The following is a 41,815-nucleotide window of genomic DNA, read 5'->3' as shown; positions in this document are numbered from 1 at the left end:
CGCCGTAGTGGCGCAGTCCGTCCAGCGCGCGATCGGTGACGTTGTCCACCGGGCCGGTGGCGTCGATGCCGATCAGGATGCCCTTCTCGGCGTAGTAGGCCACCAGGGGCGACGTCTGGTCGGCGTACACCTCGAGGCGGTGGCGAACGGTCTCCGACCGGTCGTCGTCGCGCTGGAACAGATCGCCGCCACAGCGGTCACAGACATCCTCGACCGACGGCGGGTCGAAGTCGAGGTGCCAGATGTGCCCGCAGTTGCGGCAGGTCCGCCGCCCGGACAGCCGCCGCACCACCTCGTCGTCGTCGACGACGAGCTCGAGGACGACATCCAGCTTGGTCCCCATCGCGTCGAGCATCTGGCCAAGCACCTCGGCCTGCGGCACGTTGCGGGGGAAGCCGTCGAGCAGGAAGCCCTTGACCGCGTCGTCCTCGGCCAGGCGGTTACGGACCATGCCGATGGTGATCTCGTCCGGGACGAGGTCACCGGCGTCCATGTACGCCTTGGCCTTGACGCCCAGTTCCGTTCCCTGTCGCACGTTCGCTCGGAAAATGTCCCCTGTGGAGATCTTGGGGATCGACCGCGCCTGGGCGATGAACGCGGCCTGAGTACCCTTTCCGGCACCGGGCGGTCCCACCAGTACGAGGCGCACTACCGGAGGAAACCTTCGTAGTTGCGGAGCATGAGCTGGCTCTCGATCTGCTTCACCGTTTCCAGCCCCACCCCTACCATGATCAGGACCGAGGTGCCCGCGAACGGGAACGGCTGGTCCTTGGTCAGGTTCAACAGTGCCAACGGAAGTACCGTGATCACGCCGAGGAACAGTGACCCCGGCAGCGTGATCCGATCAAGTACGTGTTTGAGGTACTCCACCGTCGGGTTGCCCGGTCTGAGCCCAGGGATGAACCCACCGTACTTCTTCATGTTGTCGGCCACCTCCGTCGGGTTGAAGGTGATCGCAACATAGAAGTAGGTGAAGAAGATGATGAGTGCGAAGTATGTCACCAGGTAGAGCGGATGGTCGCCGCGTGAGAGATAACGCTGCTCGAAGTCCTGGAAGCCCTGGTTGCTCCACACCTGACCGATCAGCTGCGGCAGCTGGAGCAGGGAGGACGCGAAGATGACCGGGATGATCCCGGCCTGGTTAACCTTGATCGGCAGGTAGGTGGAGGTCCCGCCGTACATCCGCCGGCCGATCAGCCGCTTGGCGTACTGCACCGGGATGCGGCGCTGGGACTGCTCCACGAACACCACGAACACCACGATGGCGAGCCCCAGCAGGATCACCAGGCTGAACACCACACCACCGGCGACCTGGAGGATGCTGCTGCCCTCGGAAGGCAGCCGCGCCGCGATCGACGTGAAGATGAGCAGGGACATGCCGTTACCGATACCACGCGCCGTGATCAGCTCACCCATCCACATGATGACCGCGGTACCGGCGGTCATCGTGATCACGATGGTGGCGATTCGGAACAGACTCGTGTCCGGGATGATGGCCGCCGAGCAGCTCGGGAACAGCCGGCCGCTGCGCGCCAAGGCCACGATGCCGGTGGCCTGCAGGATGCCCAGGGCGATCGTCAGGTAGCGGGTGTACTGGGTGAGCTTCTGCTCGCCCGCGCTGCCTTCCTTCTTCAGCTGCTCGAGCCGTGGGATGACCACGACGAGCAGCTGGATGATGATGCTCGAGGTGATGTACGGCATGATGCCGAGCGCGAAGATGGACAGCTGGAGCAGCGCACCGCCGCTGAAGAGGTTGATCAGCGAGTACACGTTGCTGCCTTCGGCACTCGCCGCGTTCAGGCAGGTGTTGACCGCGCGGGTGGACACCCCGGGTGACGGCATGACGCTGCCGAACCGGAACAGCACCACGACCCCGACGGTGAACAGCAGCTTCTTACGCAGGTCAGGAGTGCGGAATGCCCGTGTGAAGGCGGTGAGCACGGCTCCTCCTGCTGGAGATGGCGGACCGACGGGGAGGGTGGACATTCTGCCCGGAACGGAGCACCGAAGTCGGCACCCGGCCGACATCGGTGAGGCGACTGTAACAGGACACGAGGTCCCCTCGTCCGGACATCACGTCCGGTAAGCAGCAGTAGCCGGAACGAACGGTGTGCCAGGCGGGTGCGACCGGCATCCGGGTCCGGACACACGTCGGGCGGGGGTCGCTGTACGCCACCCCCGCCCGTCTCAGCTTTCGGTGACACTCCCGCCGGCGGCCGCGATCTTCTCCCGCGCGGAGGCGGAGAACGCGTCCGCGGTGATGTGCAGCGCGACGCCGAGGTCGCCGTCGCCCAGCACCTTCACCGGCAGCTTGGCGCGTACCGCGCCGCGGGCCACCAGGTCGGCCTTGCTGACCTGGCCGCCGTCGGGGAACAGCTCGGCGAGGATGGCGACGTTCACCACCTGGTACTCGACCCGGTTCGGGTTGTTGAAGCCCTTGAGCTTGGGCAGCCGCATGTGCAGCGGCATCTGACCACCCTCGAACCGGGCGGGCACCTGCTTGCGGGCCTTGGAGCCCTTGGTGCCACGTCCGGCCGTCTTGCCCTTGGAGCCCTCACCACGGCCGACCCGGATCTTCTTGCGATGCGCTCCGGGTGCCGGGCGAAGGTGGTGCACCTTCAGGCCGCGGCCACGCTCGGCCTCGCCCGCCGTGGCGCCAGCATCGGCCTCGGTCTTCGACAGTTCGGCCATGGCTACGCGTCCACCTCCTCGACCCGAACCAGGTGGGTCACAGTCCTGATCATTCCGAGCACCTCGGGACGGTCCTCCCGGACCGTCGACGAGTTGATCTTACGCAGTCCGAGGGTGCGCAGCGTCGCCCGCTGGTTGTGGGTGCCGCCGATACCGGAACGGATCTGCGTGATGCGCAGCTTGGCCATCACGCACCCGCCCCGGCGGCTGCCGCCGCACGGGCCCGCAGCATGGCGGGCGGAGCGACGTCCTCGAGCGGCAGGCCACGGCGAGCCGCGATCTCCTCGGGCCGCATGAGGCCACGCAGAGCGGCCACGGTCGCGTGCACGATGTTGATCGGGTTCGACGAGCCGAGCGACTTCGACAGCACGTCGTGGACGCCGGCGCACTCGAGCACGGCACGCACCGGGCCGCCGGCGATCACGCCGGTACCCGGCGAGGCCGGCTTGAGCAGCACGACACCGGCCGCCTCCTCACCCTGTACCGGGTGAGGAATGGTCGAGCCGATCCGCGGCACCTTGAAGAAGTGCTTCTTGGCCTCCTCCACACCCTTGGCGATGGCGGCCGGCACCTCCTTCGCCTTGCCGTAGCCGATGCCGACCGTCCCGTCGGCGTCCCCGACGACGACCAGAGCGGTGAAGCTGAACCGACGACCACCCTTGACGACCTTGGCCACCCGGTTGATCGCGACGACCCGCTCGACGTAGGCGTTCTTCTCCTGGGCCGGGCCGCCGCCCGACCGGTCCCGGCGTTCCCGACGGTCCGAGCCGCCGGAGCTGCCGCCGCGGCGCTGCTGGCCTGGCATCTACAACATCTCCCTGTTCTGACTGTCCTGAATATCCCGCGTGATCGCGCGGGCCGGCGTGGCCGGTGCCTGGGCGGTCATCAGAAGTCCAGGCCGCCTTCCCGGGCCGCGTCGGCGAGAGCCGCGATACGACCAGCGTAGGTCCGTCCACCGCGGTCGAACACGACGGCGTCGACGCCGGCCGCCTTCGCCCGCTGGGCGACCAGTTCGCCGACCTTGCGGGCCTGGGCGCTCTTGTCGCCCTCGCCCTCGCGCAGTGTCACGTCCAGGGTGGACGCCGAGGCGAGGGTGTGCCCGGCCACGTCGTCGATGACCTGGGCGTAGATGTGCCGGGAGGAGCGGGTGACGACGAGCCGGGGGCGCGACGGGGTGCCCGCCACCTTCTTGCGCACGCGGGAATGCCGACGGAGCTTCGAGATCCGTCGCTTCGCGCTGACGCCAAGGCTCACTGGCATGATCTATCTCCTACTTCCCGGTCTTCCCGACCTTGCGGCGGACGACCTCACCCTGGTAGCGCACACCCTTGCCCTTGTAGGGGTCGGGCTTGCGCAGGCCGCGGATCTTCGCCGAGACCTCACCGACGAGCTGCTTGTCGATCCCGTGGACGACGAAGCGGGTCGGGGTCTGCACCTCGAAGCGGATGCCCTCGGGGGCCTTGACCGGGACGGGGTGGCTGTAGCCGAGCGCGAACTCGAGGTCCGAGCCCTTCGCCTGGACGCGGTAACCGACGCCGACGATCTCCAGGGTCTTGGAGTACCCGGCGGTGACGCCGGTGACCATGTTCGAGACCAGCGTGCGGGTCAGACCGTGCAGCGAGCGGGACCGACGGTCATCGTCGGGACGGGTCACAACAAGCTGACCCTCCTCCCGATTGACCGCGATCGGCTCGACGACGGTGTGGCTCAGGGTGCCCTTGGGCCCCTTGACCGTGATCGTGGGCCCCTCAACGGTGATGTCGACACCGCCAGGGACGGGAATGGGCAGGCGCCCGATCCGAGACATCGCTCGCCCTCCTTACCAGACGTAGGCGAGGACTTCCCCGCCCACGCCCCGCTTGTTCGCCTGCTTGTCGGTCAGCAGCCCCGACGAGGTCGAGATGATCGCGACACCCAGTCCCCCAAGAACCTTGGGGAGGTTGGTCGCCTTGGCGTAGACCCGCAGGCCCGGCTTGCTGATGCGCTTGATACCGGCGATCGAGCGCTCGCGGTTCGGCCCGTACTTCAGATCGATGACCAGCGTGTGGCCGACGCCGCCGGCCGAGGTCGCGTCCTCGACGTGCCAGCTGGAGATGTAGCCCTCCTGCTGGAGAATCTCGGCGATGTGCGTCTTGATCTTGCTGTGCGGCATGGCCACGCGGTCGTGGTACGCCCGGCTGCCGTTGCGGACACGAGTGAGCATGTCCGCGATGGGGTCGGTCATCGTCATGGGGTTACGCCTTTCTCACGGGGGTTCCCATCGGCTCCGAAGCGCTGCTCCGGCGGCCGGGTGTCGGGCCTACCGCGATCGGGAGGACGTGCGGGGGTGGTACGGAGGGAAGCCGAATGCTTCGAACTACCAGGAGCTCTTGGTGACGCCCGGCAGCTCGCCGCGGTGTGCCATCTGACGCAGGCAGACCCGGCAGAGTCCGAAGACCCGGTACACCGAGCGGGACCGCCCACAGCGCTGGCAGCGGGTGTATCCACGCACGGCGTACTTCGGCTTGCGATTCGACTTCTCGATCAGTGCCTTCTTGGCCATCTGTCTAGTTCTCCCGGAAGGGGAAGCCCAGCGCCCGCAGGAGCGCCCGGCCCTCGTCGTCGGTGGTCGCGGTGGTCACGACCGTGATGTCCATGCCCCGAATCCGGTCGATCCGGTCGATGTCGATCTCGTGGAAGATCGACTGCTCGACCACGCCGAACGTGTAGTTGCCCCGGCCGTCGAACTGCTTGGGCGACAGGCCGCGGAAGTCACGGATACGCGGCAGGGCGATGCTGACCAGCCGGTCGAGGAACTCCCACATCCGGTCGCCGCGCAGGGTGACCTTCGCGCCGATCGGCATACCCTCGCGCAGCTTGAACTGGGCGATGGACTTGGTCGCCCGACGCACGGCCGGCTTCTGGCCGGTGATGGCCGCCAGGTCCCGCACGGCGCCGTCGATGAGCTTCGCGTCGCGGGCGGCGTCGCCGACACCCATGTTCACGACAACCTTCACGACGCCGGGGATCTGCATGACGTTGGCGAAGGAGAACTCCTGTCGCAACGCCGGGGCGATCTCCTCGCGGTACCGCTGCTTGAGCCGCGGCACCGGACGGGCATCCGCGGTCCGGTCTTCGGTGGTGACAGTCATGTCTGAACTCGATTCCCCACTGCTCTCGACTGCTCGTCCGGCCTACAGCTCGGTGCCGGTACGCCGGGAGATGCGGACCTTGGTGCCGTCCTCGTTGATCCGGTAGCCGATGCGGGTGGGCCTGCCATCCGACGGATCAATGATCTGCACGTTGCTGACGTGGATCGGGGCCTCCTGGGTGATGATGCCCCCGGCCTGCGAACCACGCGCGCTCTGCTGGACGCGGGTGTGCCGGGTAATCCGGTTCGCACCCTCGACCAGGACCTTGTTCCGCTCCGGATACGCCCGGATGACCTTGCCCTTGAGGCCACGGTCCTTACCGGTGATGATCTGGACCGTGTCACCCTTCTTGATCTTCAGGCTGGCCACGGTCACAGCACCTCCGGCGCCAAAGAAATGATCTTCATGAACTTCTTGTCCCGCAGCTCGCGGCCGACCGGCCCGAAGATACGGGTGCCCCGGGGCTCGCCACCGTCCCGGATGAGCACCGCCGCGTTCTCGTCGAACCGGATGTAGGAGCCGTCCGGCCGGCGACGCTCCTTGGTGGTGCGCACCACGACCGCCTTGACCACGTCGCCGCGCTTCACGCCGGCGCCGGGCAGGGCATCCTTGACCGTGCCGACGATGATGTCGCCGATCCCCGCGTAACGACGCCCAGAGCCGCCAAGTACCCGGATGCAGAGGATCTCCCGCGCTCCGGTGTTGTCGGCGACCCGAAGTCGCGACTCCTGCTGAATCACTTTCTGCTCCTGATCACCCGGTACTACTGATCACCCGGTACCACTGACCAACCGGTACTGCCTGGCCGAGGGGCGTCGCCCCGGGTCGTGAGAACTACTTGGCCTTCTCCAGCACCCGGACGACCCGCCAACGCTTCGTGGCGGACAGCGGCCGGGTCTCCATCAGCAGGACGCGGTCGCCGACACCGGTGGTGCCGCTCTCGTCGTGCGCCTTGATCTTCTTGGTGCGGCGGATCGTCTTGCCGTACAGGGGGTGCTGCACCCGGTCCTCGACGGCGACGACGACGGTCTTGGTCATCTTGTCGCTGACGACCAAGCCCTCACGGACCTTGCGGAAACCGCGCTCGTCCGCCGTGGCGGTCTCGGAGGTCTCCTGCGAGGAGTTCTCGGTCTCTTCTGCCACTGCCCTCACGCCTTCGTCGCGTCGTCGTCAGCCGCGCCGGCGGCCAGCGCCGGATCGTCGGTGATGCCCAGCTCGCGTTCGCGCATCACCGTGTAGATCCGGGCGATGTCACGCCGCACGACACGCAGCCGGCGGTTGTTGCTCAGCTGCCCGGTCGCCGCCTGGAACCGGAGGTTGAACAGCTCCTCCTTGGCCTCCCGAAGCTTGTCGACGAGGTCCTCGCCGGACAGGCCGCGCAGCTCGTCCGCGGTAGCGACAGCCATCACGCACCACCTTCACGAACCACGAAACGGCACTTCATCGGCAGCTTGTGGATGGCTCGTCGCATCGCCTCGCGAGCCACCGGCTCGGCGACTCCCGACAGCTCGAACATCACGCGTCCGGGCTTGACGTTGGCGACCCACCACTCGGGCGAACCCTTACCGGAACCCATCCGGGTCTCGGCCGGCTTCTTGGTCAGCGGACGGTCCGGGTAGATGTTGATCCAGACCTTGCCACCACGACGGATGTGCCGGGTCATGGCGATACGGGCCGACTCGATCTGGCGGTTCGTCACATAGGCCGACTCGAGGGCCTGGATGCCGTACTCGCCGAAGGTGACCCGCGTGCCGCCCTTGGCCGCACCGGTGCGCCCGGGGTGGTGCTGCTTGCGGTGCGCGACCTTCCGAGGAATCAGCATGATCTACTCCTCCGCCTTCTCCGACGTGCCCGCGGCCGGCGTGGCGGCCGTCTCGGCGACGGTGGCGGTCGTGTCGGTGGTGGCCTCGCTCGCCGCCGCGGTCACGGACGCCTCGGGGGCGGCGGTCGCGGTGGCGGTCGTCGTCTCGGTCCCGGTCGCCTCGGCGGCGGTGGTCTCCGCCGGTGCCGCGTCGGTGCCGGCGGCCTCGGTGGCCGGCGCGTTACCGCCACGTCCGCCCCGACGCTCGTTGCGTGCGGCGGCGCGGCCGGCGTCCGTCCCACCCTGGGTGGTACCGGACGAACCCGAGCGCGGCCCGCGGCGCGGCCGGTCCCGACGGGTCTGGCGCAGCAGCGCGTCCTGGGCCTCGCGCTCGGCGCGGCTCTGCACGATGTCGCCCTTGTAGATCCAGACCTTGACGCCGATCCGACCGAAGTTCGTCCGGGCCTCGTAGAAGCCGTAGTCGATGTCCGCACGCAGCGTGTGCAGCGGCACCCGACCCTCGCGGTAGAACTCCGAACGGCTCATCTCGGCGCCGCCCAGGCGACCGGAGCACTGCACCCGGATGCCCTTCGCGCCGCCCTTCATCGCGGTCTGCATCGCCTTGCGCATCGCGCGGCGGAAGCTGACCCGGCTGGACAGCTGCTCGGCGACGCCCTGGGCGACGAGCTGCGCGTCCACCTCGGGGTTCTTCACCTCGAGGATGTTGAGCTGCACCTGCTTGCCGGTGAGCTTCTCGAGGTCACCGCGGATGCGGTCGGCCTCGGCGCCCCGGCGACCGATGACGATGCCCGGGCGGGCGGTGTGGATGTCCACCCGCAGCCGACCCTGGGTGCGCTCGATGTCGACCCGGCTGATCCCGGCCCGCTCCATGCCCCGCGACATCATCTTGCGGATCTTCACGTCCTCGCCGACGTACGCCTTGTACAGCTTGTCGGCGTACCAACGGGACGTGAACTCCGACGTGATGCCAAGTCGGAACCCGTGCGGGTTGACCTTCTGCCCCACTACCGGGCCCTCCTAGTCGTCTTGGCACCCCGGCCGGCCGCGGCGAGCGGCTCGCGGCTTTCCACCACGACGGTGATGTGGCTGGTGCGCTTGCGGATCCGGTAGGCCCGGCCCTGGGCGCGGGGCCGGATGCGCTTGAGCGTCGGCCCCTCGTCCACGTAGACCTCGGCGACCCACAGTGTGGCCGGGTCGAGGCCGTTGTTGTTCTCGGCGTTCGCGGCGGCGCTGGCGACGACCTTGTAGACGTCCTCGCTGGCCGCCTGGGGGGCGAAGCGCAGGATGTCGAGGGCCTCGCCGACCGAGCGGCCGCGCACCAGGTCGATGACCCGGCGCGCCTTCATCGGGGACACCCGCACGTACCGGGCGGAGGCCTTGGCCCCCGGCAGGCCGGCGCGGCTCAGGCCGTCGACGAGATCGTCAGCCACGACGTGACCTCCGGTCCTCCTTGACGTGCCCGCGGAAAGTCCGGGTCGGGGCGAACTCGCCGAGCTTGTGGCCGACCATGCCCTCGGTGATGAACACCGGGACGTGCTTGCGGCCATCGTGCACGGCGATCGTGTGCCCCAGCATGTCGGGGATCACGGTCGAGCGGCGCGACCAGGTCATGATGACGTGCTTGGTGCCCTTGGAGTTCTGCACGTCCACCTTCTTGAGCAGGTGGTCGTCGACGAACGGGCCCTTTTTCAGACTGCGTGGCATGGCTGTGTCTCCTCCTTCCTGCTCAGATCAGGTGGGACGACGGGTGGCTCACGGTAACCGTGATCCGGATGGGTGAGGTCACTACCGCCGCCTGTTCTGCTTGCGCCGACGCACGATCATCGCGTCGGAGGCCTTCTTGTGGGCGCGGGTGCGGCCCTCCGGACGACCCTTCGGGTTGACCGGGTGACGACCACCGGAGGTCTTGCCCTCACCACCACCGTGCGGGTGGTCGACGGGGTTCATCGCCACACCGCGGACGGTGGGACGACGGCCCTTCCAGCGCATCCGGCCGGCCTTGCCCCAGTTGATGTTGCTCTGCTCGGCGTTGCCGACCTCGCCGACGGTCGCCCGGCAGCGCACGTCGACGTTGCGGATCTCGCCCGAGGGCATCCGCAGCTGAGCGTACGGTCCGTCCTTCGCGACGAGCTGCACGCTGGCACCGGCGCTACGGGCGATCTTGGCGCCGCCGCCGGGGCGCAGCTCGATGGCGTGGATCACGGTACCGGTCGGGATGTTGCGCAGCGGCAGGGCGTTGCCGGGCTTGATGTCGGCGCCGACGCCGGAGCTCACCTGGTCGCCCTGCTTGAGCTTGACCGGGGCGATGATGTAGCGCTTCTCGCCGTCGGCGTAGTGCAGCAGTGCGATCCGGGCGGTGCGGTTCGGGTCGTACTCGATGTGCGCGACCTTGGCCGGCACCCCGTCCTTGTCCCGGCGGAAGTCGATGAGCCGGTAGGCCCGCTTGTGGCCGCCGCCCTGGTGCCGGGTGGTGATCCGGCCGTGGGCGTTGCGACCGCCCTTGGAGTGCAGCGGGCGGACCAGCGACTTCTCCGGGTGGTCCCGGGTGATCTCGACGAAGTCGGCCACGCTCGAGCCACGACGCCCTGGCGTCGTCGGCTTATACCTACGAATACCCATGGCTTCCTACCGTCCCTGGCCCGTCGAGGACGCACCCGCGGACGCGACGCAGCGCGCGCGCTCAGGCACCGGGGCCTCCGAAGATCTCGATCGTGTCACCGGGAGCAAGACTCACCAGGGCCCGCTTGGTCGCGGACCGCTGTCCCCAGCCGTGCTTGGTCCGCTTGCGCTTGCCCTGCCGGTTGATGGTGTTCACCCGCAGGACCCGCACGCTGAAGATCTGCTGAACGGCAAGCTTGATCTGGGTCTTGTTCGCGTCCGGGTGGACGATGAAGGTGTAGACGTTCTCGTCGAGCAGGCCGTAGCTCTTCTCCGAGACGACCGGCCGCAGGATGACGTCACGCGGGTCGGGAATCACTTGTTCTCCTCCGCCCCGGCCACGGTCCGCGGGGCCGGCCGGCTGTTGCGCTCGAGGAACGCGGCCAGCGCCTCCTCGGTGAAGACGACGTCGTCGCTGACCAGGACGTCGTAGGTGTTGAGCTGACCCGGGTCGAGCAGGTGCACCGTCTCGACGTTGCGCAGGCTCTTCCAGGTCAGTTCCTCGGAACGGCTGACGACGACGAGCACCCGGCGGGTGTCGGCGATCGCGTGCAGCGCCGTCACGGCGGACTTCGTCGACGGCTTCTCACCGGTGACCAGCGAGGCGACGACGTGCACCCGGTTGTTGCGGGCCCGGTCAGAGAGCGCACCGCGCAGCGCGGCGGCCTTCATCTTCTTGGGCGTGCGCTGGTCGTACTTGCGCGGCGTCGGGCCGTGCACCACGCCACCGCCGGTGAACTGCGGCGCCCGCAGTGAGCCCTGCCGGGCGCGCCCGGTGCCCTTCTGCCGGTACGGCTTGCGGCCACCGCCGCGCACCTCGCCACGGGTCTTCGTGTCGTGGGTGCCCTGGCGGGCAGCCGCGAGCTGGGCGACCACGACCTGGTGGATCAGCGGAACGTTCAGCGTCACGTCGAACACACCGCCGGGCAGCTCCACGCTGCCGCCGCCGTAGACCTCGACCGTGCGGGTCGTGGTGTCCGAGGTGGTCGCATCCGACTCGGATGCGGTCTGGACAGCGGTCATGCCGAGACCTCCTCGCCGCTACCGGCCGCGACCGGGGTGAAGTCGCCGGGCGCCGGGCGCTTGGCCGCGCTGCGCACGAAGACCAGACCGCCGTCGGGGCCGGGAACCGCGCCCTTGACCAGCAGGAACCCACGCTCGGTGTCGACGGCGTGGATGGTGAGCCCCGGCGTGGTGGTACGTGCGTGGCCCATACGACCGGCCATCCGCAGACCCTTGAACACGCGACCGGGGGTGGCGCAGCCGCCGACCGAACCCGGCGAACGGTGCTTGCGCTCGACGCCGTGCCCGGCGCCCAGGCCCTTGAAGCCGTGGCGCTTCATGACACCGGCGAAGCCCTTGCCCTTGGAGGTGCCGGTCACGTCGACGACCGTGCCGACGGTGAACACCTCGGTGCTCAGCTCTTGGCCGGCCTCGTACCTGGTCGCGTCCGCGGTGCGCAGTTCGACCAGGTGACGCCGCGGGGTGACGCCGCTGGTGGCGAAGTGCCCGCGGGTCGGCTTGTTGATCCGACGCGGGTCGATCTCGCCGTAGCCGAGCTGGACGGCCGCGTAGCCATCGGATTCCGGCGTCTTGACCTGCGTGACAACGTTGGGTCCGGCCTTGATGACGGTGACCGGCACGACGCGGTTGTTCGCGTCCCATACCTGGGTCATCCCGAGCTTCGTGCCCAGGAGCCCTCTGTAGTTGCGGATGAGCATGACTGCGCCGGCCCCTCTTACAGCTTGATCTCGATGTCGACGCCGGCGGGCAGGTCGAGGCGCATGAGCGAGTCGACCGTCTTCGGCGTCGGGTCAAGGATGTCGATCAGCCGCTTGTGCGTCCGCATCTCGAAGTGCTCGCGGCTGTCCTTGTACTTGTGCGGCGACCGGATGACGCAGTAGATGTTCTTCTCCGTCGGCAGCGGCACCGGTCCCGCGACCTGCGCACCCGTCCGGGTCACCGTCTCGACGATCTTCCGCGCCGAGCTGTCGATGACCTCGTGATCATAGGCCTTGAGCCGAATGCGGATCTTCTGTGCCGCCATGGTGGGCTTCGCCTGTCCTGTCTGTCTCGTTCGGCCGGTACCGCTACCGGGTCACCGCCCGTAGATCTCCGCCGTGCCGGGGGGCGCGGGGCGCCCGCCGCCGGCGGTGCGGGAATCTGCCGGTCTACCGCTGTCTCGTACCGGTCCCCCGCCGACGAAGTCGACGGCTCGGCCCGGGCTGGCAGTGCTGCTGTGCCGTCGCACCGCGGCCCGTGGGGGCAGCGGTGCGGGTGGGTGGGTCCGCGCGTGCGGACCCACCCACCCGCCGTACTACTTGAGAACCTTCGTGACCTGGCCCGCGCCGACGGTCCGGCCACCCTCGCGGATGGCGAAGCGCAGACCTTCCTCCATGGCGATCGGCTGAATCAGCTCGACCGTCATCTCGGTGTTGTCGCCCGGCATGACCATCTCGGTACCGTCCGGGAGGGTCACGACGCCGGTGACGTCCGTGGTGCGGAAGTAGAACTGCGGGCGGTAGTTCTTGAAGAACGGCGTGTGGCGGCCGCCCTCGTCCTTGTTCAGGATGTAGACGCGAGCCTCGAACACCGTGTGCGGGGTGATCGACTTCGGCTTCACGACGACCTGGCCGCGCTCGACGTCCTCACGCTTGATGCCGCGAAGGAGGAGTCCGACGTTGTCGCCGGCCTGGCCCTCGTCGAGCAGCTTGCGGAACATCTCGACACCGGTGACGGTCGTGGTGGTCGTCTCCGGCTTGATGCCGACGATCTCGATCGTCTCGCTGACCTTGACGATTCCACGCTCGATGCGGCCGGTGACAACAGTGCCACGACCGGTGATCGTGAAGACGTCCTCGATCGGCATCAGGAACGGCCGGTCGATCTCACGGACGGGCTCGGGGATCGACTCGTCGACCGCCGCCATGAGCTCGAGCAGCTTGGCGCCCCACTCCTTGTCACCCTCCAGCGCCTTGAGCGCGGAGACGCGGATGACCGGGACGTCGTCGCCGGGGAACTCGTACGAGCTGAGCAGCTCGCGGACCTCGAGCTCGACGAGCTCGAGGATCTCCTCGTCGTCGACCATGTCGGCCTTGTTCAGCGCGACGACGATGTAGGGCACACCGACCTGACGAGCGAGCAGCACGTGCTCCTTCGTCTGCGGCATGGGGCCGTCGGTCGCGGAGACCACCAGGATCGCGCCGTCCATCTGCGCGGCACCGGTGATCATGTTCTTGATGTAGTCCGCGTGACCCGGGCAGTCGACGTGCGCGTAGTGACGCGAGTCGGTCTGGTACTCGACATGCGCGATCGAGATCGTGATGCCGCGGGCCTTCTCCTCCGGCGCCTTGTCGATCTGGTCGAACGGCGTGAAGGGGTTGAGGTCCGGGTATGCGTCGTGCAGGACCTTGGTGATCGCAGCGGTCAGCGTGGTCTTGCCATGGTCGATGTGACCGATGGTGCCAATGTTGACGTGCGGCTTGGTCCGCTCGAACTTCTGCTTCGCCACGGGTGTCCCTCCAAGGACGGGTGGTGCCGTGCTGTGTTGTCGTCAGGTGGGGGTGTTGCTCACGCCGCGGAGACGGTCACTCCCCCCGCGCCTTGGCGATGATCTCCTTGGCGACGTTCGCGGGAACCTCGGCGTAGGAGTCGAACTGCATCGAGTAGCTGGCCCGGCCGGAGGTCTTCGACCGCAGGTCGCCCACGTAGCCGAACATCTCCGACAGCGGAACCGTGGCTCGCACGATGCGCGACCCGCCGCGCTCCTCCATCGCCTGGATCTGACCACGCCGCGAGTTCAGGTCGCCGATCACGTCGCCCATGTGGTCCTCGGGCGTCGTGACCTCGACGGCCATCAGCGGCTCGAGCAGAACCGGATCGGCCTTGCGGGCCGCGTCCTTGAAGACCATCGAACCAGCGATCTTGAACGCGAGCTCCGAGGAGTCCACGTCGTGGTACTGGCCGTCCAGGAGGGTGACCTTGACGTCGACCAGCGGGTAGCCGGCGAGCACGCCGAACTCCATGGCCTCCTGGCACCCGGCGTCCACCGAGGGGATGTACTCCTTGGGGATACGGCCGCCGGTGACCTTGTTCTGGAACTCGTACCCGCCGCCGTCACCGCCGGAGGGCTCGAGGCTGATGATCACACGAGCGTACTGGCCGGAGCCGCCGGTCTGCTTCTTGTGCGTGTAGTCGACCTTCTCCACCTTGCGGCGGACGGTCTCCCGGTACGCGACCTGCGGCTTGCCGACGTTCGCCTCGACACTGAACTCGCGGCGCATCCGGTCGACCAGCACGTCAAGGTGCAGCTCGCCCATACCCGCGATGATCGTCTGGCCGGTCTCCTCGTCGGTGCGGACCTGGAAGGTCGGGTCCTCCTCGGCGAGCCGCTGGATCGCGGTGCCCAGCTTCTGCTGGTCGGCCTTGGTCTTCGGTTCGATCGCGACGTGGATGACCGGAGCCGGGAACGTCATCGACTCCAGGATCACCGGCGCGGTCGGGTCGCAGAGCGTGTCACCGGTGGTGGTGTTCTTCAGCCCCACCACGGCGACGATCTGGCCCGCGCCGACACCGTCGCGGTCCTCCCGGTGGTTGGCGTGCATCTGCAGGATGCGCCCGATGCGCTCCTTGCGGTCCTTGGTGGAGTTCAGGACCGGGGAGCCACCGTTGATCCTGCCGGAGTAGACCCGGATGTAGGTCAGCTTGCCGACGTACGGGTCACTCATGATCTTGAAGGCGAGCGCGGAGAACGGCTCGCTCTCACTGGGCTCCCGGCGGACCTCGGCGGCCTCGTCGCTGACCGAGTGGCCAACCGTGGCACCGATGTCGAGCGGGTTCGGCAGGAAGTCGACCACCGCGTCCAGCATCGGCTGGACACCCTTGTTCTTGAACGCCGACCCGCACAGCACCGGGTTGATCTTGCTGGCGAGCGTGGCGCGCCGCAGCGCGGCCACGAGCTGCTCCTCGGTGGGCTCCTCGCCCTCGAGGTAGAGCTCCATGAGCTCGTCGTCGTTCTCGGCGACGGTCTCCACCAGCTTGTCGTGCCATTCCTGCGCGGCCTCGGCGTGATCGGCCGGAATGTCGACGGAGTCGTACGACGCGCCCTTGTCCTCCGACTGCCAGAGGAGACCCTTCATCCGGATCAGGTCGATGACGCCGCGGAAGTCCGACTCCACACCCCAGGGGAGCTGGATGACGGCGGGCGTCGCGTCAAGCCGGTCGACCATCATGTCGACGCAGCGGTGGAACTCCGCGCCGACCCGGTCCATCTTGTTGACGAAGGCGATCCGTGGGACGTCGTAGCGGTCGGCCTGCTTCCAGACCGTCTCACTCTGCGGTTCGACCCCGGCGACGGCGTCGAACACCGCGACCGCACCGTCAAGGACCCGCAGCGAGCGCTCCACCTCGACGGTGAAGTCGACGTGGCCAGGCGTGTCGATGATGTTGATGGTGTGGTCGCGCCAGATACAGGTGGTGGCCGCGGAGGTGATGGTGATCCCCCGCTCCTGCTCCTGCTCCATCCAGTCCATCGTGGCGCCACCCTCGTGGACTTCACCGATCTTGTAGTTCACACCGGTGTAGAAGAGGATGCGCTCGGTGGTGGTGGTCTTGCCCGCGTCGATGTGGGCCATGATCCCGATGTTGCGGGTCCTGGCCAGGGAGGAGTCTGCGTCAGAAGGCATCTCGAGCTACCAACGGTAGTGGGCGAAGGCCTTGTTGGACTCCGCCATCTTGTGGGTGTCCTCCCGGCGCTTCACGCTGGCGCCGAGACCGTTGCTCGCGTCGATGAGCTCGTTCATCAGCCGCTCGGTCATCGTCTTCTCGCGACGAGCTCGGGAGTAGCCGACGAGCCAGCGCAGCGCGAGGGTCGTGCTACGACCGGCCCGCACCTCCACCGGCACCTGGTAGGTGGCGCCACCAACACGGCGGCTGCGCACTTCCAGCGTGGGCTTCACGTTGTCCAGCGCCCGCTTGAGTGTGACGACCGGGTCGTTACCGGTCTTGTTCTTCGCACCCTCAAGCGCGCCGTACACGATGCGCTCGGCGACGGACTTCTTGCCGCTCATCAGCACCTTGTTCACCAGCGCGGTCACCAGCGGCGACCCGTATACCGGGTCGACGACGACGGCGTGCTTGGGCGCGGGCCCCTTGCGCGGCATCAGCCCTTCTCCTTCTTCGCGCCGTAACGGCTGCGAGCCTGCTTGCGGTTACGGACGCCCTGCGTGTCGAGGGCGCCACGAACGATCTTGTAGCGGACACCCGGCAGGTCCTTCACTCGGCCGCCACGCACGAGGACGATCGAGTGCTCCTGCAAGTTGTGGCCGACGCCCGGGATGTAGGCGGTGACCTCGATCCCGCTGTTCAGCCGGACACGTGCCACCTTGCGCAGCGCGGAGTTCGGCTTCTTCGGAGTGGTCGTGTAGACGCGGGTGCACACACCACGACGCTGAGGGCTCCCCTTGAGTGCCGGGGTCTTGGTCTTCTCGACCTTGTCCTGCCGGCCCTTGCGGACCAGCTGCTGGATCGTGGGCAACGCCGCTCCCGTTCCTGTCACGCCTCGTCGTACTGCCTTGGGCAACCAGACCGGTACCCGGCCTACCTGCATGTCCGCCTGCGCCCTGCACCCGAGCTGCCGGGAGTAACCCCGATACCGCCTGGTGTCGTCTGCTGACTCCGACCGGTTCCCCGACCCACGCGGTCGGGTGTGTCGCGCCCTCCGACCGTGCGAATCCAACAAGAAGATCCAGCTACGGTGTGGAAAGCACGCCTAACCCGCCCAGCCGCGTCGCGGAACCGAGCCCGACAGTCGCCGACGGCCGCCTGAGCGCTGGCATTTCACCAGCCTGCTCGGCACCACGGCGCCACATCGAAGTACGGGACGCACGCCAGAGCCACGCGGGCTCCGGCCACAGGCTTCAACAGTACTCCACGGCTGCACCGGGTGTCGAACAGGGTGCCGCCCGACCTCCGGCGCAGACACCGACATGCCCGCCGCGACAGCATCGCGGCTGGTGAGGAGCCTGGCGAACACCAAGAGCCAGCAATCCACTACCCGCATCACGGGGCGGCCGGACTCTTACGCCATCAGCACCAGGAGGACAGACACTCTGTTAGCCCGCGGCCGACCAGCGGCCGGCCCAGCAGCCAACCAGCAGCCGACCAGCAGTCGCTGGCACGCTGTACCAGACAGCACGATACCGGCAAACGAGGGGCCGCGGAACATGTCCGACCCAGTCGAGGCAAGGCCGACGGGCGCACCGCGGCCGACGCGCGCGCGAATCCTGGCCGCGCGGGGCAGCATCCTTCCCGATCTGCTCGCCCCGCGAACCGTGGTGCTGCTCTGCGGCATCAACCCGTCCCTGGAGTCCGGGGCGACCGGCTTCCACTTCGGTACCCCGAGCAATCGGCTCTGGCCGGCCCTGCAGCTGGCCGGCTTCACCCCACGTCGCCTGCACCCGAGCGAGACCGGTGAGCTGACCAGCCGTGGCATCAGCATCACCAACCTGGTCCAGCGCTCGACGGCCCGCGCCGACGAGATCGACGACGCCGAGATCCGCGCCGGCATACCCCGCCTCACCGCCCTGGTCGAACGGATCGAGCCGGATTTCGTCGCCTTCCTGGGTCTGGCCGCCTATCGGGTCGGTTTTCGCCGTCGCCAGGCCAGGGTGGGCCGCCAACCCGAGCGTCTCGGGTTGGCGGGGATCTGGCTGCTGCCCAACCCCAGTGGGCTCAACGCCCACTACCAGCTTCCCGACCTGGCCAGGGCCTACGGCGAGCTACGCCAGGCCGCCTACCCGCAGCCTTCCTGAGCCCCTGGGGCGACGTCCCCACCCCAGGGGACGAGAACTGGCAGTTCGGCTGTCAGGGAGCCCGGGAGCAGCCCTGCGGTCGGCGTCCAGAAGTCGTCGCCGGGTGGGGCCTCGAGCCGTCGGCGCTGCCCGTCGACGTCGAGGGCCAGCCGCCAGGAGTGCAGCAACGCCCGTCCGGTGGCGGTGCGGTCGAACAGGGGGTCACCGTCGATCGGATGACCGATCCAGGCCAGGTGGACGCGGATCTGATGGCGGCGCCCGCTGACCGGGGTCGCCGCCAGCAGCGTGAACTCGCCGCCCTCCCAGACCCGGACGAACGTCGTGACGGACGGGTAGACCCGGACATGGTCGAACGCCGCCCCCGACCGCACCGTCCAGCGCAGCGTGTCACCCGCGGGCTCGGCGAGGATGTCGGCGCGGTTGGCGGCGATGCGGACCCGGTTCTTGCGCCCGACGCTGAGCGGAAGGTCGATGATGCCGGCCGCGGGCAGACCGCGGGTGCGGGTGAGCGCCAGGTAGCACTTGTCGACGGTGCGCCGGGCGAACTGGCGGGTCAGGTCACCGTGAAAGCGTAGTTCGCGGGCGAACAGGATCAGCCCCGAGGTGACCTTGTCGATGCGGTGGACGGGGAAGAGCTCCTCGCCCAGCGCCGCGGCCAGGCGGACGAGGTCGGTGTCGTGGCGCTCCCCCATGACCGAGATCCCGGCGGGCTTGTCGAGCGCCAGCATCGTCTCGTCCTCGTGCACGAGGTGCCGCGCGCGCAGGCTCGCCCAGGTCCCCGTCTCCGCTGCCAAGGTCCTCACTCCTGTTCCCCTCCCACTTCCCCTCCCACCACGGGACGGCTTCCCACCACATGACGACGGCGGCCCGGTTCCCTCCGGGGAGAGAACCGGGCCGCCGGTCACAGCACCGTCGACCGACGCGCGCGGTAGCGAACCACCCGGCGCGTCGGATCAGCGGGTCAGCGGAAGTCGCCGGAGCTGCGGTAGTCGAACTCGTCGAGCGGAACGGCCTGGCCCGAGCCGGTCCCGAAGGCGCCGTACTCGACACTGCCGGCGTCCTCGTAGGCCCCGACGGAGTACATCGCCGCCCGTGCCTCCTCGGTCGGCTCCACCCGGATGTTGCGGTACCGGGAGATGCCGGTACCAGCCGGGATCAGCTTTCCGATGATGACGTTCTCCTTCAGACCGACGAGCGAGTCCGAGCGCGCGTTGATCGCCGCGTCGGTGAGCACCCGGGTCGTCTCCTGGAAGGAGGCCGCCGACAGCCACGACTCGGTGGCCAGCGACGCCTTGGTGATACCCATCAGCACCGGACGGGCCGAGGCCGGCTGACCGCCGATCTCCACCACCCGGCGGTTCTCCGACTCGAACCGGGCCCGCTCGCACAGCTCACCGGGCAGCAGCGCGGTCTCGCCGGACTCGAGCACGTTCACCCGCTTGAGCATCTGGCGGATGATGATCTCGATGTGCTTGTCGTGGATCGACACACCCTGCGAGCGGTACACCTCCTGGACCTGCTCGACCAGGTGGAGCTGGACCTGGCGCGGGCCGAGGATGCGCAGCACCTCGTGCGGGTCGACGGCACCGTCGACGACCTGGTTGCCGACCTCGATGCGATCGCCCTCGCGCACGCGCAGCCGGGAGCGGCGCGACACCGGGTAGGCGATCTCCTCGCTGCCGTCGTCGGGGACGACCACGACCTTGAAGGTCTTCTCGGTCTCCTCGATCTTCACCCGGCCGGAGACCTCGGTGATCGGGGCCTTGCCCTTGGGGCTACGGGCCTCGAACAGCTCGACGACACGCGGCAGACCCTGGGTGATGTCGTCACCGGCGACGCCACCCGAGTGGAAGGTACGCATCGTGAGCTGGGTGCCGGGCTCACCGATCGACTGGGCGGCGACGATGCCGACGGCCTCGCCGACGTCGACCAGCTTGCCGGTGGCCAGCGACCGGCCGTAGCACTGGGCGCACACACCCATCCGCGACTCGCAGGTCAGGGCGGAGCGGACCCGGACGTTCTCGATGCCGGCCTCGATGATCTGGCCGATCGCGACGTCGCCGGCGTCGGTACCGGCGGGCACGATGATCTCACCGTGCTCGTCGACGGCGTCGGAGGCGAGCGTGCGCGCGTAGGCCGAGGTCTCGGCGTAACGGTCGCGTACCAGGGTGCCGTCGGCGCCGCGGCTGGCGATCCGGGTGAGGATGCCGCGCTCGGTGCCGCAGTCCTCCTCGCGGACGATGACGTCCTGGCTGACGTCGACCAACCGGCGGGTCAGGTAGCCGGAGTCGGCGGTGCGCAGGGCCGTGTCGGCCAGACCCTTACGGGCACCGTGGGTCGAGATGAAGTACTCGACCACGGTGAGACCCTCGCGGAAGTTCGCCTTGATCGGCCGCGGGATGATCTCGCCCTTGGGGTTGGAGACCAGACCACGCATGCCGGCGAGCTGCCGGATCTGCATCATGTTTCCGGCGGCTCCGGAGTTGACCAGCACGTAGACCGGGTTGGTCTTCGGGAAGTTCGCCTCCATCGCCTCGGCGATCTTGTTGGTCGCCTCGGTCCAGATCTGGACCAGTTCGCTACGGCGCTCCTCGTCGGACAGGAAGCCGCGGTCGAACTGCTTCTGCACCCGGTCGGCGCGCTGCTCGTAGTCGTCGAGGATCTCGGCCTTGTTCGGCGGCGCGACGACGTCCTCGATGGCGACGGTGACCCCGGAGCGGGTCGCCCAGTAGAAGCCGGCGCTCTTGAGGGCGTCCAGCGTCGCCGCGACCTGGATCTTCGGGTACCGCTCGGCCAGGTCGTTGACGATCGCGGCCTGGGCCTTCTTGTTCAGCTGCTCGTTGATGAAGGGGTAGCCCTCCGGCAGCGCCTCGTTGAGCAGGCAGCGGCCGAACGTGGTCTCCAGGGTGAACACGTCCCCGGTGATCCAGTCCGCCGGCGGCGTCCACTCGGCCGGCGGGGTGGTGTCGCGCAGCCGGACGTTGATCCGGGCCTGCAGCGCGACATCCTTCGCGTCGTAGGCCATCTGCGCCTCGGCGACGGACGAGAACGACCGTCCCTCGCCGATCGCGCCCTCGCTCAGGGTCGACAGGTGGAACACACCGGTGACCATGTCCAGGGACGGCATGGCCAGCGGACGCCCGGATGCCGGCGAGAGGATGTTGTTGCTCGAGAGCATCAGGATGCGTGCCTCGGCCTGCGCCTCGGCGGACAGCGGCAGGTGCACCGCCATCTGGTCGCCGTCGAAGTCGGCGTTGAACGCGGTGCAGACCAGCGGGTGGATCTGGATGGCCTTGCCCTCGACCAGCTGTGGCTCGAAGGCCTGGATGCCCAGGCGGTGCAGGGTCGGCGCCCGGTTGAGCAGCACCGGGTGCTCGGTGATGACCTCCTCGAGCACGTCCCAGACCACGGGGCGGGCCCGCTCCACCATCCGCTTGGCGGACTTGATGTTCTGCGCGTGGTTGAGGTCCACCAGACGCTTCATCACGAACGGCTTGAACAGTTCGAGCGCCATCTGCTTGGGCAGACCGCACTGGTGCAGCTTGAGCTGCGGGCCGACCACGATGACCGAACGGCCGGAGTAGTCGACGCGCTTGCCGAGCAGGTTCTGACGGAACCGGCCCTGCTTGCCCTTGAGCATGTCGGACAGCGACTTCAACGGACGGTTACCGGGGCCGGTGACCGGGCGGCCGCGGCGGCCGTTGTCGAACAGCGCGTCGACGGCCTCCTGCAGCATCCGCTTCTCGTTGTTCACGATGATCTCGGGCGCGCCGAGGTCCAGCAGCCGCTTGAGCCGGTTGTTCCGGTTGATCACCCGGCGGTACAGGTCGTTGAGGTCGGAGGTCGCGAAGCGGCCACCGTCGAGCTGCACCATCGGCCGCAGGTCCGGCGGGATCACCGGAACGCAGTCGAGCACCATGCCCATGGGCGAGTTGCGGGTGATCAGGAACGCGGAGACGACCTTGAGCCGCTTGAGCGCGCGGGCCTTCTTCTGGCCCTTGCCGCTGCGGATGGTCTCGCGCAGCGAGTCCGCCTCGGCGGCCAGGTCGAAGTCGGCCAGCCGACGCTGCAGCGCCTCGGCACCCATGCCGCCGTCGAAGTACTGGCCGAACCGGTCGCGCAGCTCGCGGTAGAGCAGCTCGTCCGGCTCCAGGTCCTGGACCTTCATGTTCTTGAAGCGGTCGAAGACCCGGTCAAGGTCGTCGATCTTGCGCTGCGAGCGGTCGCGGATCTGGCGCATCTCGCGCTCGGCCGACTCGCGGACCTTGCGCCGCGCGTCGCCCTTGGCGCCCTCGGACTCGAGCTGGGCCAGGTCGGCCTCCAGCCGCTTCTGCCGGCTCTCGACCTCGGCGTTCTTGCGGTCCTCGAGCTGCTGCTTCTCGACGCCGATGCGGGCCTCGAGGGTGGGCAGGTCGCGGTGCCGCGCCTCCGTGTCGACCTTGGTGATCATGTAGGCGGCGAAGTAGATGACCTTCTCGAGGTCCTTCGGCGCCAGGTCCAGCAGGTAGCCCAGCCGGCTCGGCACACCCTTGAAGTACCAGATGTGGGTGACCGGGGCGGCGAGCTCGATGTGCCCCATCCGCTCACGACGGACCTTGGCCCGGGTCACCTCGACGCCACAGCGCTCGCAGATGATGCCCTTGAACCGGACCCGCTTGTACTTACCGCAGTAGCACTCCCAGTCCCGGGTCGGACCGAAGATCTTCTCGCAGAAGAGCCCGTCCTTCTCCGGCTTCAGGGTGCGGTAGTTGATGGTTTCCGGCTTCTTGACCTCGCCGTGCGACCACTGGCGGATGTCGTCCGCAGTGGCAAGACCGATGCGCAGCTCATCGAAGAAGTTGACGTCCAGCAAGACTGTCGCCTGCTCTCTCTATCTCGGTCGGGACGCAGGGAGTCGGTCAGACTTCCTCGACGCTGCTCGGCTCACGCCGGGACAGGTCGATCCCGAGTTCCTCCGCCGCACGGAAGACGTCCTCGTCGGTGTCGCGCATCTCGATCTGCACGCCGTCGCTCGAGAGCACCTCGACATTGAGGCACAGCGACTGCATCTCCTTGATGAGCACCTTGAACGACTCCGGGATGCCGGGTTCCGGAATGTTCTCGCCCTTGACGATCGCCTCGTAGACCTTGACCCGGCCCACGACGTCGTCGGACTTGATGGTCAGCAGTTCCTGGAGGGCGTAGGCGGCGCCGTACGCCTCCAGCGCCCACACCTCCATCTCACCGAAGCGCTGGCCACCGAACTGCGCCTTACCACCCAGGGGCTGCTGGGTGATCATGGAGTAGGGGCCGGTCGACCGGGCGTGGATCTTGTCGTCGACCAGGTGGAGCAGCTTGAGGATGTAGATGTAGCCGACCGCGACCGGGTACGGGTAGGGCTCGCCGGTGCGACCGTCGAACAGCGTGGCCTTGCCGGAGGAGCCGATCAGCTGGACGCCGTCCCGGTTGGGCAGCGTCGAGTCGAGCAGACCGGTGATCTCCTCCTCGCGGGCACCGTCGAAGACCGGGGTCGACACGTTCGTCCCGGGTGGGGCGGCGTCGGCGCCGATGCCGCGTAGCCGCTCCTTCCACCCCTCGGTGCCGGCGTCGACCTGCCAGCCGGTCTTGGCGACCCAGCCGAGGTGGGTCTCCAGGATCTGGCCGATGTTCATCCGTCGCGGCACGCCGTGCGGGTTGAGCACCACGTCGACCGGGGTGCCGTCCTCGAGGAAGGGCATGTCCTCGGCGGGCAGGATCTTGGCGATGACACCCTTGTTGCCGTGCCGGCCGGCGAGCTTGTCACCGTCGGTGATCTTGCGCTTCTGGGCGACGTACACCCGGACCAGTTCGTTGACGCCGGGGGGCAGCTCGTCGCCGTCCTCGCGGGAGAACACCCGCACGCCGATGACCTTGCCGGACTCGCCGTGCGGCACCTTCAGCGAGGTGTCCCGGACCTCCCGGGCCTTCTCCCCGAAGATCGCGCGCAGCAGCCGCTCCTCCGGGGTCAGCTCGGTCTCGCCCTTCGGGGTGACCTTGCCGACCAGGACGTCCCCGGTCTGCACGTCGGCACCGATCCGGATGATCCCGCGCTCGTCGAGGTCGGCCAGGACCTCCTCGGCGACGTTCGGGATGTCCCGGGTGATCTCCTCCGGGCCGAGCTTGGTGTCGCGGGCGTCGACCTCGTGCTCCTCGATGTGGATCGAGGAGAGCACGTCGTCCTGCACGAGGCGCTGCGACAGGATGATCGCGTCCTCGTAGTTGTGCCCCTCCCACGGCATGAAGGCGACCAGCATGTTCTTGCCGAGCGCCATCTCACCGTTGTCGGTGCACGGGCCGTCCGCGATGACCTGACCGGCCTCGATCCGATCGCCCTCGTTCACGATCGGCTTCTGGTTGATGCAGGTGCCCTGGTTGGAGCGGCGGAACTTGGCCAGCCGGTAGGTGCGCCGGGTGCCGTCGTCGTGCATGACGGTGATGTAGTCGGCCGAGAGGTCCTCGACCACGCCGGCCTGGCCCGCGACGATCACGTCGCCGGCGTCCTTGGCCGCGCGGGCCTCCATCCCGGTGCCGACCAGCGGCGCCTCGGAACGCAGCAGCGGCACCGACTGGCGCTGCATGTTCGAGCCCATCAGCGCGCGGTTGGCGTCGTCGTGCTCGAGGAAGGGGATCATGGCCGTGGCCACGGACACCATCTGCCGCGGCGAGACGTCCATGTAGTCGACCTCGTCCGGCGGGATGAACTCGACCTCACCGCCCTTACGGCGGACCAGGACGCGGTCCTCGGCGAACGTGCCGTCGGGCTGCAGCGGCGTGTTGGCCTGCGCCTTGACGTGCCGGTCCTCCTCGTCCGCGGTCAGGTAGTCGATCTGGTCGATGACCTGGCCGTTGACGACCTTGCGGTACGGCGTCTCGACGAACCCGAACGGGTTGACCCGGGCGAAGGTCGACAGCGAGCCGATCAGACCGATGTTCGGGCCTTCCGGCGTCTCGATCGGGCACATCCGGCCGTAGTGGCTGGGGTGCACGTCGCGGACCTCGAAGCCGGCGCGCTCGCGGGACAGACCACCCGGGCCCAACGCCGACAGGCGGCGCTTGTGGGTCAGACCGGCCAGCGGATTGGTCTGGTCCATGAACTGCGAGAGCTGGCTGGTGCCGAAGAACTCCTTGATGGAGGCGACGACCGGCCGGATGTTGATCAGCGTCTGCGGCGTGATCGCCTCGACGTCCTGCGTGGTCATCCGCTCGCGCACGACCCGCTCCATGCGGGCCAGGCCCAGCCGGACCTGGTTCTGGATGAGCTCGCCGACCGTGCGCAGCCGCCGGTTGCCGAAGTGGTCGATGTCGTCGACCTCGTAGTCGGCCGGGTCCGCACCCGCGTGCAGCTTGACGACGTACTCGATCGTGCGCACGATGTCATCCTCGGTGAGGACGCCGATGTCGTGGGTCACCTCGAGGGAGAGCTTCTTGTTCACCTTGTAACGGCCGACCTTGGCCAGGTCGTAGCGCTTCGGGTTGAAGAAGAGGTTCTCCAGCAGGGTCTGCGCCGACTCCCGCGTCGGCGGCTCGCCAGGGCGCAGCTTGCGATAGATGTCGAGCAGCGCGTCATCCTGGCTGGCCGTGTGGTCCTTCTCCAGGGTGACCCGCATCGACGGGAAGTCGCCGAAGCGCTCCAGGATGCGCGCCTCGTCCCAGCCGAGCGCCTTGAGCAGCACGGTGACGGACTGGCGGCGCTTGCGGTCGATGCGGACGCCGACGGTGTCGCGCTTGTCGATCTCGAACTCGAGCCAGGCCCCGCGGGACGGGATCACCTTGCAGGAGTATAGGTCCTTGTCGGAGGCTTTGTCGAGGCTGCGCTCGAAGTACACACCAGGGGACCGGACGAGCTGGCTGACCACCACGCGCTCGGTGCCGTTGATCACGAAGGTGCCCTTGGGGGTCATGAGCGGGAAGTCGCCCATGAACACCGTCTGGCTCTTGATCTCACCGGTGGTGTTGTTGGTGAACTCGGCCGTCACGAACAACGGGGCCGAGAAGGTCATGTCCTTGTCCTTGCACTCCTCCACGGAGTACTTGGGCGGCTCGAACCGGTGGTCCCGGAAGGACAGGGACATGGAGCCCGAGAAGTCCTCGATCGGGGAGATCTCCTCGAAGACCTCCTCCAGACCGGAGGTGATCGGAACATCGTCCCGACCCGAGTCGATGGCCTCCTGAACCCGCTCCGCCCAGGCGTCACTGCCGATCAGCCAATCAAAGGACTGCGTCTGAAGAGCAAGGAGGTCCGGGACCTCAAGGGGCTCAATGATCTTAGCGAACGAGATGCGGGAGGAAGAGCGCGAGGCGGCCAAGGTGGTCCTTCCGGTGGCCTGATCGTCGGGCTGGCGTCGCGGACGTCAAGGATCCGTCGGGGGTGGTCAGGTGATCAGTGTCTCGCTACGGTTGTCGGGAACGGCGGCGGGGGTGCCCCGCCGGTGAGAGGATGACCGCGGGACGTCTCTCGCGGGACGAACGTCGCGGGGTCGCCGGCCGACTGGCCACTGACTCGGCGACCGGTCACGCGGTCGGAGTAAACCCCCGTCCCGCAGCGGGATCCGTCGGTTCCTGGTCCATCGGCCCGCGAAGTCGCACCCGGTCGGTGCGGCTGGCGTTCGGCTGACTGCGGGCACGCCGAAGGGCCGTCGCGGCGCGAGCGCGCGGCGACGCCTGGGTCCGCTGAGAACAACGGGTCGGTGCACGGGCGTTGGGTTCCTCGGTGTGGCTGCTAGAAGCCGTGCCAGGCACCAGCACGGCAGCGCGCCTTCACGTCGAACCGGAATCCGCCGCAGACATGGCTCTGGCGAGCAACCGGGGCCACCCGGCGGCATGGACCAGACCCCCACTGGAGAGCCCGACCTCGCCCGGGAACCGACGTCAACGGAACCGATGCAACGAAAAGGGCAGCGCAAACTAGCAGTGTAGCCGACAGGCACACCGCTGGCAAGGCCAGGCGCGGATCAACCGCGCGTAGGGAACGTAGCTCACCGCATCTGCTTCCCGACGAGTGTTCGCGACATGATGGAACCCCGATCCACTGAGGCAGTCAACCCCCCTCGGGAAAACGTCACGAACAGCCCGACCTGCCCAAGCCCTTACGTAGCAGTGCATCCGGGCATTTCCGCCGCCGCACATGCCGTGGGCCGGGACACCTCGGAGGTGTCCCGGCCCACGGTCACAGGTGCTACGCCGGGCGCCCAGGCGCCCGTCGGAACTACTTGACGGTGACGCTCGCCCCGGCGCCCTCGAGGGCCGCCTTGGCCTTCTCCGCGGCCTCCTTGGCGACCTTCTCCAGGACAGGCTTCGGCGCGCCGTCGACGAGGTCCTTGGCCTCCTTGAGGCCGAGGCTGGTCAGCGCGCGCACCTCCTTGATGACCTGGATCTTCTTGTCGCCGACGGACTCGAGGATCACGTCGAACTCGTCCTGCTCCTCGACGGCCGCGGCGTCGCCGCCCGCGCCACCGGCAGCCGGGGCCGCGGCGACGGCGACCGGCGCCGCGGCGGTGACGCCGAAGGTCTCCTCGAACTGCTTCACGAACTCGGAGAGCTCGAGCAGGGTCAGTTCCTTGAACGCGTCCAGCAGCTCTTCGGTGGACAGCTTCGCCATGATGGCGGTTCCTTCCTGATCGGTCTGTTACTCGGCGCCAGCGCCGATGCCCGGCCTGATGCGGCCAGGGCGGCGTCCGGCGTCTGTCTCGGGGGGTGGTACGGGTTCAGCCTGGTGGTGCGGACGTCACTCGGCGGCGACGGCGGCCGGCTCGGTCTCGCCCTCGGCCGCCGGGGCGGCCTCGGTCTCGACCGCCGGGGCCTCGCTCGCCCGCTGCTCGCGCAGCGCCTCGGCCAGTCGGGCGACCTGCGACAGCGGGGCGGCGAACAGGCCGACCGCGCCGGACAGCGAGCCCTTCATGGCGCCGGCCAGCTTCGCCAGCAGCACCTCACGGGACTCGACGTCGGCAAGCTTGCGGATCTCCTCGGCGCTCAGCGGCCGCCCTTCGACGACACCGCCCTTGACGACCAGCGCCGGGTTGGCCTTCGCGAAGTCACGCAGGCCCTTCGCGGCCACGACCGGGTCACCGCTGACGAAGGCGACGGCGGTCGGACCGACGAACAGCTCGTCGAGCCCGGTGACGCCAGCCTGGTTCGCCGCGATCTTGGTGAGGGTGTTCTTGACGACCGCGTAGCGGGTACCCGTACCAAGGGCACGCCGCAGCTCGGTGAGCTGGCTGACCGTGAGACCGCGGTACTCGGTGAGCACCGCGGCTGTCGAGGAACGGAAGTCCTCGGCGATCTCCGCCACCGCGGCGGTCTTCTCAGCTTTCGCCATGGGGCTCCTTCAGGATGTGCGCCGGTCATCCGTTCAACCATCCGCGCAGCCCCGGAAACGACGAACGCCCCGGCGCAGGCGCACGGGGCGTGATGGGCGCGGAGCCTCGTCCATGGGCTACCGCAGTCCTTCGCTGACCGTCACCTACGCGGGCCGCCCACAATGATCGGGGCCTTCGGCTGTCGACCCAGCCACAGCGTGCGAGGGGCGTTCGTGATGCCCCACGCGCCGTGGAGGACGACGGCGACCAGCGGTCTTCGGTGGAAAAACTGTGATCGTCGTTCAGTGTACGCGACATGCCGCCGGGCCCGAGCCCGGGCCCCGACATGCCACCAGCCCGGACCAGGTGCGCTGGTCCGGGCTGGTGGGCAGGAATGCGGGGGCGCCGAGGATCAGGCGGTGACCGCGTCCTCGAGCAGGTTGCGAACGCGGTTCGGGTCGACCGGGATGCCGGGGCCCATCGTGGTGGCGAAGGTGATCTTCCTGAGGTACCGGCCCTTCGCCGCCGACGGCTTGACCCGAACGATCTCGTCGATCGCCGCCGTGTAGTTCTCGATCAGCTGGGCGTCGGTGAAGCTCGTCTTGCCGACGACGATGTGCAGGTTGCCCTGCTTGTCGACGCGGAAGTTGATCTTACCGCCCTTGATGTCGGACACGGCCTTGCCGATGTCCAGGGTGACCGTGCCGGTCTTCGGGTTCGGCATCAGGCCACGCGGGCCCAGGATGCGGGCGATCCGGCCGACCTTGGCCATCTGGTCGGGCGTGGCGACGGTGGCGTCGAAGTCCAGGAAGCCCTCCTGGATCCGGGCGACCAGGTCGTCACTGCCGACGATGTCGGCGCCGGCGGCGGTGGCCTCGGCGGCCTTCTCACCGGCGGCGAACACCGCGACCCGCGGCGACTTGCCGGTGCCGTGCGGGAGGTTGACGGTGCCGCGGACCATCTGGTCGGCCTTGCGCGGGTCGACGCCGAGCCGGATCGCGACCTCGACGGTCGCGTCGTACTTGGTGGTGGAGGTCTCCTGCGCCAGCCGGACGGCCTCCAGCGGGCTGTACAGGTTATCCGGGTTGATCTTCTCCGCTGCGGTGCGGTATGCCTTGCTGCGCTTCATGCTGTCTCCTCGTGGTGCCGGCGGACGGCCGGACGACGCCACGGTCGCCCGTACGCCCTCCCACGGCGTTGGATCGGTCGTGCGGGGAGGTGGTGACGGCGAACTAGTCGCCGACGGTGATCCCCATCGAGCGGGCGGTCCCCGCGATGATCTTCTCCGCGGCCTCGATCGTCGTCGCGTTGAGGTCGGGCATCTTGGTCTGCGCGATCTCACGCACCTGGGCGGGCGTCAGCTTGGCGACCTTGTCCCGGTGCGGGGTACCGCTGCCCTTGTCGACGCCGGCGGCCTTGAGGATGAGCCTCGCGGCCGGCGGGGTCTTGGTGACGAAGGTGAACGAGCGGTCCTCGTACACGGTGATCTCGACCGGCACGACATTGCCGGTCTGCGACTCGGTGGCCACGTTGTACTGCTTGCAGAACTCCATGATGTTCACACCGTGCTGGCCCAGCGCGGGGCCGACCGGCGGAGCCGGAGTGGCCTTGCCCGCGTTGATCTGGAGCTTGATGATCGCGGTGATCTTCTTCTTCTTGGGCGGCATGTGCTCGTCTTCCTGCCGGGGCTGCTGGCTTTCGGGTTACGCGGACCGGATGGTCAGATCTTCGCCACCTGGTTGAACTGGAGCTCGACGGGAGTCTCCCGACCGAAGATCGAGACCAGCACCTTCAACCGCTGAGCGTCAAGGTTGATCTCGCTGATGGTAGCTGGGAGCGTGGCGAAGGGGCCGTCCATGACGGTGACCGACTCTCCGACCTCGTACTCCTGGACCCGGACGGTCTCGACCTTCTTCTCCTTCGGCGCCGGCGGCGCGAGGATCGACTGCACCTCTTCCCGGCGCAGCGGCGACGGCCGGTTGGTCAGCCCGACGAACCCGGTCACACCCGGCGTGTTACGCACCGCCGACCAGGACTGGTCGGTCAGGTCCATCCGGACGTAGATGTACCCCGGGTACTTCTTCTGCAGGACCATCTGCCGCTTGCCGTTCTTGACGACCGGGACCTCTTCGGTCGGCACCTCGATCTGGAAGATGTAGTCCTCCATGTTGAGGCTGGAGATCCGGGTCTCGAGGTTCGTCTTGACCTTGTTCTCGTAGCCCGCGTAGGAGTGCACGACATACCACTCGCCCGGTGCGTCCTCGATCGCGCGAAGCAGCAGCTCCGCCTCGTCGACCTCGTCCTCCTCTTCGGGGACGACGGTCGAGGGGGAGCCCGCGGACGGCTCCTGCGATGCGGGCTCGGCATCGGACGCCTGGTCGCCCGGGAGCTCGTCGGGCTCGGCGCCGGCGTCCGTGCTCGCCACCTCGTCCCGCTCGAACGCCGCCAGGGGATCGAGACGGGCGAGGGCTTCCCCCTGCTCGGAGGAGGCGTGCTCGGGGGACTGGGACACGCGGGCGATCCTTTTCTCGTGAACGCTTCTGGTGCTCTGACTCCGCGCCAGCGGGACGCTGCGCGGGCATGGTGCGGGCGAGCGGTCGCCGACCCGGCGTCAGGCAACCGCCAGCCGAGCAGCCCCGTCAGCCGAAGATCGCGAGGATCGCCTTCGTCAGCCCGAAGTCGAGGCTGGCCACGAAGGCCGTCACCACGGTGACGAAGATCAGCACCACCGCCACGTAGGTGACAAGCTCGCTCCGCCCCGGGTAGACCACCTTCCGGAGCTCCGCCATGACCTCGCGGATGAACTGCACGGGCCGGTAACGACGCCGAGTCGCGGCACGCGTGGCCCCCCTCGGACGCGGTGCCGCGTCACGGGTATCGGTCGCCACTCACTCCACCCACTCAGTCGCCGAACCAACCAGACCGTCGAACAGCGCAGGGGCGACAGGACTCGAACCTGCAACCGCCGGTTTTGGAGACCGGTGCTCTACCAATTGAGCCACGCCCCTAGAACACTCCCTGACCCCCGCCGCCACCGCCCCGCACATGAGGCGCTCCTACCGTAACGCACGGTTCGAGCTGCGGGCCGGTCACCGGAATGGGTGCCCGGGCGGATCGAGCATACCCCCTGCGCGGCCGAACACCACGAACGCCAACCGCGCAGGACCCGGTCGACCCGGTCGACCCGCGCACCGACCTGCCCGGACACGCCCGGAGCGGGACCTGTGGGGTGGTGTGGACCGACCCAAGTGGACCGGGAGCCCGGCCCCGCGTGCTCGGTCGACCCCCACCGCCACCATGGCAGCATAGGTGCCATGAGCAGGATCTCACGCCGCATCGGCGCCATCGCCCCGTCCGCCACGCTCGCCGTGGACGCGACGGCGAAGGCGATGCAGGCCGCCGGACAGGACATCGTTGTCTTCGGCGCGGGCGAACCGGACTTCCCGACTCCGGAGCACATCGTCGCCGCCGCCGAACGCGCATGCCACGAACCCAGGATGCACCGCTACACGCCGTCGGGCGGGTTGCCGGAGCTGCGCACGGCGGTCGCCGAGAAGACCCGGCGCGACTCCGGCGTCACGGTGACACCGAGCCAGGTTCTGATCACCAACGGCGGTAAGCAGGCTGTCTACGAGGCGTTCGCGACGCTGCTCGACCCGGGTGACGAGGTGCTGCTGCCCGCGCCGTACTGGACGACCTATCCCGAGTCGATCCGGCTCGCGGGCGGCGTCCCGGTCGAGGTCGTGACCGGCCCCGACGCCGACTACCGAGTCACCGTCGAACAGCTGGAGGCGGCCCGCACGGAGCGCACGAAGGTGCTGCTGTTCTGTTCGCCCTCGAACCCCACCGGTGCGGTGCACACCCCCGAGGAGGTCCGCGCGATCGGCGAGTGGGCGGCCCGGACCGGCATCTGGGTGCTGGCCGACGAGATCTACGAGCACCTCGTCTACGGCGAGGCCCGGTTCTCCTCGATCCTCGCCGAGGTCCCGGATCTGGCGCAGCGGTGCGTCATCGTCAACGGCGTCGCCAAGACCTACGCGATGACCGGTTGGCGGGTCGGCTGGCTGATCGGCCCCACCGACGTCATCAGCGCCGCGACGAACCTCCAGTCGCATGCCACCTCGAACGTCTCGAACGTCGCCCAGGCCGCCGCGCTCGCCGCCGTCACCGGCCCGCTGGACGCGGTCGCCACGATGCGCACCGCCTTCGACCGGCGCCGGCTGACCATGCACCGCATGCTGAGCGAGATCCCCGGGGTGCGCTGCCCGGTGCCGCAGGGCGCGTTCTACTGCTACCCGTCGCTGCAGGCGGTGCTGGGCCGTCCGCTGCGGGGGAAGACTCCGACGTCCAGCGCACAGCTGTGCCAGCTCATCCTCGAGGAGGTGGGTGTGGCGATCGTCCCCGGTGAGGCGTTCGGAACCCCGGGCTTCGCCCGCCTGTCCTACGCGCTCAGCGACGACGACCTGGTCAAGGGCGTGGACCGGGTGGGCGCCCTGCTCGCCGAACTCGACTAGCTGCGGCCAGCTCAGGGCAGTCGGACGGTGGCCCGCGAGGCCATCAGCACCTTCTCGCCCCGGCACCGGGTGGTGAGGTTCACCACTACCCGGTTGCCGTCGAGCTTCTTCTCCACCACCCCGCGCACGGACACCGTGGCCCCCTCGTCGTCGTCGGGCACGACGACCGGCGAGGAGAACTTCACCCCGATCTCCACCAGCGCCCGCGGGTCACCGATCCAGTCGGTGACCAGGCGTGCGGCGGTGGCCATCGTGAGCATCCCGTGCGCGATCACCCCGGGCAGACCCGCCTCGGCGGCCGCCCGATCGCTCCAGTGGATGGGGTTGAAGTCGCCGGACGCCCCCGCGTACCGGACCAGATCGGCCCGGCGCAGCGGGAACAGCCGCTCCGGAAGTTCGGTGCCGACCTCGACATCGTCATAGCCGATCATCGCCGTCATCGTCTCCCCCACCGCTGTCTCCCCCACCGCTGTCTCGCCCGCCCTGCCGTCCACCGCCGGTGACGCGCTCATCCGCGCGGCGCGGCGGTCCCGCGGGACACCAGGGTGCAGATGCCGGTGGCGACCTGCTCGCCGCCGGTCGTCTCGTACTGGTACGTGGTCACCAGCAGCTCGTTGCGGCCCACGGCCCGGATGCTGGTCAGCGTCGACGACGTGACCAGCTCGTCCCCGGCGACCACCGGACGGTGCAGCTGGAAACGCTGCTCGCCATGGACGACGAGGGTGTAGTCGAGGCCGAGCGCCGGGTCGTCGGTGGGCAGGCCCAGCGTCCCGGGCATCGCGTTGATCAGGAACGTCGGCGGGGCGACGAGGTCGGCGAAGCCGGCGGCCCTGGCCGCTGCCACGTCGTGGTACAGCGGGTTGTCGTCACCGACGGCCCGGGCGAACTTCCGGATGTGCTCGCGCCCGACCTGGAAGGGCACCTCGGCGACGAAACACCGCCCGACGAAGTCCTGGTTGAGCGGCATCACAGCTCCGTTTCTGGACACGGTGCGGGAACGAGACGCCCTATCCCACCACGCGACCCCGCCCCGCCGCCCGGACCCCACTCACCGTCGGCCGGTCACGCCCCGGCACGCCCGGCACGCCGAACAGCCGGCCAGGTGGGAGGCCTGGCCGGCTGCGGTGGAACGGCGCCAGATGTCGGGACATGCCCGACAGCGGCGGATCTAGCGGGTTTCGCGGTGCTCGGTGTGCTTGCCGCAGTTGGGGCAGAACTTCTTCAGCTCAAGACGATCCGGGTCGTTACGCCGGTTCTTGCGCGTGATGTAGTTCCGATGCTTGCACACCTGGCACGCCATGGTGATCTTCGGGCGAACGTCAGTGGCGGCCACGGCGTGATGCCTCTTCCTAAGTCGACTGCAGAACTGGTCGAGCGTCGCGGCAGGCCGCGAGCCCAGAAAGGGCGCGGCCTGCCGCACCCTGGAGTAGCGGTGGCCGGACTTGAACCGGCGACACAGCGATTATGAGCCGCTTGCTCTGCCAGACTGAGCTACACCGCCAGGATAGCCACCCGACCGATCGGGGACCGGACCAGCTTACCCAGGCGAACCGGCGGAACCGCTCAACCCGGACACGAACCCACCCAAAGGCTGGTACGTGGAGCCCCTTTACGGAATCGAACCGTAGACCTTCTCCTTACCATGGAGACGCTCTGCCGACTGAGCTAAAGGGGCGCGAAGTCGCGGTGCTCAGATTACACGACGCTGGGCGCTGGTGGGCGACCCACCCCCTGTTCGTTCGTCCGCACCCCCGCGCGTCGGGCGTTCGCCCGCAGATCTCCCCTTCCCCCCCCTTCGCCCGTGGGCGCGCCGCCGCGCCCGACCCGCCACCCGCGACGGCCCAGATGATGGCGATTTGCCAGGAAGTTAAAACGCTCCGTAGCCACCAATCCAGATCCCCTTGACTTAGATAGCTGTAAGTAACTCTCTTAATGCTTAGCGTGTGGGCCGTCTGGTGCTGCGTCCCTGCCCGGACGCAACCGGACCGGCTTTCGAGCCACCGCACCGTTGCCTCCCGAGCATCGAGGGTTGCCCATGCGTCTCATGCCGCGTCCCGGTCGGTCTGACCGCCCACACACCGCCCGGACCGCGCTCGCCATCCCCCTGCCACGCCGACTGCTCCCTGTAGCGAGAATCACCGCCGCGAGAATCACCGCCGCCAGTCTGACCGCCGCCACCCTGACCGTGGCGGCCACCGTCGGTGTCGCGCAGGCCGCCGGCCCCTCGCCGCTGTGGCCACGGGGCGTGGACATCTCCTCCTGGCAGCACCCCTACGGCGCCGCGATCGACTGGAACGCCGTGCACGCCGCCGGCGTGAGCTTCGTGTACATCAAGGCCACCGAGGACAGCCAGTACACGAACAAGTACTACGCCGGCGACCGGGACGCGGCGGCGAAGGCCGGCCTCGCCGTCGGCGCCTTCCACTACGCCCGGCCGTCCGCCTCGCTGGGGACCGCCGTCGAGCAGGCGAAGCACTTCGTCGCGGCGATCGGCCCGGCCCAGGCCGCGGGCTTCCTCCCGCCGGCGCTGGACCTCGAGGAGACCGGCGGGCTAGGCCCCAGCCCGCTCGCCGCGTGGACCAGGGCGTTCCTGGAGGAGGTGGAGTCCGAGACCGGACGGGTGCCGATGGTCTACAGCAGCCAGTGGTTCTGGACCGACCGGATGGCCAACACCCGGGAGTTCACCAGGTACCCGTTGTGGTTCGCGAACCACAACGACAGGGCGACCCCCAACACCATCCCCGGCGGGTGGCCCGGTTGGGCGGTGTGGCAGTACAGCGCGACCGGCACCGTGGCGGGCATCGCGAGCCAGGTGGACCAGGACGTCCTGTGCTGCACCCCGGCCACGCTCGCCACCCTGGCGGACGGCACCCGCAGCGAGATCCAGAAGTGGCACGCCGGCGCCGGGCTCACCGCCCTGGCGCTCGGCGCCCCGGTCGGGGTGGAGAACCAGGCCGGTGGGGGTGGCCGCTGGCAGCAGTACGCCAACGGCCTGGAGTTCTGGTCGGTCGCCACCGGCGTGCACGCGCTGTACGGGCCGATCTCCTCGAAGTACCTCGGCCTCGGTGGTTCGAACAGCTTCCTGGGCCGTCCTGTCAGCGACGTCGAGACCGCGACCGCGCCCGGCGGGCAGCAGGCCCGGTTCCAGGGTGGCTGGATCTACTGGGGGCCGGCGACCGGCGCCCACGAGGTCCACGGCCGCATCCTGTCGACCTATCTCGGCCTTGGTGGTTCGGGTTCGCCGTTGGGCCTGCCCACCTCGGACGAGTACTCCGTGCCCGGCGGCCGGCAGAGCACCTTCGAACGCGGCCGGCTGCGCTGGGACGCGGCGACCGGCCAGGTCTCCCAGCTCCCCCCGGGCCCCTGAGCCGCACCCGAATGACGGTGCGCGGGGATGACGTTCGTGGACGGTGGGTATCGCAAGGAAGCGGCGGACGGTAGTTGTCTGACTACCAGTGACTACCAGGACGTCGCCGGACCGCATGGTGCGGGCTTCGACCCGCCGCGACCGTCAGGTCGCGCCCGCCGTCCCCACCTGTCCGCCCACTACGGGGTCCGGCGGTCACCGGCCATGCGTGTACCGGCGGGCAACGGGAGGACCAGATGGCAGGAAACCGGGCGGCGTTCCCACGAAGTGGATGGCTCACCTTCGCCGCCGTGATCATGTTCATCGTCGGATTCCACAACCTGATCTACGGCATCGCATCCCTGCGCGACTACACCGTGATCGTGAACAACCTGTCCACCGGCGACATCAACGTGCTGTACGCCGACCGGCACTTCTGGGGCTGGCTGTTCCTGTGTATCGGCATCGTGGAGATGGTGATCGCCTACGGCATCTACGCCCGCAACGACATCGCCCGGTGGGCGGGTGTGGTGATCGCTTCCATCAACGCCATCGGGCAGCTCGCCTACATGGCTGCCTTCCCGGTGTGGTCGGTCGTGATCATCGCCATCGACGTTCTGGTGATCTACGCGCTCCTCACCCACGAGCAGGTACCCGCACGCGATGGCTACGGCCAGCCGTACCCGAGTGACCGCCCAGGCGTCAGCACTCCCACCGGCCGTGCCACCGGCGCCGGACGACCCGCCGAACACGCGACGACCGCACCCGCTGCCCCCGGCACCACGGCGCCGCCCGGCTACGGCCAGCCCCCCGGCTATGGTGGCCAGACCGACCAGCCCGGCTACGGCGGCCCAGGCGGCCACCAGCCCCGGTAGCCCCGGCAGGTGAGCCCCGGGAGCGGCTACCGAACCTGGCCGAGCTGGGGGAGCTGATCGAGCGTGAGCCCGGCCCGCCAGGCCACGCACCGACGCGCATAGCCCTCGAGGTGACGCTCGGCGAAGACCCGCGGGTCCCAGACCGAGGTGGACGCCACCGAGAGGTCCCGCCACAGGTAGGCGGACACGGCCCGCCCGTCCACCAGGACGAGCGGGCCAACCTCGTAGGGTGCGCCCTCGAACGCGTCGAGGACGGCCATCTCCGCCTCGGCCAACCCCAGCAGCAGCCGCCCGGACGTGCGTGCCGCCGGGTCGGGGACCAGCCCGGGGTAGCGGCGTCCCGGCAGGCTGGCCGCCCGCCAGCCGGCGACGACCGCGGGCTCGATCCGCGGGACCCGGTCGAGCAGGACGGTCAGCACCTCGGCGAACATCAGGGTCCCGTACACGAACAACGGTGGGCGTTCGGCGGCGGGCGCGGACATGAGATCACGCTAGCCGGGTCCGACGCACTACAGTGCTCGAACGTGAGTGACGACGCCACGCTGGCCGCCCAGGTTCGGACCGCCTCCCACCTGACCGGCACCTTCCTGCTGCGCTCCGGTCGGACGAGCACCGAGTACTTCGACAAGTACCTCTTCGAGGCGGATCCGGCGCTGCTGGCCGCCATCGTCGACCAGATGGTCGGCCTGCTGCCGCCGGGTGCCGAGGTCCTCGCGGGTCTGGAGCTCGGTGGCGTTCCGCTGGCGACGCTGCTCTCCCAGCGCACCGGCCTGCCGACCCGCTTCGTGCGCAAGAAGGCCAAGGAGTACGGCACCATGCGCACGGCCGAGGGCGGCGCGGTGGCCGGCCGGCACGTCGTCCTCGTCGAGGACGTGGTGACCTCCGGCGGCGCGGTGCTGGACGCCACCCGGGTGTTGCGGGCCGAGGGCGCGATCGTCACGGATGTGGTGTGCGTCATCGACCGTTCCGAGGGCGGCCGCGAGCGCCTCGCGGAACTCGGCCTGCAGCTGCGCCCGCTGTTGACCCGGGCCGACCTCGATGCCGCCGCCGGCTGACCGACGGGCGCGTCATCGCCCGCGCTGACATGCGACAGGCCCCGGAGGAGTCTCCAGGGCCTGTGTCGCAGCTGATCCGGGCTGCACCGGGGGTGGTGGCAGGTGATGGATTCGAACCATCGTAGGCTGAGCCGGCGGTTTTACAGACCGCTCCCTTTGGCCGCTCGGGCAACCTGCCGTCGTGGACGAGCATACCGGTCCCGACGGAGCATCGGGGCGCGGGCTGGCCGCAACCGCCACCCCGTCTTCTGATCATTACGGCGCGTAGTCGCCGCGCCATCCGTCCGCATCTCGCACCGAACAGGAGGCCCGCACCCGTGGCCGACCCGTCCTTTGACATCGTCAGCAAAGTTGACGCCCAGGAAATCGACAACGCGGTCAACCAGACGGCCAAGGAGATCAGGACCCGCTTCGACTTCCGGGACACCGGCGCGTCCGCGGAGCTGTCCGGCGAGTCAATTCTGCTGGTAGCGAACACGGACGAGCGAGTGAAGGCGATCCTCGACGTCCTGCAGGAGAAGTTCGTCAAGCGCGGCATCTCCCTCAAGGCGCTGACGTTCGACGAGCCGAAGGCCTCGGGCAAGGAGTTCCGCCTGCCCGTGACCGTGCAGCAGGGCCTGTCCGAGGAGAAGGCCCGCGCGATCGCCAAGAAGATCCGCACCGACGGACCCAAGGGCGTGCAGGCCCAGATCCAGGGCGACCAACTGCGGGTGACCGGCAAGAAGCGGGACGACCTGCAGCGGGTCATCGCGCTGCTCAAGGGCGAGGACTTCGAGGTCCCGCTCCAGTTCGTCAACTACCGCTGAGCGGGCCTGGCCTCGCCGACGGCGGTGGCGCCAGCGACCGTGGAAACGGCGCACCCCGCCCGATGGGGGGATCGGGCGGGGTGCCTGCGGCGGAACCTGGGGGGTGTGCTCCGCCGCGGTCAGGGGCGCACGGGCGGCGACCGCCACCCGTGCGCCTGGCCACGCAGGGAAATATTACTCCGAATCCTCATCCGTAAACCCGCGACACCACGACAGGCAACAACGTAACCAGCCGGCCGGGTCACCGATACGGATTCATGCGGGACATCTGCTCCAGTCGCGCGATTCGTTCGTTCATGGGCGGATGCGTCGAGAACAGCTTGGCGACGCCACCGCCGCGGAACGGGTTCGCAATCATCAGCGCGGCCGCCGGACCCACCCGGGAGGTCGGCGCGAGCGGCCGGGCGGCGGTACCCGCCTCCAGTTTGCGCAGCGCGTTCGCCAACCCGAGGGGGTCGCCGGTGAGCGTCGCCCCGGACTCGTCCGCCTGGTACTCACGCGCCCTGCTGATTGCCAACTGGATGATCGTCGCGGCGACCGGACCCAGGATCATCAGCAGGAGCAGCTCGAACATTCCGGGCCCGTTCTCGTCACTGCGACCGCCACCGAAGATGGCCAGGAACTGGGCCATGTTGGCCAGGTACACGATAATACTGGCCAATGCTCCGGCCACGGAGGCGATAAGGATGTCCCGGTTGTACACATGGCTGAGTTCATGTCCCAGGACGCCGCGAAGCTCCCGGTCGTCCATGAGTTCCATGATGCCTTCGGTGCAGCAGACGGCCGCCTTGCGCGGACCACGACCGGTGGCGAAGGCGTTGGGCGCGCCGGTAGGGCTCAGGTAGAGCCGCGGCATCGGCATCCGGGCCTGCCGGGCGAGATCGCCGACGATGGCGTAGAGCCGCGGCTGCTCGACCTGGGTGACCGGATAGGCGCTCATCGCCCGCAGCGCGATGCGGTCGGAGTAGAAGAAGGACACGCCGTTCATCGCGAGGGCGAGGAACAGCGCGACGAGCAGGCCAGCGCGACCGAACAGCGAGCCGACCAGCAGGATGGCAGCGGACAGCACGCCGAGCAGCAGCGCGGTCTTCAGGCCGTTGAGGTGGCGATGTGGCATGGCGATCGGTGGTCCGTCCTGTGCGACGACATCCGTCCGCCGGCGGTGGCCCACTCGGACGGCTGTGCACCCGAACCAACGTGGCGGCGCCGGACCAACGTTCCCCGGCCCGGCCCGTCCGATCGGCGATGTGGCTGATTTCTCCCCAGCCCCAGCCCTGATTCAGCCCTGGCCACAGCGGTCGGACGGATCGGCGTCCTCGGTCAGTTCGGCCCGCAGCCGCGTGACCTGCGCCTCGTCCAGTGCTCCGGCCGCACCCAGCTCGTGCGTGGTGAACAGGGCCAGCGCCCGGTACACCTCGGCGACGGCGGGATCGACCCGGCCGAGCGCCTGGCGGTGAGCGCGCACCGTGGCGACGTCGGCCCGCCGCACCGGTCCGGTCGCCGCCGCCCAGCCACCGGCCAGCGCGTTGTCCAGGGACGCGCGTAGCAGCGGGCCCAGCGCCGCGGCCGGATCGTCGATGCCCACCCCCCCGAGCAGGTCCCGGGCGGCACCGGTCAGGCTGGCCAGAAAGTTCCCCCCGAGCACCAGCGCGGCGTGATATTGCGCACGTCCTTCGTCCGCGATCTCGAGCGGAACACCCCCCAGATCGGCCACCACGCGCCGGGCCGGCTCGAGCGCCTCGGCGTCCGCGGTGACGCCAAACGGAACATCCACAAAACTATGGAAATCGTTCTTTCCGCCAGTTCCAGGCAGCGTCATGATCGGGTGCAGCGCGGCCCGCCGGGCACCGCATCCCAGTCCGGCGGCGAGCGCCGAAAGCCCGTGCCGGCCGCTCAGATGCGCGATCAGCTGGCCCTCCCGGACCGCGCCAAGAGCGACCAGCCGACCCGTGACCTGGGCAATCACATCGTCGGGTACGGCGATCAGCAGGAGGTCGGCGGACCGTAGCCGGCTGGCGATCCGCGCCACCGGGCCCGTCCACGCCTGGGCGAACCGGTGGGCCGCCCGGGCCCGGGACGACTCGGTCCGCGTGGCCACCGCCACCACCGGGTACCCCACCCCGGCCAACGCGTGCCCCACCGCCACGCCAGCCCGGCCGGCGCCGATCAGACCCACCCTGACCGGGCCGTCGCCGGCCAGGTCACCGCTGGCCAGACGGGTGTTGATCGGGTCCGACGCAGAAGTTCGACAGCTCATGGCGCGATGCTCCCGCCAGCGCCACCAAGGTGTCGGATCCACTGTCGTCAAGGGCACTGTGGACCCCGCGAGGTACCCACGTCGGCCGGACGACAGCCCGCCACAAGGCCCTGGGCCGATACGCTCGGTGGAGCGGCCCTTCCTCCGCACGTCCCGCGCATGGCGGCTACAAAGGATGGTGAGTCGCAGGCACAGAGTCATCGCGAGCGCCGGTGAAGCGTCCGCAGGCCAACCGATCCCGCGGTGGGTAGTGCACGTTACGTGGTGCACGGAGCACCTCGGTAGTCACGTTCCGAGCCGGGCTCAACACGGGTGAGCCTCCCGCAGTGGTGAAGCCCTCAGCCGGATGTCTCGGCCCGGCACCATCGGCCGCACCCGTACGAACCACCGCGGCGGAACAACGGGGTGCGCATACGCACACGGACGCAAACGCACACAGAGTCGTACACAGAGTCGACAGCCAATCACCCCCTGGACCAATAGCCGTAGGTTAAATGATCCCTTGGAGGTTTGAGGGATGGTTGGTCATCGGAAGT

At 68.8% G+C, this 41,815-nt stretch carries 48 protein-coding genes and 4 tRNA genes; 6 read left to right on the top strand and 46 right to left on the bottom strand.

All coding sequences use genetic code 11. The annotated features are described in order from the left end of the window. The 27 genes from G6R24_RS03070 to rpsL form a co-directional block, all read right to left on the bottom strand. A partial coding sequence (locus G6R24_RS03070; protein WP_163547648.1) for an adenylate kinase occupies positions 1-649 on the bottom strand: 649 nt, incomplete at its 3' end. Further along, positions 649-1,941 carry a preprotein translocase subunit SecY gene (gene secY / locus G6R24_RS03065; protein WP_163547647.1) on the bottom strand — a complete coding sequence of 431 codons (1,293 nt, stop codon included), beginning with the start codon at positions 1,939-1,941 and terminating at the stop codon, positions 649-651. The genes secY and G6R24_RS03070, both read right to left, overlap by 1 nt. A 246-nt stretch (positions 1,942-2,187) precedes the next feature. Further along, positions 2,188-2,691: a 50S ribosomal protein L15 gene (rplO, locus tag G6R24_RS03060; RefSeq protein ID WP_163547646.1), complete on the bottom strand. Its 504-nt coding sequence runs from the start codon at positions 2,689-2,691 to the stop codon at positions 2,188-2,190. A gap of 2 nt (positions 2,692-2,693) precedes the next feature. Then, positions 2,694-2,879, bottom strand: a complete 186-nt coding sequence (rpmD, locus tag G6R24_RS03055) for a 50S ribosomal protein L30 (protein ID WP_163547645.1) — start codon at positions 2,877-2,879, stop codon at positions 2,694-2,696. Further along, positions 2,879-3,496: a 30S ribosomal protein S5 gene (gene rpsE, locus G6R24_RS03050; RefSeq protein ID WP_163547644.1), complete on the bottom strand. Its 618-nt coding sequence runs from the start codon at positions 3,494-3,496 to the stop codon at positions 2,879-2,881. Before rpsE ends, rpmD begins: the two co-directional genes overlap by 1 nt. An 80-nt stretch (positions 3,497-3,576) precedes the next feature. Continuing rightward, positions 3,577-3,951: a 50S ribosomal protein L18 gene (gene rplR / locus G6R24_RS03045; protein WP_163547643.1), complete on the bottom strand. Its 375-nt coding sequence runs from the start codon at positions 3,949-3,951 to the stop codon at positions 3,577-3,579. A 10-nt stretch (positions 3,952-3,961) separates the two neighbouring features. Continuing rightward, positions 3,962-4,498 (bottom strand): 50S ribosomal protein L6, encoded by a 537-nt coding sequence (rplF, locus tag G6R24_RS03040; protein ID WP_163547642.1) that lies wholly within the window; start codon positions 4,496-4,498, stop codon positions 3,962-3,964. A gap of 12 nt (positions 4,499-4,510) precedes the next feature. After that, on the bottom strand, positions 4,511-4,921 hold the full coding sequence (rpsH, locus tag G6R24_RS03035) for a 30S ribosomal protein S8 (RefSeq protein ID WP_163547641.1): 411 nt from the start codon (positions 4,919-4,921) through the stop codon (positions 4,511-4,513). A gap of 126 nt (positions 4,922-5,047) precedes the next feature. Beyond that, positions 5,048-5,233, bottom strand: a complete 186-nt coding sequence (locus G6R24_RS03030; RefSeq protein ID WP_009740515.1) for a type Z 30S ribosomal protein S14 — start codon at positions 5,231-5,233, stop codon at positions 5,048-5,050. A gap of 4 nt (positions 5,234-5,237) precedes the next feature. Then, positions 5,238-5,822 carry a 50S ribosomal protein L5 gene (rplE, locus tag G6R24_RS03025; RefSeq protein ID WP_163547640.1) on the bottom strand — a complete coding sequence of 195 codons (585 nt, stop codon included), beginning with the start codon at positions 5,820-5,822 and terminating at the stop codon, positions 5,238-5,240. 42 nt (positions 5,823-5,864) lie between these two features. Beyond that, positions 5,865-6,191, bottom strand: coding sequence for a 50S ribosomal protein L24 (gene rplX, locus G6R24_RS03020; RefSeq protein WP_248813309.1), 327 nt, complete (start codon positions 6,189-6,191; stop codon positions 5,865-5,867). Between the two features lie 2 nt (positions 6,192-6,193). Then, positions 6,194-6,562 (bottom strand): 50S ribosomal protein L14, encoded by a 369-nt coding sequence (gene rplN / locus G6R24_RS03015; RefSeq protein ID WP_136446648.1) that lies wholly within the window; start codon positions 6,560-6,562, stop codon positions 6,194-6,196. A gap of 94 nt (positions 6,563-6,656) precedes the next feature. Then, positions 6,657-6,974: a 30S ribosomal protein S17 gene (gene rpsQ, locus G6R24_RS03010; RefSeq protein WP_163547639.1), complete on the bottom strand. Its 318-nt coding sequence runs from the start codon at positions 6,972-6,974 to the stop codon at positions 6,657-6,659. Beyond that, positions 6,971-7,228, bottom strand: a complete 258-nt coding sequence (gene rpmC, locus G6R24_RS03005) for a 50S ribosomal protein L29 (RefSeq protein ID WP_163547638.1) — start codon at positions 7,226-7,228, stop codon at positions 6,971-6,973. The genes rpsQ and rpmC overlap by 4 nt, the downstream gene beginning before the upstream one ends. Further along, positions 7,228-7,644 carry a 50S ribosomal protein L16 gene (gene rplP / locus G6R24_RS03000; RefSeq protein WP_163547637.1) on the bottom strand — a complete coding sequence of 139 codons (417 nt, stop codon included), beginning with the start codon at positions 7,642-7,644 and terminating at the stop codon, positions 7,228-7,230. The genes rpmC and rplP overlap by 1 nt, the downstream gene beginning before the upstream one ends. A gap of 3 nt (positions 7,645-7,647) precedes the next feature. Further along, positions 7,648-8,649 (bottom strand): 30S ribosomal protein S3, encoded by a 1,002-nt coding sequence (gene rpsC, locus G6R24_RS02995; RefSeq protein ID WP_163547636.1) that lies wholly within the window; start codon positions 8,647-8,649, stop codon positions 7,648-7,650. Further along, positions 8,649-9,074, bottom strand: coding sequence for a 50S ribosomal protein L22 (gene rplV, locus G6R24_RS02990; RefSeq protein ID WP_163547635.1), 426 nt, complete (start codon positions 9,072-9,074; stop codon positions 8,649-8,651). The genes rpsC and rplV overlap by 1 nt, the downstream gene beginning before the upstream one ends. After that, complete coding sequence (gene rpsS / locus G6R24_RS02985; RefSeq protein ID WP_163547634.1) at positions 9,067-9,348, bottom strand: 30S ribosomal protein S19; 282 nt, start codon at positions 9,346-9,348, stop codon at positions 9,067-9,069. The genes rplV and rpsS overlap by 8 nt, the downstream gene beginning before the upstream one ends. Before the next feature lie 81 nt (positions 9,349-9,429). Continuing rightward, the gene (gene rplB / locus G6R24_RS02980; protein ID WP_163547633.1) at positions 9,430-10,263 is read right to left on the bottom strand and encodes a 50S ribosomal protein L2; all 834 of its coding nucleotides are present in this window, start codon (positions 10,261-10,263) and stop codon (positions 9,430-9,432) included. A 61-nt stretch (positions 10,264-10,324) separates the two neighbouring features. Continuing rightward, positions 10,325-10,621, bottom strand: coding sequence for a 50S ribosomal protein L23 (gene rplW, locus G6R24_RS02975; protein ID WP_163547632.1), 297 nt, complete (start codon positions 10,619-10,621; stop codon positions 10,325-10,327). Then, positions 10,618-11,325, bottom strand: a complete 708-nt coding sequence (gene rplD / locus G6R24_RS02970) for a 50S ribosomal protein L4 (protein ID WP_163547631.1) — start codon at positions 11,323-11,325, stop codon at positions 10,618-10,620. Before rplD ends, rplW begins: the two co-directional genes overlap by 4 nt. Next, complete coding sequence (gene rplC / locus G6R24_RS02965; RefSeq protein WP_163547630.1) at positions 11,322-12,023, bottom strand: 50S ribosomal protein L3; 702 nt, start codon at positions 12,021-12,023, stop codon at positions 11,322-11,324. Before rplC ends, rplD begins: the two co-directional genes overlap by 4 nt. A 17-nt stretch (positions 12,024-12,040) precedes the next feature. After that, entirely contained in the window at positions 12,041-12,349 is a 309-nt protein-coding gene (gene rpsJ, locus G6R24_RS02960) for a 30S ribosomal protein S10 (protein WP_007514815.1), read from the bottom strand. Positions 12,350-12,619: 270 nt separating this feature from the next. Continuing rightward, positions 12,620-13,813, bottom strand: a complete 1,194-nt coding sequence (gene tuf, locus G6R24_RS02955; protein WP_163547629.1) for an elongation factor Tu — start codon at positions 13,811-13,813, stop codon at positions 12,620-12,622. A 76-nt stretch (positions 13,814-13,889) separates the two neighbouring features. Then, positions 13,890-15,986, bottom strand: a complete 2,097-nt coding sequence (gene fusA / locus G6R24_RS02950; protein WP_163547628.1) for an elongation factor G — start codon at positions 15,984-15,986, stop codon at positions 13,890-13,892. Between the two features lie 6 nt (positions 15,987-15,992). Further along, the gene (gene rpsG, locus G6R24_RS02945; protein ID WP_101832667.1) at positions 15,993-16,463 is read right to left on the bottom strand and encodes a 30S ribosomal protein S7; all 471 of its coding nucleotides are present in this window, start codon (positions 16,461-16,463) and stop codon (positions 15,993-15,995) included. Beyond that, complete coding sequence (rpsL, locus tag G6R24_RS02940) at positions 16,463-16,837, bottom strand: 30S ribosomal protein S12 (RefSeq protein WP_009740532.1); 375 nt, start codon at positions 16,835-16,837, stop codon at positions 16,463-16,465. Before rpsL ends, rpsG begins: the two co-directional genes overlap by 1 nt. A 688-nt stretch (positions 16,838-17,525) precedes the next feature. On the opposite strand from rpsL, the gene mug reads away from it, so the two are divergent. After that, the gene (gene mug / locus G6R24_RS02935) at positions 17,526-18,113 is read left to right on the top strand and encodes a G/U mismatch-specific DNA glycosylase (RefSeq protein ID WP_163547627.1); all 588 of its coding nucleotides are present in this window, start codon (positions 17,526-17,528) and stop codon (positions 18,111-18,113) included. On the opposite strand, the gene G6R24_RS02930 is transcribed toward mug, so the two are convergent. The 10 genes from G6R24_RS02930 to G6R24_RS02885 form a co-directional block, all read right to left on the bottom strand. Further along, positions 18,095-18,841, bottom strand: coding sequence for an RluA family pseudouridine synthase (locus G6R24_RS02930; protein ID WP_163547650.1), 747 nt, complete (start codon positions 18,839-18,841; stop codon positions 18,095-18,097). The genes mug and G6R24_RS02930 overlap by 19 nt on opposite strands. Positions 18,842-19,074: 233 nt before the next feature. Further along, on the bottom strand, positions 19,075-22,965 hold the full coding sequence (locus G6R24_RS02925) for a DNA-directed RNA polymerase subunit beta' (protein WP_163547626.1): 3,891 nt from the start codon (positions 22,963-22,965) through the stop codon (positions 19,075-19,077). 46 nt (positions 22,966-23,011) lie between these two features. Then, positions 23,012-26,437 (bottom strand): DNA-directed RNA polymerase subunit beta, encoded by a 3,426-nt coding sequence (gene rpoB / locus G6R24_RS02920; protein WP_163547625.1) that lies wholly within the window; start codon positions 26,435-26,437, stop codon positions 23,012-23,014. Positions 26,438-27,336: 899 nt separating this feature from the next. Then, complete coding sequence (gene rplL, locus G6R24_RS02915; RefSeq protein ID WP_163547624.1) at positions 27,337-27,729, bottom strand: 50S ribosomal protein L7/L12; 393 nt, start codon at positions 27,727-27,729, stop codon at positions 27,337-27,339. 126 nt (positions 27,730-27,855) lie between these two features. Continuing rightward, positions 27,856-28,446, bottom strand: a complete 591-nt coding sequence (gene rplJ, locus G6R24_RS02910; RefSeq protein WP_163547623.1) for a 50S ribosomal protein L10 — start codon at positions 28,444-28,446, stop codon at positions 27,856-27,858. Between the two features lie 392 nt (positions 28,447-28,838). Beyond that, positions 28,839-29,555 (bottom strand): 50S ribosomal protein L1, encoded by a 717-nt coding sequence (gene rplA, locus G6R24_RS02905; protein ID WP_163547622.1) that lies wholly within the window; start codon positions 29,553-29,555, stop codon positions 28,839-28,841. A 103-nt stretch (positions 29,556-29,658) separates the two neighbouring features. Beyond that, on the bottom strand, positions 29,659-30,093 hold the full coding sequence (gene rplK / locus G6R24_RS02900) for a 50S ribosomal protein L11 (RefSeq protein WP_163547621.1): 435 nt from the start codon (positions 30,091-30,093) through the stop codon (positions 29,659-29,661). Positions 30,094-30,146: 53 nt separating this feature from the next. After that, complete coding sequence (gene nusG, locus G6R24_RS02895) at positions 30,147-30,938, bottom strand: transcription termination/antitermination protein NusG (RefSeq protein ID WP_163547620.1); 792 nt, start codon at positions 30,936-30,938, stop codon at positions 30,147-30,149. A gap of 127 nt (positions 30,939-31,065) precedes the next feature. Further along, positions 31,066-31,236: a preprotein translocase subunit SecE gene (gene secE, locus G6R24_RS02890; protein ID WP_225438050.1), complete on the bottom strand. Its 171-nt coding sequence runs from the start codon at positions 31,234-31,236 to the stop codon at positions 31,066-31,068. A gap of 125 nt (positions 31,237-31,361) precedes the next feature. Next, positions 31,362-31,434 (bottom strand) — tRNA-Trp (locus G6R24_RS02885). 306 nt (positions 31,435-31,740) lie between these two features. Between G6R24_RS02885 and G6R24_RS02880 the strand changes: the two genes are divergently transcribed. Next, on the top strand, positions 31,741-32,940 hold the full coding sequence (locus tag G6R24_RS02880; protein ID WP_163547618.1) for a pyridoxal phosphate-dependent aminotransferase: 1,200 nt from the start codon (positions 31,741-31,743) through the stop codon (positions 32,938-32,940). 11 nt (positions 32,941-32,951) lie between these two features. Here the strand turns inward: G6R24_RS02880 and G6R24_RS02875 are convergent, their stop codons facing one another. The 5 genes from G6R24_RS02875 to G6R24_RS02855 form a co-directional block, all read right to left on the bottom strand. Next, complete coding sequence (locus G6R24_RS02875) at positions 32,952-33,380, bottom strand: MaoC family dehydratase (RefSeq protein WP_163547649.1); 429 nt, start codon at positions 33,378-33,380, stop codon at positions 32,952-32,954. Positions 33,381-33,448: 68 nt separating this feature from the next. Next, the gene (locus G6R24_RS02870; protein ID WP_163547617.1) at positions 33,449-33,907 is read right to left on the bottom strand and encodes an FAS1-like dehydratase domain-containing protein; all 459 of its coding nucleotides are present in this window, start codon (positions 33,905-33,907) and stop codon (positions 33,449-33,451) included. A gap of 201 nt (positions 33,908-34,108) precedes the next feature. Beyond that, positions 34,109-34,273 carry a 50S ribosomal protein L33 gene (rpmG, locus tag G6R24_RS02865; protein WP_009740545.1) on the bottom strand — a complete coding sequence of 55 codons (165 nt, stop codon included), beginning with the start codon at positions 34,271-34,273 and terminating at the stop codon, positions 34,109-34,111. A 94-nt stretch (positions 34,274-34,367) separates the two neighbouring features. Next, positions 34,368-34,441, bottom strand: a tRNA-Met gene (locus G6R24_RS02860). A gap of 98 nt (positions 34,442-34,539) precedes the next feature. Then, positions 34,540-34,615, bottom strand: a tRNA-Thr gene (locus tag G6R24_RS02855). Between the two features lie 360 nt (positions 34,616-34,975). On the opposite strand from G6R24_RS02855, the gene G6R24_RS02850 reads away from it, so the two are divergent. Both G6R24_RS02850 and G6R24_RS02845 read left to right on the top strand, forming a co-directional pair. Further along, positions 34,976-36,307, top strand: coding sequence for a GH25 family lysozyme (locus tag G6R24_RS02850; RefSeq protein ID WP_163547616.1), 1,332 nt, complete (start codon positions 34,976-34,978; stop codon positions 36,305-36,307). 236 nt (positions 36,308-36,543) lie between these two features. After that, a complete protein-coding gene (locus G6R24_RS02845) occupies positions 36,544-37,161 on the top strand; it encodes a DUF7144 family membrane protein (protein ID WP_163547615.1) in 618 nt (205 codons plus the stop codon). A 26-nt stretch (positions 37,162-37,187) separates the two neighbouring features. Here the strand turns inward: G6R24_RS02845 and G6R24_RS02840 are convergent, their stop codons facing one another. Beyond that, positions 37,188-37,643 (bottom strand): gamma-glutamylcyclotransferase family protein, encoded by a 456-nt coding sequence (locus G6R24_RS02840; protein WP_163547614.1) that lies wholly within the window; start codon positions 37,641-37,643, stop codon positions 37,188-37,190. Between the two features lie 42 nt (positions 37,644-37,685). On the opposite strand from G6R24_RS02840, the gene pyrE reads away from it, so the two are divergent. Continuing rightward, positions 37,686-38,216: an orotate phosphoribosyltransferase gene (pyrE, locus tag G6R24_RS02835; RefSeq protein WP_163547613.1), complete on the top strand. Its 531-nt coding sequence runs from the start codon at positions 37,686-37,688 to the stop codon at positions 38,214-38,216. A 93-nt stretch (positions 38,217-38,309) separates the two neighbouring features. Here pyrE and G6R24_RS02830 read toward each other — a convergent pair. Then, positions 38,310-38,394: transfer RNA gene (locus G6R24_RS02830), tRNA-Tyr, on the bottom strand. A gap of 139 nt (positions 38,395-38,533) precedes the next feature. On the opposite strand from G6R24_RS02830, the gene G6R24_RS02825 reads away from it, so the two are divergent. Continuing rightward, on the top strand, positions 38,534-39,022 hold the full coding sequence (locus G6R24_RS02825) for a YajQ family cyclic di-GMP-binding protein (RefSeq protein WP_163547612.1): 489 nt from the start codon (positions 38,534-38,536) through the stop codon (positions 39,020-39,022). Positions 39,023-39,263: 241 nt separating this feature from the next. On the opposite strand, the gene htpX is transcribed toward G6R24_RS02825, so the two are convergent. Both htpX and G6R24_RS02815 read right to left on the bottom strand, forming a co-directional pair. Continuing rightward, a complete protein-coding gene (htpX, locus tag G6R24_RS02820) occupies positions 39,264-40,139 on the bottom strand; it encodes a zinc metalloprotease HtpX (protein WP_163547611.1) in 876 nt (291 codons plus the stop codon). A gap of 162 nt (positions 40,140-40,301) precedes the next feature. After that, positions 40,302-41,279, bottom strand: a complete 978-nt coding sequence (locus G6R24_RS02815; RefSeq protein WP_163547610.1) for a Rossmann-like and DUF2520 domain-containing protein — start codon at positions 41,277-41,279, stop codon at positions 40,302-40,304. Positions 41,280-41,815 lie beyond the last annotated feature (536 nt).

Origin of the sequence: Candidatus Frankia nodulisporulans, assembly GCF_902806475.1 — a bacterium.
In the GTDB taxonomy this organism is placed as follows: Bacteria; Actinomycetota; Actinomycetes; order Frankiales; family Frankiaceae; genus Frankia; species Frankia umida.
The sequence above is the reverse complement of the archived record's forward strand: the minus strand, read 5'-3'. Positions and strand labels throughout refer to the sequence as shown.

Coding starts and splice junctions, on each gene's coding strand:
- rplB (WP_163547633.1), bottom strand. CDS start 10,263: ATGGGTATTCGTAGGTATAAGCCGACGACGCCAGGGCGTCGTGGCTCG.
- rplO (WP_163547646.1), bottom strand. CDS start 2,691: ATGGCCGAACTGTCGAAGACCGAGGCCGATGCTGGCGCCACGGCGGGC.
- G6R24_RS03030 (WP_009740515.1), bottom strand. CDS start 5,233: ATGGCCAAGAAGGCACTGATCGAGAAGTCGAATCGCAAGCCGAAGTAC.
- fusA (WP_163547628.1), bottom strand. CDS start 15,986: ATGCCTTCTGACGCAGACTCCTCCCTGGCCAGGACCCGCAACATCGGG.
- rplK (WP_163547621.1), bottom strand. CDS start 30,093: ATGCCGCCCAAGAAGAAGAAGATCACCGCGATCATCAAGCTCCAGATC.
- rpmC (WP_163547638.1), bottom strand. CDS start 7,228: ATGGCTGTCGCTACCGCGGACGAGCTGCGCGGCCTGTCCGGCGAGGAC.
- rpsH (WP_163547641.1), bottom strand. CDS start 4,921: ATGACGATGACCGACCCCATCGCGGACATGCTCACTCGTGTCCGCAAC.
- G6R24_RS02930 (WP_163547650.1), bottom strand. CDS start 18,841: ATGCTGGCGCTCGACAAGCCCGCCGGGATCTCGGTCATGGGGGAGCGC.
- G6R24_RS02815 (WP_163547610.1), bottom strand. CDS start 41,279: ATGAGCTGTCGAACTTCTGCGTCGGACCCGATCAACACCCGTCTGGCC.
- G6R24_RS02850 (WP_163547616.1), top strand. CDS start 34,976: ATGCGTCTCATGCCGCGTCCCGGTCGGTCTGACCGCCCACACACCGCC.
- G6R24_RS02875 (WP_163547649.1), bottom strand. CDS start 33,380: ATGACGGCGATGATCGGCTATGACGATGTCGAGGTCGGCACCGAACTT.
- rplJ (WP_163547623.1), bottom strand. CDS start 28,446: ATGGCGAAAGCTGAGAAGACCGCCGCGGTGGCGGAGATCGCCGAGGAC.
- rplE (WP_163547640.1), bottom strand. CDS start 5,822: ATGACTGTCACCACCGAAGACCGGACCGCGGATGCCCGTCCGGTGCCG.
- rplC (WP_163547630.1), bottom strand. CDS start 12,023: ATGCTCATCCGCAACTACAGAGGGCTCCTGGGCACGAAGCTCGGGATG.
- rpsJ (WP_007514815.1), bottom strand. CDS start 12,349: ATGGCGGCACAGAAGATCCGCATTCGGCTCAAGGCCTATGATCACGAG.
- rplL (WP_163547624.1), bottom strand. CDS start 27,729: ATGGCGAAGCTGTCCACCGAAGAGCTGCTGGACGCGTTCAAGGAACTG.
- rpsG (WP_101832667.1), bottom strand. CDS start 16,463: ATGCCGCGCAAGGGGCCCGCGCCCAAGCACGCCGTCGTCGTCGACCCG.
- G6R24_RS02845 (WP_163547615.1), top strand. CDS start 36,544: ATGGCAGGAAACCGGGCGGCGTTCCCACGAAGTGGATGGCTCACCTTC.
- rplD (WP_163547631.1), bottom strand. CDS start 11,325: ATGACCGCTGTCCAGACCGCATCCGAGTCGGATGCGACCACCTCGGAC.
- rpsS (WP_163547634.1), bottom strand. CDS start 9,348: ATGCCACGCAGTCTGAAAAAGGGCCCGTTCGTCGACGACCACCTGCTC.
- G6R24_RS02870 (WP_163547617.1), bottom strand. CDS start 33,907: ATGCCGCTCAACCAGGACTTCGTCGGGCGGTGTTTCGTCGCCGAGGTG.
- G6R24_RS02840 (WP_163547614.1), bottom strand. CDS start 37,643: ATGTCCGCGCCCGCCGCCGAACGCCCACCGTTGTTCGTGTACGGGACC.
- rplP (WP_163547637.1), bottom strand. CDS start 7,644: ATGCTGATTCCTCGGAAGGTCGCGCACCGCAAGCAGCACCACCCCGGG.
- htpX (WP_163547611.1), bottom strand. CDS start 40,139: ATGCCACATCGCCACCTCAACGGCCTGAAGACCGCGCTGCTGCTCGGC.
- G6R24_RS02880 (WP_163547618.1), top strand. CDS start 31,741: ATGAGCAGGATCTCACGCCGCATCGGCGCCATCGCCCCGTCCGCCACG.
- rplF (WP_163547642.1), bottom strand. CDS start 4,498: ATGTCTCGGATCGGGCGCCTGCCCATTCCCGTCCCTGGCGGTGTCGAC.
- rpmD (WP_163547645.1), bottom strand. CDS start 2,879: ATGGCCAAGCTGCGCATCACGCAGATCCGTTCCGGTATCGGCGGCACC.
- rpsE (WP_163547644.1), bottom strand. CDS start 3,496: ATGCCAGGCCAGCAGCGCCGCGGCGGCAGCTCCGGCGGCTCGGACCGT.
- mug (WP_163547627.1), top strand. CDS start 17,526: ATGTCCGACCCAGTCGAGGCAAGGCCGACGGGCGCACCGCGGCCGACG.
- rplA (WP_163547622.1), bottom strand. CDS start 29,555: ATGAAGCGCAGCAAGGCATACCGCACCGCAGCGGAGAAGATCAACCCG.
- rplR (WP_163547643.1), bottom strand. CDS start 3,951: ATGCCAGTGAGCCTTGGCGTCAGCGCGAAGCGACGGATCTCGAAGCTC.